Raw genomic sequence first — 56,961 nt, 5'->3', positions numbered from 1 at the left:
GCCGGCTGAGGCGTGGGCGCGGCGGGACGCGGCGCGGGTGCTGCAGCGACGGCCTGCGGCTGCGCTGCAGCGCGCGGCACATCGGCAAAGCCGCGATCGACCAGAGGCGCCTCATCAGCCGGATTGGACGGCATGGTGTCGGCGCGCTTCTTGCCGTTGAGGCTCGACAGGATGGAATCGAGGCGTGCCGTGCTCGGCTCTTCGACGGCGGCGTCGAATTCTGAGGCGCGGCTCTGGGGTTTTGCGGGCTGGGGCGCCTGTGTGGGCGGCTCGGCGCGCGTGGGAGCGGCGGCAGAAGCTGGCGCGGAGGTGCGTGCGGAAAGCGCGGCTTCGAGCCGGGCCAGGCGTTCGGCGGTGTCCTTGCCGGCGGTGTTGAAGACGGCGGTCATGCGCTTTTCGAGCGCGTCAAAACCTTCAGGATTGAGCACGGGGACCGGGCCGCCGGACTTGGCGATGGCGGCCGAGGTCTTTTCGGCGACGAGGCTCGCGATGGCCTCGGCATCGGCACCCGCGCCCTTGCTGACCGAGCGGACGAGGCTCGAAATGCGGTCCTCGATGGTCTTCAGGCTTTCGGGGCCGAACATGGCGACGGGGGCCGGAGCCTTGCGGCTCATGGCATCGCTGGTGCGCTCGGCTACGAGGGTGGCGAGGGATTCGAAATCGGGCTTGTCGCCGGCATCGTGATAGAGCCGGGCAAGGCCATCGAGCTGGGCGCCGGCTTCGTCCATGCGGGTCATCAGGCGCTTGAGCTGGCCTTCGACGGCCGAGGTATCGACGGGGGCAACCTTGCTCGACAGAGCCTCGATCTGGCTTTCGAGGCGCAGGAAGCGTGGCTCCATGCTTTTGAGCACGGATTGCTGCAGGGCGGCGATGTCGTCCTTGAGCGCCAGAACGTCGTCGCTGCCGCCATCGACCGATTGCAGGCGCTGGACCAGTACTTCGACGCGGGAAGCGAGGATTTCGGGATTGCCGGCACTGTCGCGCAGGGCCTGGGTGACCTCGGCCATTTCGCTCGTCAGGCGTTCAAAATCGCCCGAGGAAATGCTCATATTGCGCTCGATGGCGTCGATGCGATCGTAGACGCTGCGTACATTGGCTTCGATGGAAGCCATGGCCGGCTCAAGCTGGCCCTTGGGCGCGAATTCGGCGCGCTCCTCGCGGATGATCTCGCGCTCCATCTGCTGGGCCTGGAGTTCGGCGAGCTTGGCGACGGTAGCGGAAACATCGTCGAGGCGCGAATTGACGGCGGAGAGATCGACCTTGGGCGCTTGGCTCATCATGGAGGCGAGCGCGGCGATCTGGGTTTCCAGGCGCTTGACCTGGCCGGTTTCGCCAACGGCGCCAGCGAGGAGTTCGACGACCTGGGTCAGTTGCTCGACCTGGGAGGCGACTTCGAGGACGTCAGAAGAGCTGTTGCGGGCAGTGCGGAGCTGGCCTTCGAGGCGACCGAGACGATCGCCCATGCCCGAGACGAGGCTCGACAGCTCGCGGAATTCGGGCATGTCGGAGGGACGGCGGTCGATGGCGGAAATGACCGATGCACCCTGGCGGCTGCGGATTTCGGCAATGGCGGCGTTGAGGTCGCCCGCTTCATCGTCCTGGGGATTGAAGCGATCGACGGCGCGCTTGACGCTGCGCAGGGCTTCGCTGCGGCGGCGGCTGGCCGGATCAGGTGTGTTGACCTGATCGCGCAGGTGCCGCACGCGATTGGAAACCCCTGCCCCGTCGGACACGGCGCCGAAGCGACTTTCCACCTGATCGAGCAAAGCGACCAGTTCGCCGCGCAGGGCCTGCCAATCCCCGGCGCCGGGGTCGAAAGCGGTATCGGCGTAGTCCGATTGCGGATAAGCGCGGGCCATGGTCAGTCCCTGTCAAAGCGAGCGCGTGCCAAGCCGAAGCAGCACGAAGGTCTAACGGTCACTTTTGGGAAAACATGGTAAAGAAGCCGTTAAGGATTGCTGCAATATGCAAATGCCCCGGGCGGAAAAGAGTGGTTTTCTGGTTTCGCCCCCTGATTTGGAGTAGTTTCAGCCCATGACACGTCGCCGCATCATCATCGTGGATGACCATCCCCTGTTCCGGGCGGCGCTGCGCCAGACGCTGGCCGGAGGCGATGCTACGGTATCAGTGGAAGAAGCCGGCGATCTCGCCAATCTCAGCAAATCGCTCGATGCCGATCGCGATTGCGATCTCGTGCTGCTCGATCTCAATATGCCGGGCGTACGCGGGTTTTCCGGGCTGCTGCTGGTGCGGGCGCAGTATCCGGAAATTCCGGTGATGATCATTTCGGCCGTGGAAGACGCGACCGTGGTGCGGCGCGCCTTTGAGCTGGGCGCTTCGGGGTATCTGCATAAATCCGAGGGGCCGACGGAAATTCGGCGGGCCATCGAGACCGTGCTCGCTGGCGAAGTGTTCGTGCCCAAGGGGACGACGATCACCGGAGACGATGAGCAATCGGCGCTGATGAAGCGGCTGGCAAGCCTGACGCCGCAGCAGGTGCGCGTGCTGATGATGCTCAGCGACGGGCTGATGAACAAGCAGATTGCCTATGAGCTTTCCATTTCGGAGGCGACGGTGAAGGCGCACGTTTCCGCCATTTTGCAGAAGCTCGATGTCGATAGCCGCACGCAAGCGGTGATTGCTGCTGCGCGCATCGAGGAGGGCCAGTTCGAGGCTCTGTTTGCGACCGGGGCAGAAAAAGCCTAGATCAGTCCGACACATAGAGAAGGACGAGGCGATGAAGCCCAAGATCAATATCATCACCATCGGCGTCGATGAGCTCGAACGCGCCTTTGTGTTCTATCGCGCGCTGTTCGAGATCGAGGACGACAAGATCGGCGCGGGCGAGGATCATGTCGCCTTCTTTTTCGACGAGGATTTTTCCTTCGTGCTGTTTCCGCGCGAGCAGATTGCCCAGACGGCGGGCAAGCCAGAGACGCTGGAAGGTACGCCGGGCTTTGTGCTGAGCCACCGCGCCGATAGTGCCGAAGAGGTGGATGAAATCCTTGAGCGCGTGCTGATTGCCGGCGGCTCGATCATCACGCCGGGCACAGAGTCGGAATGGGGCTATTCGGCCTATTTCGAGGACACCGAGGGCAATGTCTGGGAATTGATGGCGACGCCGACGGCGAATTAGGTCCGCCTCCGCGGTCATTCGCGCGAAAGCGGGAATCCCGTGCGCGAAACAGAGATTCCCGCGTTCGCGGGAATGACACTGTGGGAGGACGACGCTCGGTTGGCCTCCCGCACAAAAAATTCCAACCATTCGATACAATTTTGTCCTGTTTTTCTGGAACCTTGACCACTTGTTGACGGTCTAGCCGTTAGCCTCTGGCTCAACAGCCAACCGCAAAACGGGACCCAGGGTCTTGCAGATCTATCTGCCGATCGCCGAGCTTTCCGTGAACCTCTTCTTTCTCGTGGGGATCGGAGGGGCGGTCGGCTTTTTGTCGGGTCTGTTCGGCGTGGGCGGCGGGTTCCTGCTTACCCCGCTGTTGATCTTTTCGGGCGTGCCGACTTCGGTGGCCGTTTCCTCGGTGACGGGCCAGGTTGTGGCGGCTTCGACCTCGGGTGCGCTCAGCCATTATCGGCGCGGCGGCATCGATCTGCATCTGGCGATGTATCTGATCCTCTCGGGCATTTTGGGCGCCTTTGGTGGCGTCGCCACCTTCTCCGTACTGCGTGCCAACGGACAGCTCGATCTCGTCATTGCCGTGGGCTTTGTGGTTCTGCTCGGCTTTGTCGGTATTTTGATGCTGCAGGAAGCGGTGCGGGCGCTGCTAAAGAGCCGGCAAGGCGTGGTGGTGCGCGAACGCCTGCCCAACCAGCATAGCTGGATTCACGGCCTGCCCTGGCGCGTCCGCTTCAAGAAAAGCCGGCTCTATATCAGCGTGCTGCCGGTGCTGGCGATCGGGCTCTTCATCGGCTTTGTCGGTTCGCTGCTTGGCATTGGCGGCGGCTTCGTCATGGTGCCGGCGCTGGTTTATCTGTTGCGCGTGCCCGGCAATGTGGTGATCGGTACCTCGCTGGCGCAGGTCGTGGCGATGATGGCGGCGACGACGATCATGCATGCGGTGCAGAGCCAGAGCGTCGATATTCTCCTCGCCTTCTGCCTGATGGTGGGCGGCACGGCCGGGGCCCAGTTCGGCGCGGCGGCGGGGCAGCATTTGCGCGGCGAGCAGTTGCGCGGCCTCCTGGCGCTGCTGGTGCTGGCGGTTGCCATTCGTTTCGGGCTGTCGCTGGTGCTGACGCCGGACGATGTGTTCTCCATGGCCGTGACGAGTGCGGTGCGATGAACCGCCTTGTCGCGCTTTTGCTTATCGTCCTGTTTTCGGCAGTGCCTGCGGGTGCGGCGGCGCGGCTGGTTTCGGGCGTTTCCAACGACACGATCCAGATCACCTCGAGCTTTGACGGCGAGCGCCTGACGTTTTTCGGTACGATCGCGCCGGAGGCGGGGTCGGAGCAGCGCTATGTCGAGGGACCGTTCGATGTCGTGATCGTGGTGCTCGGGCCGACGCAGGACCGCGTGGCGCGCGAAAAGACGCATAATTTCGGCATCTGGCTCAATACCGAGCAGGTCGAGTTCAAGCGCTTTCCGAGCTATTTTCATGTGCTCTCGAGCCGGCGACTCCTCGAGATCGCCGATATCAACCTGCTCAACCAGAATTTCATCCTGCCTGAAGCCCATGCGATGATCCCCAATATTGCGGGGTTCATGAAGACACTGGTGTTCGGGCGCGAACTGATCCGGTTGATGTCGGAACAGGGGTTGTTTGGGGTGCAGGAAAATGGCGTGCGGTTTCACTCCGACACGTTCTATTCGGCGCAATTGACGCTGCCGAGCAGCGCGCCGCCGGGGCCCTATATCGCGCAGACCTATGTGTTCCAGAATGGCGAGATCATTGCGCGCAAGTCCGAAGGGTTTGCGGTGCGCAAGATCGCCTTCGAGCGGTTCTTGGCGCAGTCGGCGACGCAATATCCGCTGCTCTATGGCATTGCCTGCGTGGTGCTGGCGCTGTTTACCGGGTGGCTGGGCGGGGTGCTTTTTAGACGGTAGGTTTGCCCGCCCAAACCCATTTTTCCACCGTGTCATCCCCGCGAAAGCGGGGATCTTTGTTTCAGAACAGGGATTCCCACTTTCGCGGGAATGACACCCAGAGGTGGAGGTATCAGCCGCGCACCAGTCGCTTTGTGGACACCGGATAGGTTCGGTCGCGGCCCAGCATGGTTACTTCCACCGAGGGCCAGTTCAGCAGGCCGAAGAAGGCGGGCGAGAGGATATTGAGGGCGCCGGTGGAGCTGCCGTAGGCGGGCAGGATCAGGACGCGATTGTCGTGGACGAAGCAGGCACTGCGGGCGGTGCGGCCTTCCATGGCGATACGGGCGGCCGGATGGAGGTGGCCGGCAACGAGGCCGGTTTTGCCCTTGATGGGCTCGTGCGAGAGGGTGAGGCCGTCGAGTTCGAGTTCGGCGCAGCAGAGCCCGCCGATAGCGTGGGGCGCGGGGTCGTGATTTCCGGAGAGCCAGGTGCAATCGACGCTTTCGACGATGGCGTCGAGGCGAAGGCGTTCGGTTGGGCCGAGGAGCTTGCTGGAATCGGCGCGGTGAAACGTGTCGCCGAGGGAGACGAGCTTTTTGGCGCCGGTGCGGCGCAGGTCGGCTTCGAGGCGGGAGAGCGTCATCCCCGTATCATAAGGCGGCAGCATCTGGCCGCGGCGGGCAAAGCTCGCCATTTTTTCGAAATGGAGATCGGCGACGAGCAGGGTTTGACGCGCGTGCCAGAAGAGCGCGCCGGATGGCAGGGGCTCGAAATTGTGGCCGGCAAAGCGCAGCAAAGGGGTCTCCAGGACGGGAGAGAGGGCAACTGTGCTCATCTGGTAGCTGTTGTGTCCAATCCCAATAGGCTTGCCGATAACGCCCACGTGGGGCGGGTCAGATCTCGCCGATCGCTTCGCGCAGAAGTTCGTCGGCTGCATCAGCCATAGCCGATTCGCGCGCTTCGCCGAAAATCGGCTCCTTGCCGATATCGAGCATGACCGGCACGGCGAGGGGCGAAATCTGGTGCAGGGGCTTGTGGACGATGTGGGATTTCACACGAGCCAGCATGTTGCCCAGGCGCTCGATGTCGAGGAGGCCGCGGGCGGCGTCGCGGCGGGTAGCTTCGATGAGGATGTGGTCGGGCTCGTGCTGGTAGAGCACGTCGTAGATGATGTCCGAACTCATGGTGATCTGGCGGCCGGACTTTTCCTTGCCGGGGTGGCGGCGCTCGATGAGGCCGGAAATGATGGCGCAGTTGCGGAAGGTGCGCTTCATCAGGGCTGACTCATCGAGCCAGGATTCGAGATCATCGCCGAGCATGTCTTCATCGAAGAGTTCGTCGAGCGAGAGGCGATCGGTGCGGATCAGTGCCGAGAGATCGCCGAGGCCCCAGACAGCGAGGGCGTATTCGGAAGCGACGAAGCCGAGGGGGCGGGCGCGCATGCGTTCGAGACGGCGGGTGAGGAGCATGCCGAGGGTCTGGTGCGCGAGGCGGCCCTCGAAGGGGTAGCAGACCATGAAATGGTTGGTGCCACGCGGGAAGGTTTCGACCAAGAGGCTATCGCGGCGCGGGAGGACGGAAAAATCGCGCTGGAGGCGCAGCCAGTCGCTGACCTGGTTGGGGAGTTTTCTCCACTCCTCGGGCGTGTCCATGATGCGGCGGACGCGTTCGGCGAGATAGGTCGAGAGCGGGAATTTTCCGCCCATATAGGATGGGATTTTCGGGTTTTGGGCGACGGCGCGGGAGACGAAAGCCTCGTTGTCCTTCATGCCTTCGAAGGCGACGATTTCGCCGCCGAACATGAAGGTATCGCCAACCGAAAGCGTGCCGAAGAAGTATTCTTCCATTTCGCCGAGGACGCGGCCGCCGGCGCCGATGGGGCCGGTGGTGCGGCCGCGCTTCTGCTCCTTGGAGCGGATGAGCCGGACGCGGACCATGGGCTCTTCGATGATGGTGCCGATGTTCAAGCGGTATTGCTGGGCGACCGAAGGGTGGGAGAGGCGCCAGGTGCCATCGGGGTTTTGCTTGAGGCGCGCATAGCGCTCATAGGCGCGGAGGGCATAGCCGCCGGTGGCGACGAAATCGAGGACGCGGTCGAATTTGGGGCGCGTGAGGTCGCGATAGGGCCAGGCGCGGGTGATTTCGGCATAGAGGTCGTCGGCGAGGAATGGTTCGGCCGAGGCCATGCCGAGCACGTGTTGGGCGAGGACGTCGTAGCCGCCGGGATGGGGATCTTCGCTGTCCTGATGGTTTTCCGAGACGGCCTCGACGGCCGCTTCGCATTCCAAGACTTCGAAACGGTTGGAGGGGACGAGAAGCGCCTTTGAGGGTTCATCGAGCCGGTGATTGGCGCGGCCGATGCGCTGCAGCATGCGCGACGAGCCTTTTGGCGCGCCGACCTGAACGACGAGATCGACATCGCCCCAATCGATGCCGAGGTCGAGGGTCGAGGTGCAGACGACGGCCTTCAGCTTGCCGTCGGACATGGCGGCTTCGACCTTGCGCCGTTGCTCCACTGACAGAGAGCCGTGGTGGAGGGCGATGGGGAGCATGTCCTCGTTGATGTTCCAGAGGCCCTGGAACAGCATTTCGGCCTGGGAGCGGGTGTTGACGAAGAGGAGCGTCGTCTTGTGCTGCTTGATCGTTTCGTAGAGTTCGCGATGGGCGTAGTTGGCGGAGTGGCCGGCCCAGGGAAGGCGCTCTTCGGTTTCGAGAATGGCGAGTTCGGGCGGGGCGCCGCCGATCATGCGGAGAAGATCGGTGGGGCGGTCGGGATGCGGTTGGGCGATCCAATCGCGGAGGAGATCGGGGCGGGCGACGGTGGCCGAGAGGGCGGTGATGCGCATGTCGGGCGCGAGTTTGGCGAGGCGCGCCAGGCCAAGGGAGAGGAGATCGCCGCGCTTACTGGTCACGAGCGCGTGGAGTTCGTCGAGGACGACGCGACGTAGGGTGCCGAACATGAGTTCGGCATGGGGATGCGAAATCAGGAGGGCAAGCTGCTCGGGGGTGGTGAGAAGGATATGGGGCGGCTTTACACGCTGGCGGGTGCGCTTGCTGGCGGAGGTGTCGCCGGTGCGGGCTTCCACGGATATGGGCAGGCCCATGTCGTCGATGGGATTGGAGAGGTTGCGGTGCACGTCGACCGCGAGGGCTTTGAGCGGCGAAATGTAGAGGGTGTGGAGGCCCTGGAACTTGCCATCGACCAGTTCGGAGAGCGTGGGCAGGAAGCCGGCCATGGTCTTGCCCGCGCCGGTGGGGGCGATGAGGAGCTGGCTGGCGCCGGACTGGTAGCTCCTGAGAACGTCGAGCTGGTGCTGACGGGGCGACCAGCCGCGCGACGCGAACCAGTTGGCGATGATTGGAGGAAGAGCGGAGTCCGCGAAAGTTGACAACAGGCACCTACTGCAAATCACCCACAAGCCTATATGATGGGTTCGACACTGCCAAACGGAGCCGCCTGATGACAGAAGACAGCCGACCCGCATCCCGTTCCGGTCTTGAGCGCCTGTTGGGCGATCGGCCGGGGTCACTCGCCATCAAGCTGGTGCTGATTTCGCTCTTTGTCGGCTTCATCATGTCGGTGTTCGGGTTTGATGCTGCCGATCTGGTGCGCGGGGCTGTGGAGGCCGTTCGCGATATGCTCAGAGATGGTGGCGCGGTGTTCCGGCAGTTGGGGACCTATGTGCTGACCGGTGCAGCGATTGTGCTGCCGGTGTGGTTGATCCTGCGCCTGATGCAGAGGCGCTGATGCTTGAGGGGCGGTTGACACTGACACCCATCGACGCACTGACTGAATTGACATGGAAAGCACAGGAGCTGGCCGAGAAAGCCGGGGGCCGGCGCGTGGCCATTGGGCTGGCGGGTGGCCCGGGGACGGGCAAATCGACACTGGCGGCGGAACTGGTTGCGGCGCTGAATGTGTCGGCACCGGGCTCGGCGGCGCTGGTGCCGATGGATGGTTTTCATATGAAGCATGCCAAGCTCGAGGCCATGGGGCAGACCGACTTCAAGGGTGCGCCGCACACCTTTGAAGGGGCGGCATTCGTCGCGTTTCTGGGGCGTTTGAAGGCTGCAAAGGAAGCGGTGAGCGGGCCGGGTTACTCGCGAAAAATCGAGGATACGGTCGAGGGTGCTTTTACGGTGGCGCCAGAGGTGAAGGTGCTGGTGGTGGAAGGCAATTATCTGCTGCTGGGGGATGCGCCGTGGGATGAGGTGAAACCGCTGCTCGATTTTTCGGCTTTCATCGTCGTGCCGCGCGAAATGGTGCGGGCGCGGCTGATGAAGCGGCATGGCGAAGAGGGGCTCTTCACCGAGGAGCGCAACCGGGCGCATATCGAGCGCAATGATTTGCCGAACTATGATCGCGTGATGCTGTCGCAGGATCGGGCGGATGTGGTGATCACGCTGGATGTCGAGCAGTGAATAGCTGGGGCATTGCCATGGCAATTCTCATCGGCGCGGGGATGGTTGCCGGCGCGATCCTATTGCGACCCAGTCCATTTCAGGAATGCGTCGCAATCATCTCGGCCGATATCGTTCACCAGAACCTGACGGCGACGCTTGATCCACGCGATGTCGAGGTCGAGGCAGCAAAAGTCTGCTCAGGGGCGGCATTGTAGGCACGTCCTCGTGGTTCGAGGCTTCGCTGACGCTACGCACCTCACCATGAGGACTACTGAGGCGAGTGGTTTCAGGAAGCCTCGCCTTCGCCGCGGGCCCAGGCGTCGGTCTTGGTACCGACGAGTTCGGAAATGTTCTTCTTGCCCGCTGAACGCACGCCGGCGACAAGGCCGCGCTTGAGGCGGTCGAGCAGGTCGAGGCCGCCAAAGACCATGGCGGAATAGAGCTGGATGGCGTTGGCGCCGGCTTCGATTTTTGCCAGGGCCGTTTGCGGGGAATGGATGCCACCGACGCCGACCAGCGGCAGCGTTCCAACGCGCTGGCGCATCTGAGCGAGGCGCTGGGTGGAGAGTGGGAAGAGCGGTTTTCCGGACAAGCCGCCGATTTCGCCGGCGTTTTCCATGCCGGCGACGGGATCGCGCGAAATGGTGGTGTTGGAAACGATGAGGCCGTCGAGATCGGTCGCGAGGATGACGCGGGCGATGGCGTCCATGGCGGCTTCATCGAGATCGGGCGCGATCTTGAGGAGGACGGGCACGCGGGTTTTCGCCTTGGCGCGGGCGCTCAGGACCGCATCGAGGAGGCGAGTGAGCGCTTCGTCGGCCTGGAGATTGCGGAGGCCCGGCGTGTTGGGCGAGGAGATGTTGACGGTGAGATAGTCGGCGAGGTCGGCGAAGCGGTTTACGCCCAGTACATAGTCGGCGACGAAGTCTTCGCTGTCCTTGTTGGCGCCGATATTGACGCCGAGCGCCGCCGGGACGCGCAGGCCCTTGAGGCGCGCGAAGGCGGCGTCGTGGCCTTCATTGTTAAAACCCATGCGATTGATGACGCCATCGGCGGGGCCGATGCGGAAGAGGCGTGGCTTGGGATTGCCGACCTGCGGACGCGGAGTGACGGTGCCGATTTCGACCATGCCGAAACCCATGAGGGCGAGCGGGCGCGGCACTTCGGCATTCTTGTCAAAGCCTGCGGCCATGCCGACCGGGTTTTTCAACTCCAGGCCGCAGAGGGTTGTTGCGAGTTCGGGCGGATCCTTCTGCTCCTGCTGGGGGGCGAGACCCAGGCGCAAGGCGGTGATGGTGGCGCCGTGGGCCGTCTCGGGGTCCATGCGCAGCAAGGTGTCGCGCGTCAGATTGGCGAGGCCGGCATTGCGCAGGAGCGGAGCAAAGGCAGAGAGGATCATTTGACACCTGCGGGCAAGGTGCAGGAGCCGTCGGCGGCGACGCTGATCGGTTCTTCCCAGACCACGCTCGTGAGTTTCAGAGGGCCGCCATAAAGGTGGGGGAAGAGTTCGCCACCACGGGAAGGCTCCCAGACGAGGTCATTGCCGAGATCGGCCGTGGGAACGGCGAGCAGCAGCAGGCCCGCCTGCCCGGCGAAATGCAGGCGCAGGGTTTCGGACAATTGTGCCGCCGTCGAGAAGTGCATGTAGCCATCTTTGTGGTCGATGGGCATGCCTTCAAACTGGCCGGAAACGCGCGCAGGCGCGAAGGCCACGGCAGTGGTGATTTTATAGATCAGCTCGGGTGTCGACATGGGCGCGAACCTAGTTAAGTGATCAAGTCTGGGCAAGCATGATTGCGCGGGCTTTACAGGGGGGAATGCGGGTATTAATCTAGGATTAATTTCCTCACTCCTGATCAATGTCCTTTTAACGGCTTCCACCATGCTTTCTCACAGGGCCATCTGGGATGGTATCGATGCGCTGGCGCAGCGCCACGGCCATTCGGTTTCGGCCCTGGCGCGGCTGGCCGGGCTCGACGCCACTGCGTTCAACGTGTCCAAGCGCGTGAGCAAGGATGGACGGGAGCGCTGGCCATCGACCGAGAGCATTTCAAAAATTCTGGAAGCGACGGGGGAAGGGTTCGACAGCTTTCTCGCGGGAGCGGGAGCATTCATGCAGACCAGCAATACGCCCTATGGGCAGACGGTGCCGCTGCTGGGCCTGGCCCAGGCGGGTGCGGGCGGCTTTTTTTGACAGTGCCGGTTTTCCGGCCGGGGAAGGATGGGACGAGGTGACGCTACCCTCGCCTGTTGATCCCGGCATTTATGCGCTCGAAATCCAGGGCGACAGCATGGAGCCGCTTTATCGCGAGGGCGACCGGGTGGTGGTTTCGCCCACCGAGCAGGTGCGGCGCGGCGACCGGGTGGTGGTGAAGACGCGCGAAGGCGAGGTGATGGCAAAGATTCTGTTTCGGCAGAGCGCCAAGCAGATCGAGCTGCATTCGCTTAACCCGGCCTATGAGCCGCGGGTGCTCAATACCAGGGATATCGAATGGATCGCGCGGATCATCTGGGCCAGCCAGTGAGGATCGCGCCGGCGACAAAGGCGGATGCCGCGGACTGGTTGGCCATGCGGACGGCGCTGTGGCCGGGCGGTCGCGATGAAGAACATGCGGCCGATATTGCCGAACTGCTTGATGATGCCGGAGAGACGATCAATCTGATCGCGCGGGATGCGGATGGGGTTGCGCTGGGCTTTGCCGAGGCGGCGCTGCGGCATGATTATGTCAATGGCTGCAAGACATCGCCGGTGGCGTTTCTCGAAGGGATTTTCGTGAAGCCAGAGGCGCGTGGGCGGGGCGTGGCGCGGGCGCTGGTTAGTGCGGTGGAGGCCTGGGCGCGAGAGCAGGGCTGCTCGGAATTTGCCTCGGACGCGGCTCTGGAGAATTTTGCGAGCCTCGATATGCATCGCGCGCTGGGTTTTGTGGAGACACAGCGGGTGGTGTTTTTCAGGAAGGTGTTGGGCTAGCAGGGGTTCCCGCTTCGCGGGGAATGACACTGGGCTTGGGGCTGCCATTCGAGCATGGCTCTATGGCTAATCGCGCGGTGAGAGCGCTTCACCGTTCATCTGAAACACCCACAAGCTCGATTGTCACCCCGGGCTCGACCCGGGGCCCATCTTGATATCTCAGGATGGGCCCCGGCCTGAAGCCGGGGTGAGACCGGTGTGCGGGAAGGTATCAGTTCAAACGTGAAATGCCCTAACCTTACGAGGCGGCTTGAAGCTCTCCGGCCAGCGCCTTGGCGATGAGCTTGCGGGTGTTTTCGATGCCGTAGAGCGCGGCGAAGGAGCCGAAGCGGGGGCCGCGTTCCTGGCCAATAAGCACCTGATAGAGCATCTGGAAGAAATCGCCAGAGACGCCGGGACCGCCGGTCGGGCTCTTCTTGGTGTGGTCCTGGTAGCGCTCGATGGTGCGGGCAACGTCGAGGGCGGCCGTCTGGATGGTTTCGTTGTCGGCGTCGGCCGGAAGAGCGGCAAACGCTGATGACACCGCTTCCAGCGCAGAGCGTTCGACATCGTCGGGGGCGCGATAGGTCTTCTTCACGAAATCGCGGAAGTAACGCATGGCGTAGCCGACAAGCGCATCGAGATGCGGATGCGTCTTGGCGGAGACACCAGGCGCATAGGCCGAGATATAGCCCCACATGACTTCCGGGGTTTCCGGGTTGGATGCGGTCGCGAGGTTGAGCAGCAGCGCGAAGGTGACCGGCATGTCGACCTTGGGCACATTGCCGTAGTGGACATGGAAGGCCGGGTTTTCGAGGCGCGCGGCGGCGTCTTGCTTTTCATAGGCGGCGACGTGGGCGAAATATTCGTCGACGGCGCGCGGGATGACGTCGAAATGCAGGCGCTTGGCGACGCGCGGCTTCTGAAACATGTAGAGCCCCAGGCTTTCCGTCGAGGCATAGGTCAACCATTCATCGATGGTCAGGCCATTGCCCTTGGACTTGGAAATTTTTTGGCCTTCGGCATCAAGGAACAGCTCATACACGTAGTGCTCGGGCGGGGTGCCGCCGAGGATCGCGCAGATTTTGTCGTAGATGTGCTGATTGGTCTGGTGGTCCTTGCCGAACATTTCGAAATCGACGCCGAGCGCAGCCCAGCGCATGCCGAAATCAGGCTTCCACTGCAGCTTTACGTGGCCGCCGGTGACCGGGACGGTGGTGTCGCGGCCGTCTTCGTCGGTGAAGGTGACGGTGCCATCCTTGGCGTTGACTTCCTTCATCGGCACGTAGAGCACACGGCCGGAAATCGGGGAGATCGGCAGGAAGGGCGAATAGGTCGCCTGACGCTCAGCCCCGAGGGTCGGCAGCATCACGTCCATGATGGCCTGGTAGCGCTCGGCGGCGAGGCGCAGGACGTGGTCGAACTTGCCTGACCGGTAGTAGTCGGTGGCGCTGGCGAATTCGTAGTCGAACCCGAAGGTGTCGAGGAAACGACGGAGCATGGCGTTGTTGTGGTGGCCAAAGCTCTCGTATTCGTTGGTCCAGGGATCGGGAACCGAAGTCAGCGGCTTTTGCAGATGCGGCTCCATCGCCTCCTTGGAGGGGACGGTATCCGAATCTTGCGCATGCCGTCGAGATCGTCCGAAAAGCAGAGGAGCCGCGTCGGGATTTCATCGCGCGTCAAGAGACGGAAAGCGGTGCGGACCATGGTGGTGCGCGCCACTTCGCCAAAAGTGCCGATATGGGGCAGGCCCGAGGGGCCATAGCCGGTCTCGAACAGGGCTTCGCGCTTGCCCGACTTTTCCAGCCGTTTGACGATCTTGCGTGCTTCTTCGAACGGCCAGGCGCGAGCGGACTGCGCAGGCTCAAAGAAATCGGGATCGAGGGCGGGCAAAACAGCGGGCGACACTGGGCGGAGGCCTTTCGGGTGGTGCAAGGAGGATAGAAGTAGGGCGGTGTCGCATTCCCTTCGGCTTACGTCAATGTCGCAGGTGGTTGCGAAACACGGCCGGGCAGCCTAGTTCTTGGAGCACTGCTTATTGCTGGAAGGCGCCATGACCATCTCTGCCCACGACGCTCTCATTCACCTGATGCTGGTGGCTGCCTCTTCGGACAGCACGATGACCGAGCGCGAGCTCATTCGCATCCAGGCGCTGATCGACCGGCTGCCGGTGTTCGAGGGCTTTGACAAAGCGCGGCTGACGGCGGTGGCGAATGAATGCGCGGATCTGCTCAACGGGCCGGACGGGCTCGACCGGGTGATCGACAATGCGCTGGCGGCGCTGCCGAAAAAGCTAGAGGATACCGCCTATGCGCTGGCCGTCGAGGTGACTTCGGTAGACCTGCATCTCGAGCAGGAAGAGCTGCGCTATCTCGAAATGCTGCGTGACCGGTTGTCGCTTGATCGGTTGACCACGGCGGCGATCGAAGTTGCGGCGCGGGCGCGGCACCGGCGGATGCCGAGCTAGCAAAAACCTATGCGGTCTTGAGATCGAGCCTTCGGAGCAGGCCCAAAAGGTCCTCTACGGACGCCAGCGGCCTATTGCTGTCGATCCTTTCTACCAGCACCAGTGCCGAATAGCCGTGGATGAGGCTCCAGACCTGGGTTTCGATCGTGGCTGGCTCGACGCCGTCGGTCACGAAGGGGGCGCAGGCGGCGGCCAGCACCCCATAGGCGCGGGCGCCGGCGCGGCCCAGTTCCGGCTCCTTGCCTGCCAGTGACCAGATCTGGCGGAACATCAGGTCGTAAAGGGCCGGATTGGCCTTGGCAAAGGCGAAATAGGCGAGGCAAATCGCTTCGAGCCGGGCGCGCGGCTCATTCGGCCCATTGGCCGCCTCTGCTTCCATGGCATCGGCGAAAAGCGTGAAACCGCGCGCGGCAATCGCATCCAGAAGGCCGGCAATGCCCTGAAAATGGTGGGCAGGCGCGGCATGGGAAACGCCCGCCATTGCGGCACATTTGCGCAAGGTGAGGCCGGCTGCGCCTTCGCTGCCCAGGAGCGACAGCCCGGCACTGACCAGCGCCTCACGCAGATTGCCGTGGTGATGCGTGTGCTTGGCAGGGGGAGCGATTTCGACCATGCACGACTCTATCGACTCAAACTTGACATTGTCAAGTTGACCTGATCTTTACAGTGTCAAGTTTGAGGAGGACGACATGCTGGTTTCGACTTTGAGAACAGGACTGATCTGGCTTTTGTGCCTTGGGATAGCGATCGCCTCTTGGCGCTTCCTCTGGGCGGGGGTCGAGGCCTCCATGGGCCATGTGGCCTATCATGCCGATTTACGACCCATTGCTTTCTACACGCACGTCATCCTCGCCCCGGCAGCACTGGTGCTCGTTCCCTTTCAGCTCTGGAACGGATTGCGCGCTTCGAAGCCTGGCCTCCATCGGCTGCTCGGCCGCGTCTATGGCATTGCCATTGTTCTTTCTGGACTATCGGGGCTCTGGCTGGCCCTGACGACAGAGGCTGGCGCCGTGGCCGCCTGGGGTTTTGGTCTATTGGCCATTGCATGGCTGGCAACGACCATCCGCGGCATTGGCCTGGCCATGCAGGGCGACCGCCTGGCCCATCGGCGATGGATGATCCGCTCCATCGCCCTGACGCTGGCGGCCGTCAGCTTGCGACTTCAGGTGTTTGCGACCCTGCTGCTCGACCTGCCTTTCGATACCGCCTATTCGGCCATAGCTTGGCTCTGCTGGGTGCCCAATCTCATCGCGGCGGAGCTCGTTTTGCGGCGGGGCACATCACTGCGGCTGCGGACGGCCTGATCAGTAAAAGCCCACGGGGAACCAGCGCAGATAGAGCTCGTCGAGCGCGCCGTTTTCCTTGAGACGCACCAGGGCCCAATCAATGGCGTGGCGGGCGGCGTCATTGCCCGCGGGCACGGCGATGGTGAGGCCCTCGCCGAAAAGTTCGGGACGGAAATAGGGCTCACCGGCAAAGGAGCAGCACTCCGGATTATCGTTGAGCCAGAAGGCGGAGCGCATGGCATCGCCGAAATAGGCGTCCACTTTGCCATCGCGCAGGGCCGTTAGCGCTTCGATTTCGGAAGCAAAAGTTTCCACCGTCACATTGGGCAGGTAGCGGGCCATGAAATCGGCATGGGCGCTGCCGGCGCGGATGGCGACGGTTTTGCCCGAAAGGTTTTCTACCGAGAAGGCGGCGGCATCGTCGGCGCGGGTGACGAAGCGACCGGGCAGCGCGAGATAGGTCGAGGAAAAATCAAACTTTTCGCCGTTTTCGGGCGTGACGGCGAGGCCGGCGATGAGGGCATCGCCCTGCGCATCGGCGAGGGCATTGGCTGCCTGATCCCAGGGCCAGGCCTGCAGCGTGCAGGCGATGTTGACTTCGGCGCAGATGCGCTTGGCGAGATCGACATTGAAGCCGATCAGCTCGCCATTGGTGTCACGAAAATTGAAGGGCGGAAAATCGGCCGTGGTGAGAAAGCGGATGGCCGGGACTGAACCTTGCAAAGGCAGGATTTCGCGGGCGTCGGGATCGGAATGATAGGGTAGCGGCTGGGCGAGCGCGGGGGTGGCGAGAATGACTGCCATGGCGCCAAAAAGGCCAGCCCAGTTACGACGCATCAAATATCCCTCTACGGCCGGTCGGGCCCCGCCACTCGAGCGCAGCTCTCGCGGCCTTTTCACCTCAAATCGCTCCACTGGAGCGATTTGCCCCTGCGGGCCGCCTCAAAGTCCCACAAGGGGAGCGGGGAAGCCAGTGGCTCACGAAAAGCTCACACCTGATCGAGCGCGTACATCAGGTCCGCGATCAGATCATCGGCATCTTCGAGGCCGACCGAGAGGCGCAGGAGGCCTGGGGTGACCCCGGTTTCCAAGCGGACTTCCTCGGTGAGGCGCGCATGGGTGGTGGTGCGCGGATGGGTGATCAGCGATTTCGCATCGCCGAGATTGTTTGAGATCAGCACCACCGCGAGCGAATCCGAGAGCGTGAACGCCGCTTCCTGGCCGCCCTTGAGATCGAGGGCGAGGAGGGTCGAACCGCGGCTCATCTGGCGCTTGGCAAGGTCGTATTGCGGGTGGCTCTTGTGGTGCGGGTAGATGACGCGGTTCACCTTGGGATGCGAGGCCAGCGCCTCGGCGATCTTTTCGGCGCTGTCGGTCATCTGGCGGATGCGCAGGGCGTAGGTTTCAAGGCCTTTCAGCAGCACCCAGGCATTGAAGGCGCTGAGCGTAGCGCCGGTCTGGCGGAGGAAAGTGTGGACGTCGGCCTCGATGATGGCTTTCGAACCCAGCACGATGCCGCCGAGCACCCTGCCCTGCCCGTCGATATGTTTTGTGGCCGAATAGGTGACGAGATCGGCGCCCAGTTCGAGCGGCTTTTGGTAAAGCGCGGTCGAAAAGACGTTGTCGACGATCAGCTTGGCGCCATGGGCGTGGGCGATGTCGGCGACAGCCTGGATGTCGACCAGTTCAAGCGTCGGGTTGGTCGGGGTCTCGATGAAGACGACCTTGGTGTTCGGGCGCATGGCGCGAGCGAAATTCTCGGGGTCGCGGCCATCGACCAGCGTCGATTCCACGCCAAAACGTGGCGCGTAATCTTCAACTACATAGCGACATCCGCCGAACAGCGCCTGGGCGGCAACGATGTGGTCGCCGGCGCGGACCTGGCTCATCACTGCATTGGTGACGGCGGCCATGCCCGAGGCGAAGCCGCGAGCCGCTTCCGCGCCCTCGATCAGCGCCATGCGCTCCTGGAACATGTCGACGGTGGGATTGGCGAAGCGCGAATAATTGTGGCCCGCGATCTTGTTGAGGAACAGGTCCTCGGCGTGCTGCGAACTTGGGTAGGAATAGCCCGAATTAAGAAAGAGCGCTTCGCTGGTTTCGTTGAAGGGCGAACGCTTGCCCCCACCGTGGACCATCTGCGTCGCTGCCGAGCGCCGCTTGGGATCAAGGAGGGGATTTTTATCTTTAGACATAGCTTCGCCTTCAAACAAAAAAACCGGCACGCAAGTGGCGGCCGGTTACCAACGGTCTTTAGCAATTTGTTTTAAGTGGCTGCAAGCGACCGGCCAAATCACCACTGGAAACGACTAAACCGCAATTGGCCGGTGGCGTCAATGTTCAGGCTTTGCTAGGGAGAGCGACCCCTGATTTGCCGGAGCACCGCACCATGGCAGAGGCCTGGCCGCAAGGCGTCTTTCCTGCACGATTGATCGAAAAGCTACATGCGCAGGGCGCGATTGCGACGGCGCACCCATTCGATGCCGACCAGGTGCAACCGGCGAGCCTTGATCTCCGGCTCGGCGATGTCGCCTATCGGGTGCGCTCAAGTTTTTTGCCGGGCCCGGCCCATTCCATGGTCGACCGGATCGAAGCCCTAAAGCTGCATGAAATCGACCTGACGCGCGGGGCGGTGCTGGAGCGTGGTTGTGTTTATCTCGTGCCGCTGCAGGAAAGCCTCGACCTGCCGGCAGAGGTGAGCGCTTCGGCAAATCCCAAGAGCTCTACCGGGCGGCTCGACGTTTTCACCCGCGTCATTGGCGATAGGGCACGCGGCTTTGACCAGATGCCGGCGGGCTATAAAGGGCCGCTCTATCTTGAAGTCAGCCCGCGCACCTTTCCGGTCTTGGTGCGGACGGGGTCGCGGCTGAGCCAGATGCGCTTCCGCTGCGGCGACACGCGGCTTTCCTCGGCCGAGCACCAGGCGCTTCATGCCAGCGATACGCTTGTCGTCGGCGGCGACCAGCCGGTTGGCGAAGGCGTGGCGCTCTCGATCGACCTTCAGGGCGAGGGCCGCAACGGGCTGATCGGGTTCCGCTCCAAGCGGCATACCGGCGTTGTCGATGTCGACAGGAAGAATGCGCTCGACGTGCTCGATTTCTGGGAGCCGCTCTACAATCGCGGGCATCTGGAGCTGACGCTCGACCCGGATGAATTTTACATCCTTGTCAGCCACGAAGCCGTACATGTGCCACCAAGCCATGCGGCCGAAATGGTGCCTTTCGACCCGTTGGTGGGCGAATTCCGCGTGCATTATGCAGGCTTTTTCGATCCCGGTTTCGGGCACTCCTCGGCCGGCGGCACGGGGAGCCGGGCGGTTCTGGAAGTGCGCAGCCGCGAAGTGCCGTTCCTCCTCGGCCACGGGCAGAGCATCGGCAAGCTGATCTACGAAAAGCTCGCTGAAAAACCGGACCGTCTCTATGGCTCGGCGCTCGGCTCGAACTACCAGGCTCAGACGCTGAAACTCTCAAAGCACTTCAAGTCGTTTCCGTAAGGGCGGCTTGACGGCTTCACAGATTTCCCGCATCTAGTGGCGCGTCGCGGGTGTAGCTCAATGGTAGAGCAGAAGCTTCCCAAGCTTACGACGAGGGTTCGATTCCCTTCACCCGCTCCATCAATCTTTTCAATGACTTAAGCCGGCTTGCCGAAAGGCGAGACTTGCTGATTTTGCGCTCGGTTTGTCGCTGCATCGGCCCCGGTCGCGGAACCGATCAGGCTTGAGGCGGGAGAACAGCGGCTCTGCCGAGTTCCGTCAGCCCGTAGACACCACGGCTTTCCCTGACGAACCAGCCATAGACGTTGCTGCGCAGAATTGTCGGGGCTCTGGCGACCAGAACCTTTAGCTGCCTGGGGCTTTGGGGGCCAGCCAGCAAGGCGGTGGCGCAGACAATGCAGTCCTGCCGGTAGGCGGTCATGATCGGTTTGCCGCGGCCGCCGCCCAATTGCGGGTCGCCCACGCGGCGCCTGTGCTCATCAAGCAGCCGGGAGCGCCTTTTGGGATCCCGGCGCGGTGTCGCTGCAAATGGCGCGACGATGACATGAACTACGCCAGAAGCCGAGACAGCGATAAGGCCGAAGCCCAGGCGTCGGCACAGATTGCGGAAGCGCGCATCGTGCTCGCGCCCCTTGCCGGTCTTGGAGGTGCGGGCAGCGAGCCAGACCTCGTCGCAAATCGCCGCGCGATTGACGCCCTGCATGACGAGTTCGAGATTGAACGTCAGCTTCATCTCGCAAACCACGACCACTTGCGGGTCGCCGTCTTTGACGCCGACCAGGTCGCAGCCATTGACTTCGCCTTTGACCGAGTAGCCGGCGCCCTCCATGAAGGCCTTCAGCGGCAGATAAAGGTCCGTCTCTACCATCAAACTCGCTTCGCCCGGATGCGCACGAATTTGATCTAGCTGAGTCTCGAAGCGGGCGCAGCGATTGCCGGCAATTGGGCGATCATTTTCGGCAAGGCCGACGTTTAGGGCTAGCTTCTCGCCCCGGCCGCTGGCGGCTGGACGCTTTCGGTGGAATGCCGGACGCTGCCGTCAAACTGGCGTTGCCAGCCGAACGACAGTTCCGGACCTCACCCTTTGCAGCCAATCACGACTTTACCGTCGTGGATTGCGAGGTTGCGGCCTCATATCTCGGCCGCCCTGCGGGCCGAAAGACGCTGAATATCGCACCGCCATTGCTGACACGGGACCGAACCAGCTCGAGGGCCCGGTCAGAACCAATCTCCGGAAAAAGGCGCTTTCCCTGGCCAAGGATTAGCGGGAACGTGATCAGGTTGATTTCGTCGATCAGGTTGCGTTCGAGCAGCCAGCGAACCAGTTGCCCGCTGCCATGAACCTGAAGCTCACCGCCCGGTTCGGCCTTAAGCCTTCGGATGGCCGTCTCGATGTCTGCCGAGATCACCCCCTTTGCCCATTTCGCGTCCTTCAGGGTGGTGGACACGACATATCGGGCGCGCGTGTTGAGCGCCACTGCCACTGGGTTATCGGGCGGGATTTCCGCCATTGCACCCCAGGATGCCGCGAAGACCTCATAGGTCCACCGCCCAAAAAGAAATGCATCCGCGCGCGCATAGATTTTTCCCAGTTCCGCCGCCGCATCTTCATCGAAAAGAGGCAGCACCCATCCGCCGCGGTCGAAGTCGCCCCGGCGGTCTTCGTCCGGCGTCCCCAGCCCCTGCATAACGCCATCGACAGAGATCATTGTTGTCGTAGTCAACTTCATTTTGTTTCCCCTTCAATTGGCGCGCGGCAAGTGCCGTACGGGCCAAGCTAGACGTCGACGTTCCTGGAAGGCCCCGGTCGACAAAAACCTGCAAAAAGATGATGCTAGCCCGACCGATTGAGACCCACGTGAGATGGGCCACTGCCCGGCCGGGCAACGCGGGCGAACAGCAACGCGCCTCAGTTTGAGCCGCTGCACGCGCAGGGGACGCGGTTCCAGGGGCAAAGGGGCTGGGGCGCTACACCCCCGAACTTAGATACTCGCGGATGCACCGAGAATTCGGCTTGACAGAACTTTGAGAAAAGGATTTTTCTTCCGTGAGAAAAGGGTTTTTCACGGGATCGACAATTGTCAGTGCTGCCGACCAAGCGAGTGCGAATTTATGACGTTGCGCAGGCGGCGGGCGTCAGTGTTGCGACCGCGTCGAAAGCGCTGAACGATACCGGACGCATGACGGACGAGACCCGTTCGCGCGTCAAGGAAGCGGCGAGCAGCCTTGGGTTTCGGCCCAATGCGATGGCGCGTGGACTCATTCAGCGCCGCAGTTTTACGGTGGGCCTTCTTACGAACGACACCTATGGGCGTTTTACCCTACCCCTGATGGCTGGGGTTTCCGAGGCGCTGGTCGATCAGGGCGTGTCGGTTTTCCTCTGCGCCATCGAGGACGATCCGGCGCTCGCAAAAATCCATGTCGATGCGATGCTCGACAAGCAGGTCGATGGCATCATCGCCTCGGGCAAGCGCATTGACCGGCAATTGCCGGTCGACCTGACCAACCTTAGCGTGCCTGTCGTCTATGCCTTCACCAAGGGGCCGGACGATGCGGTGAGTCTCGTTTCCGACGATGCGGAAGGGTCGGGCGAGGCGGTCGAATGGCTCCAGAGCCTTGGCCGGCAGCGCATCGTGCATGTCACCGGCCCCAAGACCTTTGCCTCGGTGGAAGAGCGCGCCGGCGCCTATCGTGCTTCGATCGGCGAGGGCGCCAGGGTTCTATATGGCACCTGGTCCGAGCAATGGGGCCACGAGGCCGTCGCCCAGCTCTGGGGCGAAGCGGCCGAAAAACCCGACGCCATTTTCTGCGGCAATGACCAGATCGCCCGCGGCGTGGTCGACGCGCTGCGCGAGCGCGGTGTCGCCGTTCCGGGGGACGTCTCGGTCGTCGGTTTCGACAATTGGGAAATCGTGGCCGCAGCCACGCGGCCGCCACTGACGACGATCGACATGAATCTGAAGGAACTCGGCCGGGAGGCCGGTCGCCTGGTTCTGGCTTTGGCAGCGGGAGAGACTGTCGAGCCGGGCATACGCAAGCTGCCGTGCCAGCTTGTGATCAGACAATCCTGCGGGGGTGTTCCCCGCAGCTGAAACGCAGGGGCCGGCGCACTGGCCCACTTTGGGAGGAGTACATCATGATCCGCAAACTACTGGTCGCAACCAGTCTTGCCTCGCTGTGCCTTGTGTCGAACGCAGTGGCGCAGGAAACCATCAATATGTGGGTGCGCACCGGCATCGGTACCGCATTCACCTCGCTGGCCGACGCCTATAATGCCAGCCACGAAAACCAGATCGCGCTGACCGAAGTGCCGTTTGCCGAACTGGTGCAAAAATATGCGACCGCCATTGCCGGCGGCCAGGCGCCTGACGCGCTGTCGCTTGACCTGATCTACACGCCGGCCTTCGCGGCAGCAGGGCAGTTGCAGGACCTGACCGACTGGGCCAAGGGCCTCGACTACTTTGAGAGCCTCTCGCCCTCGCATGTTGCCCTCGGCACCTATGAAGACAAGGTCTATGGCCTGCCACTGCTGGTCGAAACCTCGGTGCTCGCCTGGAACAAGGGCCTTTACGAGCAGGCCGGGCTCGACCCGGAAAAGGCGCCGGCCAATTGGGATGAGGTCGAGGCCAATGCCGAAGCTATTCGGGCCCTTGGCGGGGACAATTACGGTTTCTACTTCTCGGGCGGCTCCTGCGGCGGCTGCATGATCTTCACCTTTACCCCGCTGGTTTGGGCTTCAGGTGTCGACATTCTCTCCGAGGATGGCCAGACGGCGACGCTCGACACGCCGCAGATGCGTGCTGCGGTCGACAAGTATCGGTCCATGGTGGAGAAGGATCTGGTTCCGGAGGGTTCGGCGACCGACAATGGCGTCAATTTCCTGAGCTTCACCAATGGCAAGATCGGGCACCAGAGCCTTGGCGCCTTTGCCATCGGCACGCTGGTCAATGACTATCCCGATATCGACTTCGGCGTGACCCTGATCCCGGGCATCGAAGGGGGCACTTCGTCCTTTGCCGGCGGCGACAATATCGTCGTCACCAAGGACACGCCGCGCCTTGCTGCCGTGCAGGAATTCATCGAGTTCGCCTACTCGCCTGAAGGCCAGAAGATCCTGGCACAAAACGGCTCGCTGCCGACCCGCTCGGATATTGCGGCTCAAACGCTGGAAGGGCTCGACGCTCGCCTGCAGGTTGCCGTCGACGCCATCGGCGTGGCCAAGACGCCCTATACGCTGCTGTTCAACGACCTGATCAACAGCGCCAATGGCCCTTGGGCAACCTTCACCAATGCCGCCATCTATGGCGACGACGTGGACGGCGCCTTTGCCACGGCCCAGTCCGAAATGCAGTCGATCATCGACAACGCGCCCTGATGGGGAACAGCGGGAGGTTTTGGCTCGCCAGAGCCTCCCGCATCTTCAACCGGATCTTTCCATGTCCATGACTATCGCCACACCACTTGCGGCTGCAGACAAACCGCGACGCCGCGCGCGCAAAAGCCGCCAGTGGCAGGGGCTGCTCTATATCGCGCCGGCCATAATCCTCGTGACAATCTTCTTCGTCATTCCGGTGCTGTTCACCGTCTGGATGAGCTTTCACAACTGGCCGCTGCTGGGTCAGCCGAGCTGGATCGGGCTCGACAACTATATCAGAATGTTCAGCGATACGCGGTTTGCGGCGGCGCTGAGCTTTACCGCCTACTATACGGTCATTGCGACCATCGCGATTTTTGCCCTGGCCTTTCCGCTGGCGCTTTTCGTCCAGAACGAGCGGCGCGGGGTCAGCGCCTATCGCACCATTTTCTTCCTGCCGGTGGTGGTAGGTCTTGCGACAGCCTCGCTGCTCTGGGTTTGGCTCGCCAATGTGGATAGCGGGCTCTTTAGCCCGATCCTGCGCGCCTTTGGCGTGACCGGGCGGAGCGCCAATCTGCTCGCCACGTTCAACAATGCCTTTGCGACCATCATCGTCATGGTCGTCTGGAAGATCGTTGGCTTCACCATGATCATCCTGCTCACCGGGCTGCAGTCCATCCCCAGCGATCTGATCGAGGCAGCGCGCATCGATGGCGCCAGCCGCTGGCAGCGTTTTCGTTTCCTCACCCTGCCGCTGATGCGCCGGACGCTGGCGCTGGCGCTGATCCTTTCGGTCACCGGCTCGGTGCTGGCCTTCGACCAGTTCTACATCATGACCAGCGGGGGACCGCAGAACCGCATGATTTCGGTCGTCTACTATATCTTCAACCAGTCCTTCGTGTCGTTCCAGCTCGGCTATGGCTCGGCGCTGTCGATCGTGCTTCTCGGCATTCTGGTGGCGCTCAGCGTCGTTCAGCTTTGGCTACTGCGCGTGGGAGACGAGAAATGAGCGCGGCGATCAAACAGGCGCGCGCCCGGCGCAAATTCTTCGGCGGCATGGGCTTTCACGGCTTTGGGGTTTTGGCCTCGTTCTTCTTCCTCGCCCCATTCTTCTGGGCCGGGCTGTCCTCGCTCCGCCCGGGAAGCCAATCGCAGACGCCACCGCTGCCGCCATGGCCGACCAATGGCATCAGTTTTGACAGCTATGCGACGCTCGACACATTTGGCTCCGGCGTCTGGCAGCACACCTTCAATTCGCTGCTGGTCTCGCTCAGCACGGTCGTGCTGACGGTGATCGTGTCGCTGCTCGCCGGCTATGGTTTTTCCCGCTACCGCTTTCCGTTCAAGAACGTCTTCTTCGTCTTGATCATCGCCACGCTGATGATCCCGTTCCAGTCGATCCTGACGCCGCTTTTCATCATCCTCGCCAAGCTCGGGCTCAACAATTCGCTCGTCGGGCTGATCCTTGTCTATGTGACGCTGCAGCTGCCCTTCTCGGTCTTCATGATGCGCAATGCCTTCGATGCGGTGCCACGCGAAATCGAAGAGGCAGCCCGGATCGATGGGGCGCGTGATCTCAAACTGCTGGTGCGCGTGTTGTTGCCGCTAGTGATGCCCGGGGTCGCGACGGTGGCGATCTTTGCCTTCCTCAATGCCTGGAACGAATTCCTCGCGGCGCTGATCCTGCTCTCGGACAATGACAAGTACACCCTGCCGGTGCTGATGACGGCCGTTCGTGCCGGGCGGCTTGGTGCCATCAACTGGGGAGCCGTGCAGGCCGGCGTGATGGTCATGACCATCCCCTGCCTCGTCATCTTCCTCCTGCTGCAACGCTACTACATGCGCGGCCTGATGGCCGGCGCGGTCAAATGACTTCCAACCCAATGGATCAAACCATGACGCTCTCGCCCAATCGCCAATTCCGCCCGCTGCCCGTGCCTTCCGTAACCGTCGAGGGATATTGGGGCGACTGGCAGGAAGCCGTGTGCGATCACACCGCTGCAGCCCTCCTCGATCGTTGCGTTGAAGCGGGCATGCTCAACCAGATCAATGTGGATGTGCCGAGCCCCGGCATCGTCATCCCCATCACCACCTGGACCGGCACGTCGCAGATGTTCTGGGACAGCGACCTTGGCAAATCGATCGAGACCATTGCCTATTCGCTCTACCGCAAGCCGAACCCGGAGCTTGAAGCCCGGGTCGATGCCATCATCGACATGTATGAAAAACTGCAGGACCCGGACGGGTACCTCAATTCCTTCTTCCAGCGCATCAAGCCGGAATGGAAATGGACCAATCTGCGCGATTTTCACGAGCTCTATTGCGCCGGTCACATGATGGAAGGCGCAGTCGCCTATTATCAGGCGACGGGCAAACGAAAATTCCTCGACATCATGTGCCGCAAGGCGGATTACCTCGTAAAGATGTTCGGCCGCGGGCCGGGACAGGTGCGCGGCTATTGCGGGCATGAGGAAATCGAGCTGGCTCTGGTGCGGCTCTCCCGCGCGATAGGCAAAGAGGCCTATATGGACCTCGCCAAATTCTTCGTCGACGAGCGCGGGCAGGACCCCAAATTCTTCATCGAGGAGGCCATTGCCCAGAAGCGCGACGTGCGCGGCCACCAGAAGGATACGCTGGGCTATGGCCAATCGCATCTGCCGGTGCGCGAGCAGACCAAGGTCGTCGGCCACGCCGTGCGGGCCATGTACCTCTATTCGGGCATGGCCGATATCGCGACCGAATATCACGACGACAGCCTGACCACGGCGCTCGAAACACTCTGGGCCGACCTGACGCAGAAGCAGATGTATGTCACCGGCGGGATTGGGCCGGCGGCGTCGAATGAGGGCTTTACGGACTATTACGACCTGCCCAATGACACGGCCTATGCCGAGACCTGCGCCTCGGTGGGCCTCGTGTTCTGGGCCAGCCGCATGCTTGGGCGGCGCCCGAGCGGCCTCTATGCCGACATCATGGAGCAGGCGCTCTACAATGGCGCCATCTCGGGCCTTTCCACGGACGGCAAGACGTTCTTTTACGAGAACCCGCTCGAAAGCACCGGCGGCCACCACCGCTGGACCTGGCACCCCTGCCCCTGCTGCCCGCCCAATATTGCGCGCCTCGTCACCTCGCTCGGCTCCTATATCTACGGCGTCGCCGACGATGAAATTGCCGTGCATCTTTATGCGGAGAGCCAGGCGCGGATTGACCTCGCCAATGGCGCAAAATTCACGCTGACGCAGAAGACCAATTATCCCTGGTCGGGCAGTATCGACATCCGGATCGAACCCGAGGCTCCGGCCCGGTTCGCCGTCTCCTTGCGCATTCCGGCATGGGCCCATGGCGCCAAGCTCAAGGTCAACGGCAAGCCGGAGGACATCGCGGCCCTGACGGCCGATGGCTATGTGCGCATCGAGCGCGAATGGCAAAAGGGGGATGCGGTCAGCCTGGACCTGCCGCTCGAGCCGCGCGCCTTGCGTGCGCATCCTGCCGTGCGGCACGATGCCGGACGCGTTGCCGTGATGCGCGGGCCGCTGGTCTATTGCCTCGAAGGCACCGACAATGGCGCGGGCCTCAATTCGATCCTGTTGCAGCGTGGGCTCGGACAGGCGCAGACGGCGACCATTCCGAACCTGCGCGGTGCCATCGCCATCGACATTCCGGTGCTGCGCGAAAGCGCCGAGAACTGGGGCGACGCGCTTTATGCCGACAAGGCGCCGCAGACCGAAGCGGAGCAGGCGCGGCTCGTGCCCTACCATCTGTGGGACAATCGCGAGCCCGGCGAAATGCTGGTCTGGCTGCGCGAACGCTGAAGGAGCGATCATGGCAAATGCAACTGGCATGGCTCTGAGGCAGGTCCGCAAGAGCTTTGGCTCGACCGACGTGATCCATGGCATCGACCTCGATGTGCAGGCCGGAGAGTTCGTTGTCTTTGTCGGCCCATCGGGCTGCGGCAAGTCTACACTCCTGCGCATGATTGCCGGGCTCGAAGAGGTGACAGACGGGGAGATCAGCATTGGCGGCCGCGATGTGACGGATCTTGATCCCTCGCAGCGCGGCATTGCCATGGTGTTTCAGTCCTACGCGCTCTATCCGCATATGAGCGTGCGGGACAATCTCGGCTTTGGCCTCAAGATGGCCAATACGCCCAAGGCGGAAGTCGAGACGCGGGTCGCCGCTGCGGCGAAAATCCTCAAGATCGAGCCGCTACTAGAGAGGCGTCCGGGCCAATTGTCGGGTGGTCAGCGCCAGCGCGTCGCCATCGGCCGCGCCATCGTGCGCAAGCCCGATGTGTTCCTGTTCGACGAGCCCCTCAGCAACCTCGATGCCGAGCTGCGCGTGTCGATGCGCATCGAGATCGCGCGGCTCCACAAGGAGCTGGGCAATACCATGATCTACGTGACCCACGACCAGACAGAGGCCATGACGCTCGCGGACAGAATCGTGGTGCTGCGCGATGGCAAAATCGAGCAGGTCGGTACGCCGCGCGAAGTCTACGAAAACCCGAACAATATCTTCGTTGCCGGCTTTATCGGCTCGCCCAAGATGAACTTCATCGAAGGCGTCGTGGTGGACGGCGGCGTGGCGTTTTCCGGGCGGACCATCGGGCTGGGATACACACCGGCCGAGCCCGGAACTGCGGTGACCATCGGCATTCGGCCCGAGCATATCGAGGTGGGCGATGGCGGCGAAGCGACATTCTCGGTCGGCGTCGACTTCAGCGAGTATCTGGGGGGAACGCAATATCTCTATGCCACCCTGCCCGATGGACAGAGCCTGATCATTGAGCATCGTGAGAATAGCGACATTGGCAGGGACACGTCTCTGACGGTCTCCTGCGATCCCGGGCGGATCGAGGTGTTTTCGGCTACGGGATCACGGATCGGGCGGCAGCGCTGACGAGGCGCTCCAAAACCCGCCAAACAATCGCAAATAGGACTAGCCAAAGCAGTGGCGGAAAGGTGTGATGCCGCACCTCGTGCAGCGCTCCTTGCGGCGACCGCACGCTCCAAAGGTGGAACGAAGGACTTTTGATGTCGCCACAGATACGCCAGGCACGCCCGGAAGACAGGTCTGCCCTCTTTTCGATCTGTCTCCTGACTGCCGATGCGGGCGCCGATGCTTCGGCGCTTTATTCGGACCCGGACTATCCGGGACTGGTCTGGTCTGTGCCCTATCTCGAATTCGCCCCCGAGCACGCTTTCGTGCTGGAGGATGACGGCGCCATCATTGGCTATGTCGTTGGAACAACCGACTCGCAGGCTTTCGAACGCCGACTTGATGCCGATTGGTGGCCCATGCTGGCCGAAAAATATGCCGGGCGCGAAGCTGTCGGCAAACTGGACAAGAATGTGCTCGATCGCATTCGCCAGCCCAAGCACGGCAATGCGTCGCTATCCGATCGCTATCCGGCGCATCTGCACATCAATCTCCTGCCGCCGGCCCAATCGGGCGGTTGGGGCCGCAGGATGATCGAGGCCGAACTCGACTCGCTGCGAAAGGCCGGTGCCAAGGCGATGCATCTTGGGCTGAGCCTGACCAATGATCGGGCCTATGGCTTTTACAAGCATATCGGCCTTAGCGAGATCGGGCGCGACGAGGCCATCTGGATGGGTATTGAACTCTAGGCGCTATTCGGCGGCGATGGTGGATATTGACGACAGGGCTGCCGGCTGACCTAGAGCCGTGACCGGGGCGCGAGACGCGGCGGCCTCGGCGGTAAGCCATTGGCGGAAGCGGGCGATGCGCGGCAGGTTGGCCTTGTGCGGCGTGGCCGCGAAGAAATAGGAAAATTCCACCGACCGGGGCTCGCCGAAGGGCACGACGAGGCGGCCAGCCTCGATGTCGGCGGCGGCGAGGCGGAGTTTTGCGAGGCCGACCCCCTGCCCTTCTATTGCCGCGTCGATGATGAGCGAGGACTGGTTGAAGCGGAAACCGGGCGCGGCATTGGCGAGAGGCTTGCCGGTGCCGCGAAGCCAGGCTGACCAATCAGGGCAGGATGGGTCACGCTCCGGGCCGTCTTCGTGGAGGAGCGGCGCATCGGCCAGTGCTGCGGGACCGGCGCGCAGGCCGTGCTGGACGGCGAAAGCCGGGCTGCAGACGGGCACGACGGCTTCGCCAAACAGCCGATCGACGGCGAGGCCCGGATAGGAGCCGAGGCCGTAGCGGATGACGCAGTCGGAGTCGTCACTGGCCAAGTCGACGAGACGGGCCGAGGCGTCGACGAGCACTTCGAGCTCGGGCAGGGTTTTGCGCAGGGCGGCAAGTCGAGGCACCAGCCATTTGCTGGCAAAGGATGGGGCGACTGAAATGCGGATCGGCGCTGTCTCGGTGTCCTCGGAAAGTCTTGCGACAGCATCGAGGACGCGGTCGAAGGCATCGGTCAGGCCCGGCATCAGCGCTTGACCGGCCTCGGTCAAGACGAGTTGGCCCCGATGGCGCAGGAATAGCGGCTGGCCGAGATGATCTTCCAGCTGGCGCACCTGCTGGCCGATGGCGGCGGAGGTGACATGCAGCTCCTCGGCAGCCCTCACGAAACTCAACTGCCGCGCCGCGGCAACGAAGGCGCGCAGCGATGTCAGTGGCGGCAGGCGCGCCAGCGTCGTGGGGGCAGATCTGCTGCGATGGCGTCCATTGTTCTGCATGGCCAATAGCATGCACGCGGCTGGTGCAATGACGAGGCCGGGCTTTGCGAATGGGGCAGTGCGGAGACAAATTGCTTCGCCGGAAGCGCTTGGTGGTTGGAATAGCAATCTAAAAATTCTTAATGTCTATAATTCCAGTAGATTAATGACCGCTGAAACGACGCCGTGCCGAGTGAAGGTGCGCTGCCGGTCCGTGGCTAAGGTCTAGACAATTCTGGAACAAACATATCGTCGAAAGGCATTCTTCTCGCAGCAGACAGAAAATCATTCTTCAACTTTGGAGAAAGCGGGGCGATGCTTGGTGCAGCACATTCCCGAGAGAGGCACATATGAGCACCCAAGCCATCAGCAAAGCGACATTGATCGACTGGCTCGGTGACAAGGCCGAACTGGCAGTTCTCGATATCAGGACGGCGGAGGAAGTGGGCTACGCCTCACCGCTTTTTGCCACCAACCTGCCCGCTGCGCGGCTCGATGCTGAAATCGACCGGTTCATTCCGCGCCGGGTGGTGCGGACTGTGCTGGTCGATGACGGCAAGGGCGCGGCCAAGGTTGCCGCGGAGCGGCTGGCCGGCAAGGGGTGGCAGAAACTCTTCTATCTCGAAGGGGGTATTCCGGCCTGGATCGAGAGTGGCGTCGAAAGTCTGCCGACCTTTGATATTCCCGGTGTGCCCTTTGTCACCAAGGTGCGCGACGAAAAGGGGACGCCCGTGGTGACCGCCAGCGAACTCAAGGCGCTGCGGGACAAGGGCGAAGACGTCATCGTGCTCGATAGCCGCACGGTGCCTGAGTATTCCAGGGAGCATGTGCCTGACGCGGTTAGCGTGCCGGGGGCGGAACTGCTGCTGCGCTTCAAGGATCTGGTGCCATCGGCCGATACCAAGGTGCTGGTCTCCTGCGCCGGCCTGCCGCGCGCCATTCTAGGGGCGCAGACGCTAATCGACGCGGGCGTGCCCAATTTCGTTGCCTATCTCGATGATGGTACCAAGGGCTGGACCAATGCCGGGCTGACGCTCGAAACCGGCAAGACCCGCGCCTATGGCGACGCCAGCGAGGCGGCCAAGGCGTTTGCGGCCGAGCGTGTCGAGGCGCTGTCCAGGGATGACAGCCTGCTGTTCATCGACCGCGCGACGGCGGAAACCTGGGCCAAGGACGAGAGCCGCACGACCTATTATCTCGATGTTCGCACGCCCGAGGAATTTGCCGAGAGCCACTTGCCGGGCACGATTTCCTCGGAAGGCGGGCAATTGCTGGGTGTCGCCTATCGCACTATTGCCGTCCGCGGATCGCGCGTCATTCTCGTCGATGACCTGCTTGGTGTGCGGGCGCGCACCGTGGCGCACTGGTTGCGTCGACGCGGCTATGAAATCGGCATCCTGCTCCACGATTTTACTGCGGCCGAGCTTGGCGCCGTAGCCTGACCTCCGGGCCGGCCGTGGACGCGGCCGGCCGTTCTCACCCCAATCCCGGACACATCATCATGCCTAAACTCTGGACGCCTTCGCGGCGCCATTTCCTCGGCTATTCCGCAGCTGCGCTCGGCATTGGCATTGTCACGCGCCCCAGCTTTGCCCAGTCCACGCCGCAGCATGGCGGCACGCTGGTGGTCTCGCAGAGCAATGACCCGGTAGCACTCTCGGGCATTGCTCATACCGGTGTGAGCGGCGAGGCGAGCAAAGCGCTCGAAGGGCTGCTCTCCTATGACTTCGATCTCAATCCGGTGCCGCAACTGGCGACGGACTGGTCGGTGTCCGCGGATGGGCTGACCTATACGTTCAAGTTGCGGCCCGGCGTAAAGTGGCATGACGGACAGCCCTTCACCTCGGCTGACGTCACTTTCTCGCTCAATGCCATCAAGGAAGTGCATCCGCGCGGCCGCGTGACCTTTGCGCCGCTGACCGAAGTGCAGACGCCGGACGAGCATACGGCGGTGCTAAAACTTTCGCGCGTGGCGCCCTATCTGCTGACGGCCTTTGCGGCTGTCGAGACGCCCATCGTGCCCAAGCATCTTTATGAGGGCACCAATGTCGCGGAAAACCCGCACAACAATGCGCCGGTCGGAACCGGGCCCTGGGTGTTCAAGGAATGGGTACGCGGCAGCCATGTGCGCTACGAGCGCAATCCCGACTATTGGGACGCGCCAAAACCCTATTTCGATGCGCTGATCTATCAGGTCATCCCCGACGCGGCGGCCCGGTCCATCGCCTTTGAAACCGGTGAAGTGCATATCGGCGGGGGCGCCAATGTGCCGATCCCGGTGAGCGATCTCGCGCGCTTCGAGGCGCTCGAGCATATTGGCTTCGATCGCCGCGGACAGGGCTATATCAATGGTGTGCAGCGCATCGAATTCAATCTCGAGGTGCCGTTCTTCCAGGACCAGCGCGTGCGCCAGGCCTTTGCCCATACGATCGACAAATCGGTGATCCACCAGACCGTCAACTTTGGCTATGGCTCGGTGATCCCCGGCCCGATCGCCGATACGCTGACGAAATTCTATGAGCCGGGCCTCAAAACCTATGCGATCGACACGGGCAAGGCGGAATCCCTGCTCGATGCAGCTGGTTTTCCGCGGGGTGCCGATGGCATTCGCCATAGGTTGACGCTCGACCCGCTCGGTGGGTCGGATCACCACAAGCGCGGCTCGGAATATATCAAGCAGGCGCTGGCCGGGATCGGGGTCGAGGTGAGCCTGCGGACCCAGGATTTCCCGACCTATATCAAGCGCGTCTATACCGACCGCGACTTTGAATTCTCCTATCACGGCATGAGCAACCTGTTCGATCCGACAGTGGGCGTGCAGCGGCTCTATTGGAGCAAGAACTTCAAGCCCGGCATCCCCTTCACCAATGGTTCCAAATACGAAAGCGCGGCAGCTGACGGGTATCTCGAAGCGGCGGCAATCGAGCAGGACCCGGCAAAGCGGCGGCAGTTCTTCACCGATTTCCAGAACCAGGTGATCGAGGACCTGCCTGACATCAACACCGTCAGCACGGTGGCCGCCACGGTCTACAACAAGCGCGTCGTCGACCACACGACGGGCGCGCTCGGGCTCGCCGGCAATTTCGCCGACGCGTATTTCGTTTCCTAAGAGATCGAGAGGCCGACGCCCCATGACCAATATTGCTCAAGCCTGGGGCGCCGGTCCCTCGGAACGCTACGAAGCTCTTGCCACCCCGTTCCGGCCGATTTTTGCTGCTATTCGCGAGCGCGCCGTGGAGCGCGATCTCAAGCATGATCTGCCCTATGCCGAGATAAGCTGGCTGCGCGATGCCGGATTTTCGACGCTGCGGGTGCCGGAGGCGCAGGGAGGGTTGGGTTTCACCCTGCCCGAGCTTTTTGCGCTGCTGATCGAGCTTTCCGAGGCCGATGCCAATATCACCAATGCCTATCGCAGCCATCTCGGCTTTACCGAGGATGTGCTCAATTCCCCGCCGAGTGCCTGGCGGGCAACCTGGCTCGAAAAGCTCGGGAAGCGCGAGCTGATCGGCAGCGGGTTTTCGGAAACCGGTGAGGGCAAGATCGGCACCTATTCGACGCGGCTTTCGTTGAAGGACGGCCGATACATTCTCAATGGCGAGAAGTTTTACACGACGGGCTCGCTCTATGCCGACTGGATCAATCTCGGGGCTGGGGACGACAATGGCGATCCAGTCGGGGCGCTGGTGCCGACCAAAGCCAAGGGAGTGGAAATTCTCGACGACTGGGACGGGTTCGGGCAGGCGCTGAGCGCCAGCGGAACGGCGCGCTTCACCGATGTCGAACTCACGCCGGACCTGATCAAGCCGACGGCGGCGCGCTTTCCCTATGGGGGCGGGTTCTTCCAGCTCGTGCATCTGGCGACGCTGGCCGGCATCGGCCGGGCGGCGACGGGCGATGTGTCGCGGCTGGTTTTTGAGCGCAAGCGCGTTTATGGGCGGGGCAATGCGACGCGGACGGCGCTCGATCCGCAGGTGTTGCAGGTGGTGGGTCGGGTCCGTAGCGCCGCCTATTCGGCCGGCGCCATTGCGCTGAAAGCCGCTGAGGCGCTGCAGCGGTCTTATCTCGCCAATCTCGGCGAGGACGAGACGGCAAAGGCCAGCGCCAATCTCCACGCGGAGTTGGAGATCAGCCAGTCAGTGACCGTTGTCACCGACCTCATTCTGAATGCGACGACGGTGCTTTTCGATGCGCTGGGCGCCTCGGCGGCGAAGAAGAGCGCAGGGCTTGATCGGCATTGGCGCAATGCGCGGACGATTTCTTCGCACAATCCGCGCATCTACCATGACCGCGTCGTCGGCGATTATTCGGTCAATGGGACGATCCCGACGGCGTTTGGCGGCATCGGGGTTGCAGCGGATCTCTCGCCCAATCTGAAGATCGGGGTGAATTCACAGTGACGGATGCCGGCGCTTCCGAGTTCCTCTGGTACATTCCCAATGAAGTGCGGCCCGGCCATCGCGGCGATGCGCCGGCTGTTGACCACAATAGCCTTGATACGCTGACGAGCCACGCGCAGGCGCTCGAGGACAATGGCTGGAAGGGTGCACTGCTTGGCACCGGCTGGGGACGGCCGGATACATTTACTGTCGCGACGGCGCTGGCGGCGCGAACGACGAGGTTCGAGCCGCTGATCGCCATTCGGCCGGGCTATTGGCGGCCGGCCAATTTTGCTTCGGCTGCGGCGACACTCGATCATCTTTCTGGCGGTCGCGTGCGCATCAATGTTGTCTCGGGCGCCGATAATCTTGCGGCCTATGGCGACAGCGAGGGCGATCAGGCGCATCGCTATGGCCGCACCAGGGAGTTCATGCGGCTGGTGCGTCGGCTTTGGACCGGGGAGGATGTTACTTTCGCGGGCGAGCATTTTGGCGTTGCCAAGTCGACTGTGGTGCCGCGGCCCGTGACAAGGGGCGAGCGCAGGCATCCGCGGCTTTATTTCGGTGGCGCCTCGGACGCCGCGGAGCGCGTGGCGGCGACGGAGGCCGATGTGCAGCTCTTCTGGGGCGAGCCGCTCGATGGGATTGCGGAGCGTATCGATCGGCTCAGGCATTTGAGCCGGGCGCTTGATCGCGACCTGCCGCCGCTGCAATTCGGGCTGAGGATCACGACGCTGGTGCGCGACACCAGCGCGGAGGCCTGGCGCGATGCCGAAGCGCGGGTGGAAGAGATGGCCAAGGCGCAGGGCCAGTGGCATGACAATGCCCGCAAATTGGCCGTCGGTCAGCAAAGGCTCTTTGCGCTGCAGGAGCGCGGCGAGGTGCTGGACGAGAACCTCTATACCGCGCCGGGAAAATTCGGGGGTGGCGGTGCGGGGACTACATGGTTGGTGGGCTCCGCCGAGGATGTGGCCCGCAGCCTGCAAAAATATCGCGAGCTTGGGGTGACGCAGTTTGTGCTCTCGGATACGCCCTATCTCGCTGAAATCCGGCGACAGGGGACGCAGCTGCTGCCGCTGCTCAGAGGCGAGGGTTTGGGCGGGCCAATCTTGATCCCGGAGCAGTCGGAGGTATGACGGCGACCACGCTAGTGGTCGAGCCGATCGCCAATGTCATGCCATGGTCGAGAGCTGCCAGCGTCAGTGAAACAATCTGGGCAGCGTTGGACCGACGCGCCTAGAAGACGCGGCCTTCGTCGAAATCGGCGCGGGTGCCGTTGAGGTAGAAATCGCCCAGCACGCGCCCGCGCAGGGCAGCGGGGTTGTGATTGCACAGGGTTCGAATATTGCGCCAGTGCCGGTCGAAATTGCGCTTTCGCGAGGTGGCGGAGCCGCCGCCGGTATCGAACAGCTGCTGGGCGGCTTCAAGGGCCAGCTTGCCAGTAAGAACCTGGCCTTTTGAATTGGCGAGCTGGGCGGCAAGGACGACGTCGTCGACATCGGGTGCGCCGGCAAGAATGGCGACAGCTGAAGCATCGAGCTTCCGGGCGGTTTCAGCAATGAGGGTATCGATGGTGTGCGAGGTGGCGGCGATTTCGCCGACGGCCAGTTGCACGAAATGATCGCCGCGTGCGGTTTCGGAGGCCGAATGCTTGGCCGAGCGGGCTTGATCCTGAACGTAGTGGACGGCATCGGAAAGGACATTGCGGACGATGCCCGCGACCACCGCCATGAGGTGCAACTGCGCCCTTGCCGCATTGTGGCGGCGGGCATAGGGGCTGCCGCCGGTGCGGAGGAGATTGAGCTCGTGCGGCTCGATGCGCACGTTTTCGAGGTGGACGCTACCGCTGGCGCTGAGGCGCTGGCCCATGCCGTCCCAATCATCGAGAATACTGACGCCATCGCGGTTGGCGGGCACCATGACACCGGTCGGGTTGCCGTCTTCATCCACCGCGCTGAAGCTGGTGTAGTCGGCATAGATGGCGCCGGTGGCGTAATATTTCTGGCCCGTGAGGCGATAGTGGTCCGCATCCTTGCGCAGGGTGGTGCGGATCATGTTGGGCCGCGGCGTGCCCACTTCCATATGGGCGCCGCCGAAGAGTTTTCCGGCCAGAACCTCCGGGGCGAAACGGCGGCTGGTTTCGCCTTCGGGCTCAAGCGCTATGGCTTCGAGAAAACCGAAATGACCGCGCAGGGCATGGGCAATGCCGGAATCCGCGGCGGCCAGAGCGCAGGTGACTTCCACCTGATCGGACAGGCTGCCGCCCGGACCACCGAGATTTTGCGGAATGCGCAGGGCGGTGAGGCCGCTGGCGCGAAGGAAATCGAAGAGTTCGTGGGGCAAGCGGCCGGCAAGTTCGCGCTCGGCGGCGCCTTCGGCGATTTTTGCTGAGATGGCGGGGAGACCTGCAAGAATCTCATCGCGCGAGCGAGGCTGGGAAACCGCTGGGCGCGGCGCGAAGTCGGATACGGTCATTGCTGGTCCTTGGCTGCTGCCGGTGCCCGGCAGAAACGTCAGGGCACGATACGCCGGGCCGCAAACAGATCAATAATGTACATGGAAATTGTAGACTATAAGCATTTGGGCAGACGGTTGAATTTTCCGCGGGAGGCCTAGTTTGGTGCGTGCACGAGCTTGGTTTCGGCGACCACGTTCCAGATGGCGTCGGCCAGCGCGGCCTTGCTCGTCACGGCAAAATCGCGCGGAGCATGATCGCGCGCGAGGAGCGTGCCACCATTGGTGCCGACCTGGAAGCCGGTTGCACTGGTCTCGCCGATGCGGGCCACCGGGTTGGCGAAGAGGAAGTCCAGTCCCTTGCGCTCGAGCTTGAGCTGGCCGTTTTCAACGACGTCGTCGGTTTCGGCGGCAAAGCCTAGGAACCACTGGCCACTGGCAGCGTCGCGGAGCGAGCCGAGCACGTCCACCGACGGCACGAGATCGAGCGTCGTGGCTTCGTTAGCGCGCTTGAGCTTTTTGGCGGAGGGCGTCGCTACGCGATAATCCATGACGGCGGCCGTGGCGATAACGCCACTGGTTTCGGGCAGGATTTTGAGGGCGGCGGCGGCCATTTCCTCCGCCGTGCGGACTTCGACGACGGAGAGACGTGAACTGGCGCCGGTCGGTGCCACGGGACGGATGACGCCCTTGTCGACACCAAGCACCATGCTGACGCGCGCGCCACGGCGGAGCGCTGCCTCGGCCATGGCGGCGCCCATGCGGCCGGTCGAATGATTGGTGATGTAGCGCACCGCATCGATCGGCGTGGTCGTCGGGCCGGAGGTGATGAGGACATGAACGCCGGCCAGATCCTGGCTGGTGGTCTCGTCGAGTTGAGAGTTGATCGCCTGGACGATGCTGTCGACGCTGGCCAATTTGCCGACGCCCACTTCGCCACAGGCCAAAATACCGGAGGCGGGATCGACGAAGCGTGCGCCGGTATCGGCAAGGCTGCGCAGGTGCGTCTGGGTGATCGGCTTGTTCCACATTACCGTGTTCATGGCCGGGGCGATGAGCAGCGGGGCTTCGGTGGCGAGGGCCACGGTGGTGAGGAGATCGTCGGCAAGGCCCAGGGCAAGCCTGGCGAGCGTGTTGGCGCTGGCCGGGGCAATGACGAACAGATCGGCCCAGCGTGCGAGATCGATATGCTCGGTGCCAGAAATGTCGGCGCCGAAAATGGCGGAACGCACAGGATTGCCGCTGAGGGTTTCGAGCACCAGCGGGGTGACGAACTGGGTGGCGCTTTCCGTGAGGATGCAGCGCACCTTATGGCCCTGCTTGGTCAATTGCGAGACGACATCGGCCATCTTGTAGGCGGCGATGCTGCCGGTGATGCCGATCAGGATATTGCTAGCCATTGAGCTGCCCATAGCGGAAGAGCCCCAGCAGCGTCAGGTCTGGCTGGATATCGAAGCGGGGCGAAAGGGTGATGAGCCGCGTGCAGCCGCCAGTGGCAATGAGCTTGGCGCCTTCGAGGTTGGCATCGCGCAGGAGGCGGTCGGCCAGGCCTTCGATCAAGGCTTCATAGCCCTGCAGAACGCCGCTCTGGATCTGCGTTTCGGTGGTGTTGCCGACGGCGCTTTGCGGCCGGACCAGCTCCACCGAGAAGAGCTTTGCCGCCCGGCTTTGCAGCGCCCGCCAGCTGGTATCGAGGCCCGGCACGATGGCACCGCCGACATAGGCCGGACGCGCGTCGATAAGGCAGAAGGTGGTAGCCGTGCCCGCATCGACCAAGAGGAAGGGCGGCTCGGCGATGGTCAGGGCGCCGGCGACATTGGCGAGACGGTCGGCGCCGAGCTGATCTGGAAAGGGCAGATCGAGCTCAAAGTCGCGCTTGAGTTTTGAGGAGACTGAAATCACCTCAATGGAGCGCTTGCCGCTCTGGCAGGCGCCCCGCACGGTCTTTTCGAGGACCGGAACGACCGTCGACAGGATCGCGCGGTCGGCAACTTCCCAGATGCTGGCCTGAAGGTGCTCAGCAAAAAGCTGGTGCAGATGCACCCGGTATTCATCGGCTGTTGCCAGCGGGTCGGTGCGAAAGCGCAATTCGCCCACGACCTTGCCGGCTTCGCTGAACAGGCCCGCTACTGTGTGGGTATTGCCGATATCGAGCAGCAGCCAGTGTTTCGTCATGTAGTAACCAGTCTTTCAGCCGTGCCTTATGCAGCGGCTTTCAAAACATGGGCGTCGTTGTTTCGCAAGCGGCGCAGATAGAGATCGACGAAATCTGCGGGGGCCGCCTCCTTGACACTGGGACGGGCGGCAAGGTTTTTCCGCCAGGCGGCGACCTTGGGCAGGTCTGCGGTCAGGCCCGTCACCGCCACCGTTTCAAGCGCATCGAGCTGGCGGAAAGCCGGAGCGAAAACGGCATCCACGAGGCTGAACTGGGTGCCGGCAAAGAACGGTCCGGCGATTGTGTCTTCGAGCCGGCGGAGCTTTGCCGCTAGCGCCTGGCTGGCACCATCGAGCTCGCTTTGGTCCTTGGCCGCGCTCAACCGCCAGAGATCGCCCAAGACCTGCGAACCAAACTCAATCCAGGAGCGGTGCTGTGCGCGTTCGAGCGCATCGCTCGGGTGGAGCCGCGTCTCGGTGATGGTATCTTCGAGATATTCAAGAATAACAGCGCTTTCGAAGACGATGGCAGGCTCGTGGCCATCGCGCTCGACCTTGAGCACCGGAACCTTGCCGAGGGGCGAGAGGGCCAGGAACCAATCGGGCTTATTGGCGAGGTCGATATAGACGACGTCGAAGGGCACGCCCTTTTCCTTCAGCGCAATGACGGCGCGCTGCACATAGGGACAGGTGGGGAAGCTGATCAGGGTGAGCTTGGACATGGAATTCTTCTATGACGGGCGACCAAGATTGGTCGGGCAAAGGCATGATGGGCCAGCATAACCGGTCGAGGTGCTTCAGGCGAGAAAGCCAGTGCCCCGCGAACCACGTGCCGGACAATGAAAGAGCGCATTACGGCCGCTCTCGGCAAAACCGTGTCGTGCTCCTGGGCGCGACTGGTCGGGCTGTCCCGTGATCGGACTCTTTTTTGCAGCTTGTTAAAGTTAACCAGAAATAGACCGACATGCTCAAATATTGGGCAGTGAATGCCAGCGCCCTTCAGGGCTGCTTTCGGCGTCTGGGAGGAAGAAGTGCGTCTTAATTCTCTACCCGTCAGGGTTTCCCTGTTCGCGGGACTTGTCATTGCATTGGTATTTTGTCTCGGAATGACCTTCCTGGTGCAGCGCATCGGGAGCTCGGTCGAGCAGCAGACGACGGAATTGCAGGCCGAAACGACGCGGTCGCTTTCCGAAAAGGTCTCGCGCGATCTGGTCCTCGCCAAACAGGCAGCAGCCGATATCGGCAGCGCCACGGCGGCGATGCGGAGCGCTGGTGTGCTTGACCGGGCCAGCTATGACAGCGTGCTTCAGAATGTGCTCGCCGAAAATCCGGAACTATTGGCAACCTGGGCAGCCTGGGAGCCGAACGCGCTCGATGGCAAGGATGCCGAATTTGCCGGCGTGGCGCCCTGGGACGCCACCGGACGTTTCGTGCCCTACTGGCAGCGCGGCGGCGGGCCGATCGTGCAGGAAATGCTGATCGACTATGACAAGCCCGGCGTCGGCGACTATGCGCTCTTGCCGAAAAACCTCGACCGGGCCGTGGCCATCGAGCCCTACCCTTACGTGGTCAGCGGCCAGGAAGTGCTGATTACCTCGTTCGGCGTGCCGATCAAGGTCAATGGCACCTATGCCGGCACGGCGGGCATCGACCTGTCGCTTGGCGCCATCAATGAAGAACTAGCGGCGATGCGTCCTTTCGAAACCGGCAATGTGGCGCTGGTTTCGGCAACAGGCATTGTCATCGCCCATCCTGATGCGAGCCTTGTCGGCACGACGCTGGCAGCTGATTCAGAACTGGCGCAAGTCGCCACGGCAGCGAGCGAGAGCGACAACTATGTCGAGGCAGAAGCAGCCGGCCCGGACGGCGCGCCTTGGCGCTATATGGCGGTGAGTTTTGACGCTGGCGGCACGCAGGATCGCTGGAACGTTGTTTCCATGGTGCCGCAGGCGACGCTTGGCGCTGCAGTTGCGGAAGCGCGCTGGACCATTATCGGGCTTTCGGCGATCTGCGTTATCGCCGCTGTCGGCATCGTCTTCGGGCTGATGCTGTGGCTGGTGGGTCGGCCGCTGAACCAGTTGGGTGCCACGGTCGAAACCATGGCTGATGGCAATTACGACCTGACCGTGCCCTTCATGACGCGGCAGGACGAAATCGGCACGCTGTCGCGCTCGGTAGAAGTGTTCCGCGACAATGGCATCAAAGTGGCGCAGATGACCGAGGCGGAAGCAGCCCGGATCATTCGGGATCGCGATGCGCGGGCGCAGATGATGACCGAGCTGCAATCGGCCTTCGGCAATGTGGTGGATGCCGCCATCGACGGCGATTTCTCGCGCCGGGTGGAGACGGAGTTTCCCGATGCTGAGCTCAATTCGCTGGCGGCGGGGATCAACAAGCTGGTCGGTACGGTGGAAGGCGGGCTCGATGAAACCGGTCAGGTTCTGTCAGCCCTTGCCGATACCGACCTGACGCAGCGTATTCGCGGCGACTATCGCGGCGCCTTTGCCAAGCTCAAGTCGGACACCAACGCGGTGGCCGATCGCCTGGCGGATGTCGTCGGGCAGTTGCGCGGCACTTCAAGGGCGCTGCGGACGGCTACGGCGGAAATTCTCTCCGGCGCAAATGATCTCAGTGATCGCACGACCAAGCAGGCGGCGACGATCGAAGAGACTTCGGCAGCGATGGAGCAATTGGCGCGGACCGTGATCGACAATGCCAGCCAGGCAGAAGTGGCTTCCAGCAAAGCGGGCGAGGTTTCCCGCTCGGCCGAAGAAGGCGGGAGCCTGATGGAAGAGGCCAATGGGGCGATGGACCGGATCACCCAGTCTTCGGCCAAAATCTCCAACATTATCGGCATGATCGACGACATTGCCTTCCAGACCAACCTGCTGGCTCTCAATGCTTCCGTAGAAGCAGCGCGGGCCGGTGAGGCGGGCAAGGGGTTTGCCGTGGTCGCCGTGGAAGTGCGGCGGCTGGCGCAATCGGCGGCCCAGGCATCTTCTGACGTGAAGCAGTTGATCGAGCAGAGCAGCGGTGAGGTTTCGGCAGGGTCGCGGCTAGTGGCCAACGCGGCCAATCGGCTGCTCACCATGCTGGAGGCGGTGCGCGAGAACAACGAACTGCTCGGAAGCATCGCCCGCGGCAGCCGCGAGCAGGCTTCGGCCATCGAGGAAGTGACCACCGCCGTGCGGCAGATGGACGAGATGACCCAGCACAATGCGGCGCTGGTCGAGGAGATCAACGCTTCCATTGAACAGACGGAGGCGCAGGCGACCGAGCTTGATCGTGTGGTCGATGTGTTCAGGCTGGCTGACAGCGGCTCACGCAGTGCTACGCCGGATCGCCGGACTGCACCGCGGAAGCCTGCGCCTGTCTATCGGAGCCAGGGCAGTGCGGCCATCGCGCAGGATTGGTCGGAGTTTTAGTGCCACCCCAAAATGCAGTCATTGCCCGGCGCGTCCGGGCAATGACGCTACCACCTTAGTCCGGATGGGCTTGGGCGCTTGAAATGTTCGGTCAGGGCGATCAGCACGACCATGTGCAGGCGCTCTTTCGAACCGGGGTCCTTGAGGCATTTGACGCGGGACGACACGGTGAATTTGAGGCCATTGCGCAGCCCCGTTGCCGTATAGGAGAGCAATTGGGCGGCAGCGTCATAACTGGCTGCTACGACCTTGAACTCCATCGTCGACATCGCCCTCGTCCACCAACCGACCGAACCCATCATGGACCCGAGGGGCGGATTCCTTCAAGGGGTGCGATCGATCCCGTCGACCCAGACATGGGCGATATTGGCGCGTGTTGTGCCGTAAATGAGCTTCTCGAACACGGCTGCAAGGCTCGTTTCGTCGAAAAGGCGGATGGCGCCGGCTCGCGCATTTGTGTCCACGGCGAGGACGTCGAAGCGATAGCCGGGCGCGATGATGCCAATGGGAAGATCGAGCGCGACGCCACCGCCCGATGTCGCGAGATGGAAGGCTGCAACGAGGTTGATCGCAGAATTTGGTCGGCCGCGTTTGTCAGCCGGCAAGGCAGGGTCAGTGCCTTCGGCGAGCATGCGGGAGGACTGGACCGTAGTGCGGACGGCTTCGAACATTGAGGCCGAGGGGCCGCCGGAGATGTCGGTGCCGAGGCCGACATGGACGCCCTTTTCCAATGCGTGGCGCAGCGGGAAGACGGAATTGGCGAAGTAGATGTTTGACAGGGCGCAATGGGCCACCGCGGCGCCGCGAGAGCTCAGGCGATCCATATCGTCGTCGGTGAGGAAGTTGGAATGCGCGAGGACGCTTTTACGTGTCAGTAGCCCAAAGGAGTCGAGGGCGGCGGCGTCGGTGATGCCGAAACGTTCGAGGACGTGGCCGTGGGCCCAGTCGCTTTCCGAGCAATGAGTCTGCACATGGCAGCCGCACTCTTGGGCCAAGGCGCCGAGGCCGGTGAGGGCTTCGTCGGTGCAGGACGGAATGAAGCGCGGGGTGATGACCGGGAGGACGCGCCCTGCCCCGTTTTCGGGATGGGTGCGGATGTGGTCGATGACGGCACGGGTTTCGGCGACTGCGGTCTCGGCGCTGTCGTCACGATAGTATTCGGGACAGGCGGCAGGGTCGTCCATCACGACCTTGCCGACGAGGGCGCGCTGGCCTTTTTCGATGCAGATATCGGCGAGGAGTTTTGTCGCCGCTTCATGCTGCGTAGCGAAATAGAGGGCCGTGGTGGTGCCAGTGGCAAGGAGATCGTCGACGAGGGCGGTATAGCGCTCGCGGGCGAAATCCAGGTCGGCATAGCGGGCTTCGAGCGGGAACGTGTATTTTTGCAGCCAGACTTCCAGCGGCTCATCGAGAGCGAGGCCGAGCTGGGGGTATTGGGGCGCGTGGATGTGGAGGTCGACGAGACCAGGCAGACCATAATAGCCGTCGGGGAGGCGATGGAGGCGGTCGCCGAGTTCGGCTTCGACCAATGTCCGCATGGAATCGCCGGCGGGGTGGATGTCGGTGATCGCACCGGTTTCATCGACGCGAATGAGGACGTTTTCCAGCACCTCCAGCTTTTCGCGCGTCGGCGCGTGGAAGAAGGTGCCGATGATGCCAGCGCCGGAAATGTTCATGTTCACCAGACGATCTTGTGCGTTTCGCCCGTTTGTACATTCACGAAGCCTTCCGGGCAAAGCTCGGAGGGGGCGACGAGCACCCAGCGCCAGGGCGAACAGGTGAGCGTCGCGAAGATCAGGAATTCGGGGAAACCGGGCTTCCAGCGGTTCATGGCGGCAGGGGCATAGACCCAGTCCACCTCTTCGGCGCGGGCGAGGAATTTTTTCATGTCGGCGTCGAACGCCTCGGCGGGGCGCGCGGTCATGAGGCCGGCGATTTCGAGGCGGACTTCTGCGACGACTTCGCCCTTGTGGACGAGGACCCAGCCGCCGTCGATTTCGGCGAGGCGATTGACGGCCTTGGCCATGGCCGCGTCCGAGGAGCCGATGCACCAGATATTGTGACTATCGTGGGCGACTGAGCAGCAGAGGGCGGTGTCGGGATCGGAGGGGCCAACGCCGCTCCAGAACATTGAGGCCACCGCGCCGTCGCCACGATAGCGATCGATCATCGACCATTTGGTGATGAGTTTTTGGGGGTCACGCTGCACTTCGCCGTTTTCGACCGGTAGGGTTTCGACGGCGAAATCCTCGTTCCAGGCGAAAGGGCGGGAGATGGCAGCCTGCATGGTCGTGCGGCCGGGCTCGGCCTTGATGGCGAAGTCGGCTGCGGTGAGGGTGCGGCCGATATTGACGGAGCCAGAAGCCCAATCGGGCCAGTCGATGCGGACGTCTGGGCCGGTATAGGTCTTGCCGTCGGAGACAAGCTGACCGTCGGAATAGACATGGGCGATGTCGATCGAGGGGACATCGCGCAGAAGCACTATGTCGGCATAACGCCCCGGGGTGATCGAGCCGACCCATTGGTCGATGCGCATATGGCGCGCGGGATTGATGGTGGCGCACTGGATGGCGATCCCGGGCGAGAGGCCGTAGTGGATCGCATGGCGAACATTGTGGTCGGTGGCGCCGTCCTTGAGGGTGTCGCTGGCGCTGCGGTCGTCGGTCGTGAAGGCGATGTTCGACCAGTCTTTGAGGCCCTTTTCGAGAAGGCCGGGAATTATGGCGTCATAGGAGAAGGGCCGCAGTTCCGTGAAGAGGCCGCGCAGCAGGCGGTCCCAGGTTTCCTCTAAGGCCCAAACTTCGTGATCGGACGAGAGACCGGCAGCAGCGAAGGCTGAGATGTCATGCAGGTCGGTGAGGCCATTGCCGTGGCCTTCCACCACGCCGCGCATTTCGAAGGTGGCGCGGATCATGCCCCACATTCTCGCGTAGCCCGGATTGGTTGGGTCCCAGACCGAGGGCCAGTCCATGACTTCGTCGAGGCTTGTCACAGAGAGCCGTTCGGAGAGGAACTGCCTCTGCTCCTCATAGCCATAATAGCCTCCGGATTGCTCCCATGGCGTGGGCGGCACAGCGGAGCCGGGCTGGATGAACACTTTTAGGGGCGATCCGGCGCGGCGGGCTTTTTCCCAGAACTCGATGTTTTTCGGGCCGTTGACGTTGGCGAACTCGTGGCTCGCCTCGCAGGTCCAGGTATTGCCGCGCGGCAGCACCAGTTCGGCCTCGAAATCCGGCGTCAGGTGGGTGGATTCGATGTGCTTGTGCACTTCGCCAAAGCCGGGAACGGCGGAAAGATCGGGATAGGAGACGCGCTTTGCGACGGTGCCACGATAGGAGCCGATAGGGCCGACATAGGCGATGCGGCGGCCGGCGACGATGATCTCCTGCTTTTCCATCCACTCATTGGCGTGGACGGCGAGGAGACGGCCGACCTCGATGGCGAGATCGGCCGGTTTCTTGCCGAGGGACACCAGCAGCAGGTGCTGGCGGATGGCGACCTCATCGGCGGCCGAAAGGATGAGATCGTCGGGCAAGGTCATGTCCGGGCCTGCGCCCTTGTCTTGAGGGCGCGCTGGGCGCGGTAGGAGAAGAGGATCAGGGCAAGGACCGTGACCACGAAGGGGATGGTCTGGATCATCTCGCCGGGGATCCAGTTGAATAGATTGGGCATGACAATGGCGAGGGCTTCGAAGATGCCGAAGAGCAATGCCGCAAGCATGGCGCCAACCGGATGACGGGCGCCAAGAAGCACGGCGCCGAGGGCGATGAAGCCGCGGCCGGCGGTCATGTCACGGGTGAAGCCAATATAGTTGAACATGGCGAGCTGTGCGCCGCCGATGCCGGCAAGGGCGCCTGATGCCACCAGGCTCCAGGCACGGACTTTTGCGACGGGAATGCCGGCCGCTTCGGGCGCTGCCGGATATTCGCCGACGCCACGAAGCCAGAGGCCATAGGGGGTGCGGAACAAAAAGTACCAGACCGCAAAGACCATGAAGACGCCGAGCCAGGAGAGGATCGAGTGGCCGGAGAGGAGGCTCTTCAGCGTCGGTCCCGCGGCCGGAATGGCTTCAAGGAAGGAAAGGTCCACCCCCGGTACGGCTTTGGAGGGCAGGTTGATGGAGGTGCCCTTGTCGCCGCCGGTGGCGCGCGAGAGGGCGAAAACGGTGCCGCCCGTGGCGAGGATGTTGACCGCGAAGCCGACGAGGATGATGTCGGCTTTCAAACGGAGATGGAAGAAGGCCATCAGTGCGCCGAGCATGGCGCCGGCGGCAACACCCGAGAGCACGGCGACATACCAGGGGGCATAGACCGAGACGATGACGGCGGTCAGTGCCGCGATCAGCATCATGCCTTCCAGCGCCACGTTGAGGGCGCCCGACAGGTCGGAGATGAGGCCGCCCAGCGCTGCAAAGAGCAGCGGCGTGGTGGTGCGAACGACGGTGACGAAGAAGGTGGCGGAAAAGACCGTGAGCAGGAGTTCGATCATTTTGCGGCCTCCGGCGTAGCGGCATTGGCAGGCTTCTGGCCCATGAGGCGCGCGAAGATCTTTTTTGCCCGGCAGGGAGAAGGACGAGGCGACGAGCAGAATGATGATGGCCTGAACCACGGAGATCATTTCGGTCGGCACGTCGGTGCGGATGCCCATGAGCTGGGCGCCCTGGCGAAGATAGCCATAGGCCAAAGCGACGATGGGCACGGCGAGCGGCCGGGAGCGGGCAACGATGGCGATGAGAATGCCTTCGAAGGCGAGGTTGCCGTCAAAATTCTGCGCCAGATTGCCGAAGGCGCGGCCCTGCACGAAGACCGAGCCGAGAAGACCACCAAAGGCGCCGGCGACGGTCATGGCCGAGACCATGATGAAGCTCGAGCGGATGCCGGCATATTCGGCGAATTTTGGATTGTGGCCCACGAGACGGAGTTTCAGGCCCCAACTGGTGCGGTAAAGCAGGAACCAGACGGCGAAGGTGGAGACCAGGGCAATGATAATGCCGAGGTCGAAGCGCGTGCCGGGGAGGATGGCGGGGAAGATCGCTGTGTCTGGAAACTTTGCCGTCATCAATTGGCCGGTGCCGGCGGGGGCGAGATGGGCGCGGATGAGGTAGTTCACCACCAGAATGGCGATGTAGTTGAGCATGAGCGAGGAGACGATTTCGCTGGCGCCAAAACGGGCCTTTGCGTAGCCGGGAATGAAGCCATAGACGGCGCCGGCGCACATGGCGGCGAGCATGGCGACTGGGATCGCCAGGGGTGTCGCGCCGATGGGCGACATGGCGATGAGGGCGGCGAAAAGCCCGCCCATATAGACCTGGCCCTGCACGCCCATGGAGAATTGCCGGGCCTGGAAAACGAGGCTGAAGGCGAGGCCGGTGAGGGTCAATTTGGCGACATCGTCGATCCAGAGACCCATGGTGCGGTTGGACGAGAGCGGCGCGGTGAGCAGAGTCTGGAAGGCGGCGCCGGGATCGGCCGATGTAAGAAGGATGACGACGAGGGCGACGGCCAAGGCAATGACCAGCGCCGTCAGCGCGCGGCTGGTTTCGCTGCGGACGGTCTTCCAGCGGGAGGGAGAGGTGGTGCTCATTGGAGGGCTGCCCGCATGGTTTCGGGGTCCTGGCTCGACAGGCCAAGCATATAGGTGCCCAGCGTTTCGGCGGTGAGGTCATCGGAATTGACGAAGGCGGCAACGATCTTGCCACGATAGAAGACAACGAGGCGATCGGAGAGCGCCAGAAGTTCGGAGAGGTCGGCCGAACTCAGCAGCACTGCGGCGCCACCATCGCGGGCGTCGGTGAGGGATTTCCAGATGAACTGGGTGGCGCCGAGATCGACGCCGCGGGTCGGCTGATTGACGAGGAGCAGCTTGGGCTGTTCCGACAGCTCACGGGCGACGACCACCTTTTGCATATTGCCGCCCGAGAGCGTCCCGACGGCATAGCCGGGCCCGCCGGAGCGGATGGAAAAACGCTCGATCAGCGAGAGGGCATTGGCCTTCATTGCCTTCAAATCAAGAAGGCCATTGCGCACGAAACGCTTGTCGGCGAGGCGCGTGGCGATGAGGTTTTCGGCGATGGTCGCGCCGGTGGCGAGGCCGCGGGCGATGCGGTCTTCGGGGATGCTGGCAAGGCCCTGTTCGCGGCGTTCGAGAACACTCAGCGGGGAGAGGCTGGTGCCATTGAGATAGATGACACCATCGGCCACGGGGCGGAGGCCGGCAATGGCTTCGAGCAGTTCGGCCTGGCCATTGCCCTCGACACCGACGAGGCCGAGAATTTCGCCCGAATGCACCTTGAGATTGAGGTCCTGGGCGATGGTGACGCCGCTCTCGGCGGTCAGTTTCAGTGCCTTGACCTCGCAGGTCACATCGCCGCGGCTCTTGGCGCGATCAACGCGCAGGGCGATTTCGCGACCGACCATCATGGTGGCGAGGCTGTCTTCGGTGACGTCCCGCGCATTGACCGAGCCGACGGTCTTGCCGCCGCGCATGACGGTGATGCGATCCGAAATTTCCAGAACTTCGGGGAGCTTATGCGCGATGAAGATGACGGTGCGGCCCTGGGCGACCAGCGCGCGGACGGCGACGAAAAGCTCTTCAACTTCCTGCGGCGCGAGCACGGCCGTGGGCTCGTCGAGAATGAGAATGCGCGCGTCCCGATAAAGCGCCTTGAGGATTTCCACCCGCTGCTGCTGGCCGACAGGGAGTTGGCCGACGGGCGGCAGGGGATCGACCGCAAGGCGGAACTTTTCGGAGAGCGCGCGCACTTTTTCGATCGCCTCGCGGCGGTCGAACTTTATGCCGTTGCGCGGCTCGGAGCCGAGCACGACGTTTTCATAGACCGAGAAGGAGGGGACCAGCGAGAAGTGCTGAAAAACCATGCCGATGCCATTGTCGATGGCTTCGCGCGGATTGGCGAAGTTGACGACTTTTCCATCAAGGCGGATTTCGCCGCGGTCGGGCTGTTCGATACCGAACAGGATTTTCATCAGCGTGGATTTGCCGGCGCCGTTTTCGCCGACGACGGCGTGCACCTCGCCCGCCGAAACGGAGAGATTGACCCCGTCATTGGCGACAGTGCCGCCGGGATAGGTCTTGCCGATGGAAATGGCTTCGAGCAGCGGCGCCATCGCGGATCCTCGCGGAAAGAAAGGCCCCGCTGAAAAGCGGGGCCCGGGTCTTAGTTCATGGCGCTTTCGACGGTGATTTCGCCGGCGATGATCTTGGCTTCCTGAGCATCGACTTCGGCGCGCACTTCGGCGGGAACGAGCTTTTCATAAAAGCTGTTCTTGGAAATGCCCACGGCACCATCGGCAAGGCCGAGGATCAGGTTGGTGCCATAGGGCGCAGTGCCATCGAGGGTCTGTTGCAGGGCGGTGAAGAGCGAGTCGCCGACCTTCTTTTCGACCGAAGTGAAGATCACATCGGCCTGGGCCGGATCGGTCGGGGCGAAGATTGCCGCCTGATCGCTGTCGACGCCGACGGCCAGCTTGCCTTCATCGCGCGCAGCCTGCAGCGCACCAATGCCGGTGCCGCCGGCAATCGGGAAGACGATATCGACGCCTTGGGCGAACTGGGCGAGCGCCAGTTCCTTGCCCTTGGCCGGATCGGTGAAGGAACCGGCAACGGCGCGGGTCACTTCCACATCCGGATTGGCGGCCTTGGCGCCCTGTTCGAAGCCGAGGGCGAATTCCAGAATGGTCGCGCCTTCGACGCCGAGGATTTCGCCGAGCTTGCCGGTCTTGGAGATTTTCGCGGCCGCATAGCCGGCCAGGTAGCCGGCGGTCGAAACGCGATAGTTGATGGCGAGAATGTTGGAATTGGCGCCGCCGGTGAAATCGGGGGCATCATCGAAAATGATGAATTTTGTATCGGGATATTCCGGGGATAGTTCGGCCATGAAGCCGGTCATTTCCCAGGTACCGCCGATGACGACGTCAAAACCCTGATCGGTGGCATCGGCCAGAGCCGGCTGCCAGCGGCCGCGATCGAGGCCGGCTTCGATGACGGTGACATCAACGGGAAGCTCGGCTTCGGCGCGGTCGAGGCCGGCAGCGGCGGAGTCAAAGAAGCTCTTGTCGCCGAGATTGCCGTGGACAACCAGGGCAACCTTGAGCGGGTTTTCCTTGGTGTATTCCTGCGCCATGACGGCACCGGCAGAAACCGAGGCCAAGAGGCCTGCAGCAAGCAGGCCGCTAAAAGCGCGACGCGAGAATTTAGGCATGGACATTGACGGAGCTCCCTTGGCTTTGTCAGGTATTGGCGCGGTAGGCGACGGAAGCGCGATAGAGCGCCACGAGGCGATCAACCCTAGCTTCCTCGATAATGGTCACCATGGGCGTGCCCAGGCGGCCGGTTGGATCAACCACCGTCATGCCGCGGGTGATGCCGGGCGAAAGCGCCACATCCATCGAGGCACGCAGGGTCTTGGTCACGAGTTCCGGCTCGATCACCGCGGCAATGGCCAGGGGATCGACGAAGCGGAAGTGATCGGGGCCGCCATAGCCGACCGTGGTGCGGCGAGCATGTTCGACGAGGGCGACCGAAAAGGTCTTTTCGGGGCTTTCCGGAATGTCTTTCAAGAGAGCATCGACTTCGTCGCCGGTCATGAAATGGGTAACGCAGGGCTCCCACGGGGCGATGAGCATTTCAATCTCGGTGCCGAAGACGATGGCCGCAGCTTCCGGGTCGGCATAGATGTTGAATTCGGCGGCCGGGGTGGTGTTGCCGCGACCATAGACAGTAGCGCCCATGATGGTGAGCTGGCCGATACCATCAACGATATCGGGCGCCAGACGCAGGGCGAGCGCCAGGTTGGTCAACGGCCCGATCATCATTATGTCGACCTTTTCACCCGCCTTGGCGGCAGCGCGGAAGGTATCCACCAGATAGCCGACGCCATTGGTGCTGACCGCGTCCGGAATCTTGGCGGGACGCGGGGCGCCGCCGAGGCCGTCTTCACCGTGAATGTATTTTGCGTCGATGACCGGCTGGGTCAGCGGACGATCGGCGCCCTTGTGCACCGGCACTGAGCCTTTGCCGGCGACTTCGAGCACGGTGAGGATGTTGCGGGTTGCCGCATCGAGGCCGACATTGCCGAAGACGGTGGTGATCGCGTCCGGCGTGCGGCCATTGGCGATCAGCATGAGAAGGGCCTGCGCGTCGTCGACGCCGCCATCAGTATCGAGAATAAGTTTTCTTGCCATTATGCCACTTTCCGGGCTGCTTCGACGCGAGCCCAGAAATCCTTGTAAGTGTTTGAGTAATCGGCCCGGATCTCGGAGAAGGGCCGACGCAGGAGCTGCCTGTCGGCCACCAGCTGCTCGCCGGCGACAAAGACATGGCGCACATCCCGTCCACTTCCCGAATAGACGAGAAGCGTTTCGATGTCAGGGGTTTCAGAATAGCCCGCACCGGAAATGTCCACGGCAATGATGTCGGCCGACTTGCCGATCTCGAGCGAACCGATCTCGTTTTCGAGGCCGAGCGCCTTGGCGCCTTCGATGGTCGCCATGCGCACCAGCTCGGCGCTGGAGATGGGTTGCGCCCTGCCCTCGCGATGCGAGGCAACGAGGCCGGCGACACGCATCTCGTTGATCATGTCATAGCCATTGTTGGCGGCGACATTGTCGGTGCCGAGCGCGACGGTGACGCCGGCTGCTTTCAGATCCACGACTGGACAGATGCCTTCGCGGCCTGAACGCAAGCCCGCCGTGGCATTGTGGGAAATGGATGCATGCGGCGCGCGAGCAAAAACCGCGATGTCTTCGCGGCTAAGGTCGAGACAGTGCGCCGCATGGATACGGCCATTGAAGAAGCCTAGCTTTTCGAGCGCCACGGCCGCCGTCGTGCCGTAGCGGCGCTCAGTTTCTTCATTGTCTTCGGGACCGCAGGCCATATGCAGGTGCAGGCCGACGCCATATTCATTGGCGACTGCGACTTCGGCCAGCAGCAGGTCTTCGGTATTGTCGACATAGGGCGCGTGCGGACCGAACCAGGGGATGACCCGACCATCGGCGGAGCGCTGCTGTTTCAGGAAGTTCGTGGCTAGAGCCAATTCCTCTTCGCCGCGCTGCTTGTCGCCGAGCTGCACGATGCCATAGGCGATCACGGCGCGAAGGCCGGCTTGCTTGACCGCTTCGGCGATTTCCTCGGCGAAGAAATACTGATCGCAGAAGGTCGTGGTGCCCGTAAGAACCATTTCGGCGCAGGAGAGGGCGACGGCGGGACCGATATCTGAAGCGACCAGCGACAGTTCCGGCTCGCGGATGGAATTGTACCAGCCTTCCATGGTGAGGAGGCTTTGCCCCTCGGACCGACCACGGAACAGCACCATGGCCGAATGGGTATGGGCATTGACGAGGCCAGGCATGACCACATGGCCATCGAGCGCCTTTACGTCATCGAAATCACTGTCCGGCGGGCAGGTCTCCATGGGGCCGACACCGGTTATCCGTCCATCAACAAAGGCCACCCAGCCGGAGGGAAAGACGGCATTGCCGCTATCCACAGTGAGAACCCATGCATTGCGAAGGAGTGTAGAACCCATTTGACCTATCGCTAGTAAAGCGCTTTACATAGCTGATCTAACGACGGTTTCGCGGGGGTTGTCAAATGCTATCACGCTGGATTTGCACAAGCGCTCACCGCACGAGATTTCTGCATATTTCTTTGGCAGGCTGCCTATGAGTATCAATCCGTTTGCCGCGGATTCAGCCGTTCCTGCGCGCCTTGCTGCGGTTGGACCAGAGGTTCGTGCCGCCATAGCCGCGCGGACAAAGGCAGCGATTTCGCCGCGAAACAGACAGCCGGCGAGCAATGATGGCAGCGTGCTCGCGGCTGGTATTGCAGCTGAACTGGTGAGCGAATTCGGCCTCGCTTCCGTGCGCGATCTCATGTGCCTGCTGCTCGATGTTGCCAAGGATATTGCGCGCCCCAGCATTTCCGATTTTCATGTCGGCGCGGTCGGGCTTGAGGCGGAAACGGGCAATCTCATCCTCGGCGGCAATGTCGAATTTCCAGGCACGCGTCTGGGTTTCACCCTCCATGGCGAAGGCTTTGTCTTCACCCGCGCCATGAGCCGGGGCACCAATATTTCGGTTGTTGCCATTGGCGAGGCGCATCCCTGCGCCCATTGCCGGCAGTGCCTTGCCGAATATGCAGCGAGCGAAAAGCTCGAACTGATCGATCCGCTCGGGCACACGCTGACGCTGGCCCAGCTTTATCCCTGGCCGTTCGACCCCAATTATCTCGGGGAGCGTGGCGCCGTGCCGGGCCTCGAACTCTGGCCGGCGCTGAAATTTGACGGAGACGCTGCCTCACCCATGGCCGACACACTGCTGGCCAAAGGACGGCGCAGTCACTCGCCGTATAGCAAATGCCCCGGCGCGGTGCTGTTGCGCCTGAAGGATGGAAACACGGTGTCGGGCCTCGCCGTGGAAAGCGTCGCCTTCAACCCCACGATCCATCCCATTCAGGCGGCCATGGTTGATCTCCTCGCCCATGGCTACGGCTATGCTGACATCTCAGCGGCAACGCTCGGAACGGTGCGCGGCGGCGCTGTCGACTATTCGGTGAGCACGCGCGAACTGCTGGCGCGCGTGGCGCCAGACGCGCCCTTGCAGATCCTGGGATGGACGCCATGAGCGGCTCGGATTTTTCCCGCACCCCCTGGGTCGATGTTGCCAAGCGTATCGAAGATGGCACACTGGCCGTACTCGCCCTCGGAGCCTGCGAGCAGCATGGTGCACACCTGCCGCTGACCACCGACACCGACATGGCGCATGGCGTCGGCAAGCGCCTCGCGGACGAACTCGACGCACTACTGCTGCCGCCCATCACCTATGGCGATGCCTGGACCGCCAGCGCCTATCCCGGCACGATTTCCATCTCGCCGCGCACGCTGCAGGCGATGATGGAGGATATCGGCCACGAACTGCTGCGCATGGGCGTAGAGGGCCTCGTCATCGTCAATGGCCATTTTGGCAATCGCGAGCCCATGCTGCTCGCCGCCCGCACTTTGACGACTGCTGGCCTGCCGGTGTGCCATCTCGACTATCCCGGGCTCGAGCGGTTCGCCGCCGAAATCTGCGACAGCCAGCCGGCGGGGCCGGGCTTTTATCACGCCGACGAAGTGGAGACCGCAATCATGCTCGCGGTCGCGCCCGAGGGTGTCGACATGGAGCGGGCGCAGCCGTCCTATCCGAGCTTTCCGCCAGCCTTTGGCAGCGAACCAATGCAGTTTCGCGACTTTAATCCATCTGGCGTTTTCGGCGATCCGCGTCCGGCCACTGCAGCCAAGGGCGAGGCGCTGATCGCGGGCATTCTGGGCGAAAGCCTGCGCATTGTCGCGGCATGGAGGGAGCGTCATGGCATCTAGGGGGCAGAGATGGCCACGCTGAGCGATGTCGCAGCCGAGGCCGGGGTGTCGCCCACGGCCGTTTCGCGCTATCTCAACAATCGTATCGACCTGCCCCAGGCAACGCGCGACCGGATCGATGCGGCCATAGCCAAGCTCGACTATCGTCCCAATCTCCTGGCGCGGCGTCTTTCCACTGGCAAATCCGAAGCCTTCGCGCTCGTCACGCCCGATATTGCCAACCCGTTCTTTGCCGAACTGGCCGCCGCCGTCGAGCGCCAGGCCCATGCCAGCGGCTATTCAGTCTACATCACCTCCACGGGCGGCCATGCCGATGCCGAGATCAATGCCATCCGCCGCATGGCCGATAGCCATGTCGATGGGCTGATCATGACCACCAACCGGGTGGATGACGGCTCGCTCGCCAATCTCCTCGCCGGCCGGGAAAATGTCGTGCTGCTCGATGAGGATATCGATGGCGTCAGCGTGCCGCGGGTTTTCGTGGACAATGCGGAAGGCACCTATCTCGCCGCGCAGCATCTCATCGCCATGGGGCACAGGGATATTGCGTTGATCGGCGGACCGCACCGGCTGATGAGCGTCAACGAGCGTCTCGCCGGTTTTACCCGCGCCATGGACGAGGCCGGTCTGCCGGTGCGCCCCGGCTGGGTACTGCTCGGCGACTATACCCGCGACTATGGCGTGGCGGCCGCTTCAGTGTTGCTCGATGCGGTCGATCCGCCCACGGCCATCCTCGCCTGTTCCGACTACATTGCCATCGGCGTCATGCAGGTCGTTCGCGAATATGGTCTATCCATTCCCAACGATATCAGCCTCGTCGGCTTCGATGACATGGCTTTTGCCGCCCTTGTCGACCCGCCGCTGACCACAATCCGCCAGCCGGTCGCCGCTATGGGCGAGCTCGCCGTAAAGCATCTCCTCGCCCTTCTCGAAGGGCAAACCCCGCCAGCCGAGACAAGGCTGGCGGTCGAATTGGTGACGCGCCAATCCGTCGCCGCCCCCTCTAGATAAGGCCTGACCATGACAAAGCGCATCCTGATCGCCGGTGAATCCTGGACCGTGCATTCGATCCACCAGAAGGGCTTTGATAGTTTTACGACCACCGAATATGCCGAAGGCGTGCGCTGGCTGAAAGCGGCGCTCGAAAAGGGCGGCTGGGAGGTTACCTTCCAGCCCTCACATGTTGCGGCACGTGACTTTCCGTTCACCGCCGAGGAGCTGGCGGCCTATGACGTCGTGCTGCTCTCCGACATCGGCGCCAATACGCTGTTGCTGCATCCCGAGACGTTTACGAAATCAAAGGTCCTGCCCAACCGCCTGGTCTCGATCCGCGACTATGTCGAGAAGGGCGGCGGCCTCGTCATGGTCGGCGGCTACCTGACCTTCCAGGGCATTGACGCCAAGGCACAGTATGCCGGCTCGCCCATCGAAGAAGCCCTGCCCGTAACCATCGAAAAAGGCGATGATCGCGTCGAAGCCCCGCAGGGTATTGAACCAGTGGTCACCGATGCTGGCCACCCCATCGTCGCCGGCCTTGAAGCGACCTGGCCAATCCTCCTCGGCTACA

Annotated in this window: 50 protein-coding genes, 1 tRNA gene, 2 pseudogenes and 1 riboswitch (2 of these 54 cut by a window edge); of the genes and pseudogenes, 29 read left to right on the top strand and 24 right to left on the bottom strand. The window is 62.7% G+C overall.

Going from position 1 to position 56,961, the window contains the following annotated elements; translation table 11 throughout:
• Positions 1–1,859: the 5' portion of a peptidoglycan-binding protein gene (locus NVV77_RS21155; RefSeq protein WP_295416601.1), read on the bottom strand. 1,660 nt of this gene lie to the left of the window's left edge; 1,859 of the gene's 3,519 nt are visible here — the first part of the coding sequence; it begins with the start codon at positions 1,857–1,859; its stop codon lies off the left edge, out of view.
• 175 nt (positions 1,860–2,034) lie between these two features.
• Between NVV77_RS21155 and NVV77_RS21150 the strand changes: the two genes are divergently transcribed.
• The 4 genes from NVV77_RS21150 (at position 2,035) to NVV77_RS21135 (ending at position 5,056) form a co-directional block, all read left to right on the top strand.
• The gene (locus tag NVV77_RS21150) at positions 2,035–2,706 is read left to right on the top strand and encodes a response regulator transcription factor (protein WP_295416599.1); all 672 of its coding nucleotides are present in this window, start codon (positions 2,035–2,037) and stop codon (positions 2,704–2,706) included.
• Positions 2,707–2,737: 31 nt separating this feature from the next.
• Positions 2,738–3,136: a VOC family protein gene (locus NVV77_RS21145; protein ID WP_295416596.1), complete on the top strand. Its 399-nt coding sequence runs from the start codon at positions 2,738–2,740 to the stop codon at positions 3,134–3,136.
• Between the two features lie 232 nt (positions 3,137–3,368).
• On the top strand, positions 3,369–4,295 hold the full coding sequence (locus NVV77_RS21140) for a sulfite exporter TauE/SafE family protein (RefSeq protein ID WP_295416594.1): 927 nt from the start codon (positions 3,369–3,371) through the stop codon (positions 4,293–4,295).
• Positions 4,292–5,056, top strand: coding sequence for a TIGR02186 family protein (locus NVV77_RS21135; protein WP_295416590.1), 765 nt, complete (start codon positions 4,292–4,294; stop codon positions 5,054–5,056). The genes NVV77_RS21140 and NVV77_RS21135 overlap by 4 nt, the downstream gene beginning before the upstream one ends.
• A gap of 112 nt (positions 5,057–5,168) precedes the next feature.
• Here NVV77_RS21135 and pdeM read toward each other — a convergent pair whose 3' ends face one another.
• Together pdeM and NVV77_RS21125 are read right to left on the bottom strand one after the other, a co-directional pair.
• Positions 5,169–5,834, bottom strand: a complete 666-nt coding sequence (gene pdeM / locus NVV77_RS21130) for a ligase-associated DNA damage response endonuclease PdeM (protein ID WP_295416587.1) — start codon at positions 5,832–5,834, stop codon at positions 5,169–5,171.
• A gap of 97 nt (positions 5,835–5,931) precedes the next feature.
• Positions 5,932–8,430 carry a ligase-associated DNA damage response DEXH box helicase gene (locus NVV77_RS21125; RefSeq protein WP_295416584.1) on the bottom strand — a complete coding sequence of 833 codons (2,499 nt, stop codon included), beginning with the start codon at positions 8,428–8,430 and terminating at the stop codon, positions 5,932–5,934.
• 68 nt (positions 8,431–8,498) lie between these two features.
• Here NVV77_RS21125 and NVV77_RS21120 point away from each other — a divergent pair, with 68 nt between their 5' ends.
• The 3 genes from NVV77_RS21120 to NVV77_RS21110 are packed head-to-tail and all read left to right on the top strand — an operon-like array spanning position 8,499 to position 9,657.
• A complete protein-coding gene (locus NVV77_RS21120) occupies positions 8,499–8,786 on the top strand; it encodes a DUF6460 domain-containing protein (protein ID WP_291421497.1) in 288 nt (95 codons plus the stop codon).
• Between the two features lie 14 nt (positions 8,787–8,800).
• Complete coding sequence (locus NVV77_RS21115) at positions 8,801–9,460, top strand: nucleoside/nucleotide kinase family protein (RefSeq protein ID WP_295416581.1); 660 nt, start codon at positions 8,801–8,803, stop codon at positions 9,458–9,460.
• A 17-nt stretch (positions 9,461–9,477) separates the two neighbouring features.
• Entirely contained in the window at positions 9,478–9,657 is a 180-nt protein-coding gene (locus NVV77_RS21110) for a hypothetical protein (protein WP_291421499.1), read from the top strand.
• A 71-nt stretch (positions 9,658–9,728) separates the two neighbouring features.
• Here the strand turns inward: NVV77_RS21110 and NVV77_RS21105 are convergent, their stop codons facing one another.
• Both NVV77_RS21105 and NVV77_RS21100 read right to left on the bottom strand, forming a co-directional pair.
• A complete protein-coding gene (locus tag NVV77_RS21105; RefSeq protein WP_295416578.1) occupies positions 9,729–10,841 on the bottom strand; it encodes a quinone-dependent dihydroorotate dehydrogenase in 1,113 nt (370 codons plus the stop codon).
• Positions 10,838–11,194, bottom strand: coding sequence for a DUF952 domain-containing protein (locus NVV77_RS21100; RefSeq protein WP_295416575.1), 357 nt, complete (start codon positions 11,192–11,194; stop codon positions 10,838–10,840). The genes NVV77_RS21105 and NVV77_RS21100 overlap by 4 nt, the downstream gene beginning before the upstream one ends.
• Before the next feature lie 130 nt (positions 11,195–11,324).
• Here NVV77_RS21100 and NVV77_RS21095 point away from each other — a divergent pair.
• Together NVV77_RS21095 and aac(6') are read left to right on the top strand one after the other, a co-directional pair.
• Positions 11,325–11,967 (top strand): annotated as a pseudogene (locus NVV77_RS21095) (helix-turn-helix transcriptional regulator).
• The gene (gene aac(6') / locus NVV77_RS21090) at positions 11,934–12,410 is read left to right on the top strand and encodes an aminoglycoside 6'-N-acetyltransferase (protein WP_295416572.1); all 477 of its coding nucleotides are present in this window, start codon (positions 11,934–11,936) and stop codon (positions 12,408–12,410) included. The pseudogene NVV77_RS21095 and the gene aac(6') overlap by 34 nt, the downstream one beginning before the upstream one ends.
• Before the next feature lie 238 nt (positions 12,411–12,648).
• On the opposite strand, the pseudogene NVV77_RS21085 reads toward aac(6'), so the two are convergent.
• Positions 12,649–14,297: pseudogene (locus tag NVV77_RS21085) on the bottom strand (lysine--tRNA ligase).
• A 145-nt stretch (positions 14,298–14,442) separates the two neighbouring features.
• On the opposite strand from NVV77_RS21085, the gene NVV77_RS21080 reads away from it, so the two are divergent.
• On the top strand, positions 14,443–14,856 hold the full coding sequence (locus NVV77_RS21080) for a tellurite resistance TerB family protein (protein ID WP_295416569.1): 414 nt from the start codon (positions 14,443–14,445) through the stop codon (positions 14,854–14,856).
• 7 nt (positions 14,857–14,863) lie between these two features.
• On the opposite strand, the gene NVV77_RS21075 is transcribed toward NVV77_RS21080, so the two are convergent.
• Positions 14,864–15,469 carry a TetR/AcrR family transcriptional regulator gene (locus NVV77_RS21075; RefSeq protein ID WP_295416567.1) on the bottom strand — a complete coding sequence of 202 codons (606 nt, stop codon included), beginning with the start codon at positions 15,467–15,469 and terminating at the stop codon, positions 14,864–14,866.
• Positions 15,470–15,545: 76 nt separating this feature from the next.
• Between NVV77_RS21075 and NVV77_RS21070 the strand changes: the two genes are divergently transcribed.
• A complete protein-coding gene (locus tag NVV77_RS21070; RefSeq protein ID WP_295416565.1) occupies positions 15,546–16,160 on the top strand; it encodes a DUF2306 domain-containing protein in 615 nt (204 codons plus the stop codon).
• Here the strand turns inward: NVV77_RS21070 and NVV77_RS21065 are convergent, their stop codons facing one another.
• Both NVV77_RS21065 and metZ read right to left on the bottom strand, forming a co-directional pair.
• Complete coding sequence (locus NVV77_RS21065; RefSeq protein ID WP_295416562.1) at positions 16,161–16,979, bottom strand: transporter substrate-binding domain-containing protein; 819 nt, start codon at positions 16,977–16,979, stop codon at positions 16,161–16,163.
• A 152-nt stretch (positions 16,980–17,131) separates the two neighbouring features.
• Positions 17,132–18,337, bottom strand: coding sequence for an O-succinylhomoserine sulfhydrylase (metZ, locus tag NVV77_RS21060; RefSeq protein ID WP_295416559.1), 1,206 nt, complete (start codon positions 18,335–18,337; stop codon positions 17,132–17,134).
• Between the two features lie 39 nt (positions 18,338–18,376).
• A riboswitch (SAM riboswitch) is annotated at positions 18,377–18,452 on the bottom strand.
• Positions 18,453–18,531: 79 nt separating this feature from the next.
• Between metZ and NVV77_RS21055 the strand changes: the two genes are divergently transcribed.
• Positions 18,532–19,635 carry a 2'-deoxycytidine 5'-triphosphate deaminase gene (locus NVV77_RS21055; RefSeq protein ID WP_295416556.1) on the top strand — a complete coding sequence of 368 codons (1,104 nt, stop codon included), beginning with the start codon at positions 18,532–18,534 and terminating at the stop codon, positions 19,633–19,635.
• 46 nt (positions 19,636–19,681) lie between these two features.
• Positions 19,682–19,755 (top strand) — tRNA-Gly (locus NVV77_RS21050).
• A 97-nt stretch (positions 19,756–19,852) separates the two neighbouring features.
• Here NVV77_RS21050 and NVV77_RS21045 read toward each other — a convergent pair.
• Together NVV77_RS21045 and NVV77_RS21040 are read right to left on the bottom strand one after the other, a co-directional pair.
• A complete protein-coding gene (locus NVV77_RS21045) occupies positions 19,853–20,503 on the bottom strand; it encodes a DUF2161 domain-containing phosphodiesterase (RefSeq protein ID WP_295416553.1) in 651 nt (216 codons plus the stop codon).
• 226 nt (positions 20,504–20,729) lie between these two features.
• Positions 20,730–21,365: a dihydrofolate reductase family protein gene (locus NVV77_RS21040; RefSeq protein ID WP_295416551.1), complete on the bottom strand. Its 636-nt coding sequence runs from the start codon at positions 21,363–21,365 to the stop codon at positions 20,730–20,732.
• A 348-nt stretch (positions 21,366–21,713) separates the two neighbouring features.
• Between NVV77_RS21040 and NVV77_RS21035 the strand changes: the two genes are divergently transcribed.
• The 7 genes from NVV77_RS21035 (at position 21,714) to NVV77_RS21005 (ending at position 29,616) form a co-directional block, all read left to right on the top strand.
• On the top strand, positions 21,714–22,727 hold the full coding sequence (locus tag NVV77_RS21035) for a LacI family DNA-binding transcriptional regulator (protein ID WP_295416548.1): 1,014 nt from the start codon (positions 21,714–21,716) through the stop codon (positions 22,725–22,727).
• Between the two features lie 44 nt (positions 22,728–22,771).
• Positions 22,772–24,010, top strand: a complete 1,239-nt coding sequence (locus NVV77_RS21030; RefSeq protein ID WP_295416544.1) for a sugar ABC transporter substrate-binding protein — start codon at positions 22,772–22,774, stop codon at positions 24,008–24,010.
• A 67-nt stretch (positions 24,011–24,077) separates the two neighbouring features.
• Positions 24,078–24,998, top strand: a complete 921-nt coding sequence (locus NVV77_RS21025; protein WP_295416901.1) for a carbohydrate ABC transporter permease — start codon at positions 24,078–24,080, stop codon at positions 24,996–24,998.
• On the top strand, positions 24,995–25,861 hold the full coding sequence (locus tag NVV77_RS21020; RefSeq protein WP_295416541.1) for a carbohydrate ABC transporter permease: 867 nt from the start codon (positions 24,995–24,997) through the stop codon (positions 25,859–25,861). Before NVV77_RS21025 ends, NVV77_RS21020 begins: the two co-directional genes overlap by 4 nt.
• A gap of 23 nt (positions 25,862–25,884) precedes the next feature.
• Positions 25,885–27,801: a beta-L-arabinofuranosidase domain-containing protein gene (locus tag NVV77_RS21015; protein WP_295416897.1), complete on the top strand. Its 1,917-nt coding sequence runs from the start codon at positions 25,885–25,887 to the stop codon at positions 27,799–27,801.
• A 10-nt stretch (positions 27,802–27,811) separates the two neighbouring features.
• On the top strand, positions 27,812–28,888 hold the full coding sequence (locus NVV77_RS21010) for an ABC transporter ATP-binding protein (RefSeq protein WP_295416538.1): 1,077 nt from the start codon (positions 27,812–27,814) through the stop codon (positions 28,886–28,888).
• A 134-nt stretch (positions 28,889–29,022) separates the two neighbouring features.
• Positions 29,023–29,616, top strand: a complete 594-nt coding sequence (locus tag NVV77_RS21005) for a GNAT family N-acetyltransferase (RefSeq protein ID WP_295416535.1) — start codon at positions 29,023–29,025, stop codon at positions 29,614–29,616.
• A gap of 3 nt (positions 29,617–29,619) precedes the next feature.
• Here the strand turns inward: NVV77_RS21005 and gcvA are convergent, their stop codons facing one another.
• A complete protein-coding gene (gcvA, locus tag NVV77_RS21000; RefSeq protein ID WP_295416532.1) occupies positions 29,620–30,633 on the bottom strand; it encodes a transcriptional regulator GcvA in 1,014 nt (337 codons plus the stop codon).
• Positions 30,634–30,962: 329 nt separating this feature from the next.
• Between gcvA and NVV77_RS20995 the strand changes: the two genes are divergently transcribed.
• The 4 genes from NVV77_RS20995 to NVV77_RS20980 are packed head-to-tail and all read left to right on the top strand — an operon-like array spanning position 30,963 to position 36,124.
• Positions 30,963–32,054 carry a rhodanese-like domain-containing protein gene (locus NVV77_RS20995; protein ID WP_295416529.1) on the top strand — a complete coding sequence of 364 codons (1,092 nt, stop codon included), beginning with the start codon at positions 30,963–30,965 and terminating at the stop codon, positions 32,052–32,054.
• A 59-nt stretch (positions 32,055–32,113) separates the two neighbouring features.
• Complete coding sequence (locus NVV77_RS20990; RefSeq protein ID WP_295416527.1) at positions 32,114–33,721, top strand: ABC transporter substrate-binding protein; 1,608 nt, start codon at positions 32,114–32,116, stop codon at positions 33,719–33,721.
• A gap of 22 nt (positions 33,722–33,743) precedes the next feature.
• Positions 33,744–35,009: an acyl-CoA dehydrogenase family protein gene (locus tag NVV77_RS20985; protein ID WP_295416524.1), complete on the top strand. Its 1,266-nt coding sequence runs from the start codon at positions 33,744–33,746 to the stop codon at positions 35,007–35,009.
• Complete coding sequence (locus tag NVV77_RS20980; protein ID WP_295416521.1) at positions 35,006–36,124, top strand: LLM class flavin-dependent oxidoreductase; 1,119 nt, start codon at positions 35,006–35,008, stop codon at positions 36,122–36,124. The genes NVV77_RS20985 and NVV77_RS20980 overlap by 4 nt, the downstream gene beginning before the upstream one ends.
• A gap of 100 nt (positions 36,125–36,224) precedes the next feature.
• Here the strand turns inward: NVV77_RS20980 and NVV77_RS20975 are convergent, their stop codons facing one another.
• The 4 genes from NVV77_RS20975 to NVV77_RS20960 form a co-directional block, all read right to left on the bottom strand.
• Positions 36,225–37,463 carry an acyl-CoA dehydrogenase family protein gene (locus tag NVV77_RS20975; protein WP_295416518.1) on the bottom strand — a complete coding sequence of 413 codons (1,239 nt, stop codon included), beginning with the start codon at positions 37,461–37,463 and terminating at the stop codon, positions 36,225–36,227.
• 137 nt (positions 37,464–37,600) lie between these two features.
• Positions 37,601–38,842, bottom strand: coding sequence for a bifunctional phosphopantothenoylcysteine decarboxylase/phosphopantothenate--cysteine ligase CoaBC (gene coaBC / locus NVV77_RS20970; protein WP_295416515.1), 1,242 nt, complete (start codon positions 38,840–38,842; stop codon positions 37,601–37,603).
• Positions 38,835–39,617: a type III pantothenate kinase gene (locus NVV77_RS20965; RefSeq protein WP_295416513.1), complete on the bottom strand. Its 783-nt coding sequence runs from the start codon at positions 39,615–39,617 to the stop codon at positions 38,835–38,837. The genes coaBC and NVV77_RS20965 overlap by 8 nt, the downstream gene beginning before the upstream one ends.
• A gap of 26 nt (positions 39,618–39,643) precedes the next feature.
• Positions 39,644–40,318 carry a glutathione S-transferase family protein gene (locus NVV77_RS20960; RefSeq protein WP_295416510.1) on the bottom strand — a complete coding sequence of 225 codons (675 nt, stop codon included), beginning with the start codon at positions 40,316–40,318 and terminating at the stop codon, positions 39,644–39,646.
• Between the two features lie 396 nt (positions 40,319–40,714).
• Between NVV77_RS20960 and NVV77_RS20955 the strand changes: the two genes are divergently transcribed.
• Entirely contained in the window at positions 40,715–43,021 is a 2,307-nt protein-coding gene (locus tag NVV77_RS20955) for a methyl-accepting chemotaxis protein (protein ID WP_295416507.1), read from the top strand.
• Positions 43,022–43,068: 47 nt separating this feature from the next.
• On the opposite strand, the gene NVV77_RS20950 is transcribed toward NVV77_RS20955, so the two are convergent.
• Genes NVV77_RS20950 through NVV77_RS20915 form a run of 8 tightly spaced genes read right to left on the bottom strand, consistent with a single transcriptional unit; the run spans position 43,069 to position 53,564 of the window.
• Entirely contained in the window at positions 43,069–43,290 is a 222-nt protein-coding gene (locus NVV77_RS20950) for a hypothetical protein (protein ID WP_295416505.1), read from the bottom strand.
• Between the two features lie 54 nt (positions 43,291–43,344).
• Entirely contained in the window at positions 43,345–44,697 is a 1,353-nt protein-coding gene (gene guaD / locus NVV77_RS20945) for a guanine deaminase (RefSeq protein WP_295416895.1), read from the bottom strand.
• 2 nt (positions 44,698–44,699) lie between these two features.
• A complete protein-coding gene (locus NVV77_RS20940; RefSeq protein WP_295416502.1) occupies positions 44,700–46,562 on the bottom strand; it encodes an adenine deaminase in 1,863 nt (620 codons plus the stop codon).
• A complete protein-coding gene (locus NVV77_RS20935; RefSeq protein WP_295416500.1) occupies positions 46,559–48,604 on the bottom strand; it encodes a hypothetical protein in 2,046 nt (681 codons plus the stop codon). Before NVV77_RS20935 ends, NVV77_RS20940 begins: the two co-directional genes overlap by 4 nt.
• The gene (locus tag NVV77_RS20930) at positions 48,601–50,145 is read right to left on the bottom strand and encodes an ABC transporter ATP-binding protein (RefSeq protein WP_295416497.1); all 1,545 of its coding nucleotides are present in this window, start codon (positions 50,143–50,145) and stop codon (positions 48,601–48,603) included. Before NVV77_RS20930 ends, NVV77_RS20935 begins: the two co-directional genes overlap by 4 nt.
• A gap of 50 nt (positions 50,146–50,195) precedes the next feature.
• The gene (locus NVV77_RS20925; RefSeq protein ID WP_295416494.1) at positions 50,196–51,245 is read right to left on the bottom strand and encodes a BMP family protein; all 1,050 of its coding nucleotides are present in this window, start codon (positions 51,243–51,245) and stop codon (positions 50,196–50,198) included.
• Between the two features lie 22 nt (positions 51,246–51,267).
• Entirely contained in the window at positions 51,268–52,221 is a 954-nt protein-coding gene (locus tag NVV77_RS20920) for a nucleoside hydrolase (RefSeq protein WP_295416492.1), read from the bottom strand.
• Entirely contained in the window at positions 52,221–53,564 is a 1,344-nt protein-coding gene (locus NVV77_RS20915; protein WP_295416490.1) for an amidohydrolase, read from the bottom strand. Before NVV77_RS20915 ends, NVV77_RS20920 begins: the two co-directional genes overlap by 1 nt.
• Before the next feature lie 136 nt (positions 53,565–53,700).
• Here NVV77_RS20915 and NVV77_RS20910 point away from each other — a divergent pair, with 136 nt between their 5' ends.
• The 4 genes in view from NVV77_RS20910 to NVV77_RS20895 are tightly spaced (at most 9 nt apart) and all read left to right on the top strand, a layout consistent with a single transcriptional unit that may run on beyond the window.
• On the top strand, positions 53,701–54,660 hold the full coding sequence (locus tag NVV77_RS20910; protein ID WP_295416487.1) for a hypothetical protein: 960 nt from the start codon (positions 53,701–53,703) through the stop codon (positions 54,658–54,660).
• On the top strand, positions 54,657–55,394 hold the full coding sequence (locus tag NVV77_RS20905; RefSeq protein WP_295416484.1) for a creatininase family protein: 738 nt from the start codon (positions 54,657–54,659) through the stop codon (positions 55,392–55,394). The genes NVV77_RS20910 and NVV77_RS20905 overlap by 4 nt, the downstream gene beginning before the upstream one ends.
• A gap of 9 nt (positions 55,395–55,403) precedes the next feature.
• Complete coding sequence (locus NVV77_RS20900) at positions 55,404–56,405, top strand: LacI family DNA-binding transcriptional regulator (protein WP_295416483.1); 1,002 nt, start codon at positions 55,404–55,406, stop codon at positions 56,403–56,405.
• A 9-nt stretch (positions 56,406–56,414) separates the two neighbouring features.
• Positions 56,415–56,961 carry the 5' portion of a glutamine amidotransferase gene (locus NVV77_RS20895; RefSeq protein ID WP_295416481.1) on the top strand. Its footprint extends 206 nt past the window's final position, so only the first 547 of its 753 coding nucleotides appear in the window; it begins with the start codon at positions 56,415–56,417; its stop codon lies beyond the right edge, outside the window.

Origin of the sequence: Devosia sp. (genome assembly GCF_024707125.1) — a bacterium.
Taxonomy (GTDB): Bacteria; Pseudomonadota; Alphaproteobacteria; order Rhizobiales; family Devosiaceae; genus Devosia.
The sequence above is the reverse complement of the archived record's forward strand: the minus strand, read 5'-3'. Positions and strand labels throughout refer to the sequence as shown.

Bases quoted from the DNA above. Each gene is read 5' to 3' on its own strand.
- NVV77_RS21150 (WP_295416599.1), top strand. From the start codon at position 2,035: ATGACACGTCGCCGCATCATCATCGTGGATGACCATCCCCTGTTCCGG.
- NVV77_RS21145 (WP_295416596.1), top strand. From the start codon at position 2,738: ATGAAGCCCAAGATCAATATCATCACCATCGGCGTCGATGAGCTCGAA.
- NVV77_RS21135 (WP_295416590.1), top strand. From the start codon at position 4,292: ATGAACCGCCTTGTCGCGCTTTTGCTTATCGTCCTGTTTTCGGCAGTG.
- NVV77_RS21120 (WP_291421497.1), top strand. From the start codon at position 8,499: ATGACAGAAGACAGCCGACCCGCATCCCGTTCCGGTCTTGAGCGCCTG.
- NVV77_RS21110 (WP_291421499.1), top strand. From the start codon at position 9,478: ATGGCAATTCTCATCGGCGCGGGGATGGTTGCCGGCGCGATCCTATTG.
- NVV77_RS21105 (WP_295416578.1), bottom strand. From the start codon at position 10,841: ATGATCCTCTCTGCCTTTGCTCCGCTCCTGCGCAATGCCGGCCTCGCC.
- NVV77_RS21100 (WP_295416575.1), bottom strand. From the start codon at position 11,194: ATGTCGACACCCGAGCTGATCTATAAAATCACCACTGCCGTGGCCTTC.
- NVV77_RS21080 (WP_295416569.1), top strand. From the start codon at position 14,443: ATGACCATCTCTGCCCACGACGCTCTCATTCACCTGATGCTGGTGGCT.
- NVV77_RS21075 (WP_295416567.1), bottom strand. From the start codon at position 15,469: ATGGTCGAAATCGCTCCCCCTGCCAAGCACACGCATCACCACGGCAAT.
- NVV77_RS21070 (WP_295416565.1), top strand. From the start codon at position 15,546: ATGCTGGTTTCGACTTTGAGAACAGGACTGATCTGGCTTTTGTGCCTT.
- NVV77_RS21065 (WP_295416562.1), bottom strand. From the start codon at position 16,979: ATGCGTCGTAACTGGGCTGGCCTTTTTGGCGCCATGGCAGTCATTCTC.
- metZ (WP_295416559.1), bottom strand. From the start codon at position 18,337: ATGTCTAAAGATAAAAATCCCCTCCTTGATCCCAAGCGGCGCTCGGCA.
- NVV77_RS21055 (WP_295416556.1), top strand. From the start codon at position 18,532: ATGGCAGAGGCCTGGCCGCAAGGCGTCTTTCCTGCACGATTGATCGAA.
- NVV77_RS21045 (WP_295416553.1), bottom strand. From the start codon at position 20,503: ATGGTAGAGACGGACCTTTATCTGCCGCTGAAGGCCTTCATGGAGGGC.
- NVV77_RS21040 (WP_295416551.1), bottom strand. From the start codon at position 21,365: ATGAAGTTGACTACGACAACAATGATCTCTGTCGATGGCGTTATGCAG.
- NVV77_RS21030 (WP_295416544.1), top strand. From the start codon at position 22,772: ATGATCCGCAAACTACTGGTCGCAACCAGTCTTGCCTCGCTGTGCCTT.
- NVV77_RS21025 (WP_295416901.1), top strand. From the start codon at position 24,078: ATGACTATCGCCACACCACTTGCGGCTGCAGACAAACCGCGACGCCGC.
- NVV77_RS21020 (WP_295416541.1), top strand. From the start codon at position 24,995: ATGAGCGCGGCGATCAAACAGGCGCGCGCCCGGCGCAAATTCTTCGGC.
- NVV77_RS21015 (WP_295416897.1), top strand. From the start codon at position 25,885: ATGACGCTCTCGCCCAATCGCCAATTCCGCCCGCTGCCCGTGCCTTCC.
- NVV77_RS21010 (WP_295416538.1), top strand. From the start codon at position 27,812: ATGGCAAATGCAACTGGCATGGCTCTGAGGCAGGTCCGCAAGAGCTTT.
- NVV77_RS21005 (WP_295416535.1), top strand. From the start codon at position 29,023: ATGTCGCCACAGATACGCCAGGCACGCCCGGAAGACAGGTCTGCCCTC.
- gcvA (WP_295416532.1), bottom strand. From the start codon at position 30,633: ATGCAGAACAATGGACGCCATCGCAGCAGATCTGCCCCCACGACGCTG.
- NVV77_RS20995 (WP_295416529.1), top strand. From the start codon at position 30,963: ATGAGCACCCAAGCCATCAGCAAAGCGACATTGATCGACTGGCTCGGT.
- NVV77_RS20990 (WP_295416527.1), top strand. From the start codon at position 32,114: ATGCCTAAACTCTGGACGCCTTCGCGGCGCCATTTCCTCGGCTATTCC.
- NVV77_RS20985 (WP_295416524.1), top strand. From the start codon at position 33,744: ATGACCAATATTGCTCAAGCCTGGGGCGCCGGTCCCTCGGAACGCTAC.
- NVV77_RS20975 (WP_295416518.1), bottom strand. From the start codon at position 37,463: ATGACCGTATCCGACTTCGCGCCGCGCCCAGCGGTTTCCCAGCCTCGC.
- coaBC (WP_295416515.1), bottom strand. From the start codon at position 38,842: ATGGCTAGCAATATCCTGATCGGCATCACCGGCAGCATCGCCGCCTAC.
- NVV77_RS20965 (WP_295416513.1), bottom strand. From the start codon at position 39,617: ATGACGAAACACTGGCTGCTGCTCGATATCGGCAATACCCACACAGTA.
- NVV77_RS20960 (WP_295416510.1), bottom strand. From the start codon at position 40,318: ATGTCCAAGCTCACCCTGATCAGCTTCCCCACCTGTCCCTATGTGCAG.
- NVV77_RS20950 (WP_295416505.1), bottom strand. From the start codon at position 43,290: ATGTCGACGATGGAGTTCAAGGTCGTAGCAGCCAGTTATGACGCTGCC.
- guaD (WP_295416895.1), bottom strand. From the start codon at position 44,697: ATGAACATTTCCGGCGCTGGCATCATCGGCACCTTCTTCCACGCGCCG.
- NVV77_RS20940 (WP_295416502.1), bottom strand. From the start codon at position 46,562: ATGACCTTGCCCGACGATCTCATCCTTTCGGCCGCCGATGAGGTCGCC.
- NVV77_RS20935 (WP_295416500.1), bottom strand. From the start codon at position 48,604: ATGAGCACCACCTCTCCCTCCCGCTGGAAGACCGTCCGCAGCGAAACC.
- NVV77_RS20930 (WP_295416497.1), bottom strand. From the start codon at position 50,145: ATGGCGCCGCTGCTCGAAGCCATTTCCATCGGCAAGACCTATCCCGGC.
- NVV77_RS20925 (WP_295416494.1), bottom strand. From the start codon at position 51,245: ATGTCCATGCCTAAATTCTCGCGTCGCGCTTTTAGCGGCCTGCTTGCT.
- NVV77_RS20920 (WP_295416492.1), bottom strand. From the start codon at position 52,221: ATGGCAAGAAAACTTATTCTCGATACTGATGGCGGCGTCGACGACGCG.
- NVV77_RS20915 (WP_295416490.1), bottom strand. From the start codon at position 53,564: ATGGGTTCTACACTCCTTCGCAATGCATGGGTTCTCACTGTGGATAGC.
- NVV77_RS20910 (WP_295416487.1), top strand. From the start codon at position 53,701: ATGAGTATCAATCCGTTTGCCGCGGATTCAGCCGTTCCTGCGCGCCTT.
- NVV77_RS20905 (WP_295416484.1), top strand. From the start codon at position 54,657: ATGAGCGGCTCGGATTTTTCCCGCACCCCCTGGGTCGATGTTGCCAAG.
- NVV77_RS20900 (WP_295416483.1), top strand. From the start codon at position 55,404: ATGGCCACGCTGAGCGATGTCGCAGCCGAGGCCGGGGTGTCGCCCACG.